At 36.4% G+C, this 52,335-nt stretch carries 64 protein-coding genes and 2 tRNA genes; 28 read left to right on the forward strand and 38 right to left on the reverse strand.

All coding sequences use genetic code 11. The features are described from left to right. Positions 1–688: 688 nt before the first annotated feature. From ACYVQZ_RS07855 to ACYVQZ_RS07890, 8 genes are all read right to left on the reverse strand, one after another. A complete protein-coding gene (locus ACYVQZ_RS07855) occupies positions 689–841 on the reverse strand; it encodes a hypothetical protein (RefSeq protein WP_461240857.1) in 153 nt (50 codons plus the stop codon). After that, positions 828–1,445, reverse strand: coding sequence for a hypothetical protein (locus ACYVQZ_RS07860; protein WP_461240858.1), 618 nt, complete (start codon positions 1,443–1,445; stop codon positions 828–830). The genes ACYVQZ_RS07855 and ACYVQZ_RS07860 overlap by 14 nt, the downstream gene beginning before the upstream one ends. A 13-nt stretch (positions 1,446–1,458) precedes the next feature. After that, the gene (locus ACYVQZ_RS07865) at positions 1,459–1,884 is read right to left on the reverse strand and encodes a DUF1064 domain-containing protein (protein ID WP_461240859.1); all 426 of its coding nucleotides are present in this window, start codon (positions 1,882–1,884) and stop codon (positions 1,459–1,461) included. A 194-nt stretch (positions 1,885–2,078) separates the two neighbouring features. Further along, positions 2,079–2,414: a hypothetical protein gene (locus ACYVQZ_RS07870; RefSeq protein ID WP_461240860.1), complete on the reverse strand. Its 336-nt coding sequence runs from the start codon at positions 2,412–2,414 to the stop codon at positions 2,079–2,081. Next, on the reverse strand, positions 2,398–2,823 hold the full coding sequence (locus ACYVQZ_RS07875; RefSeq protein ID WP_461240861.1) for a hypothetical protein: 426 nt from the start codon (positions 2,821–2,823) through the stop codon (positions 2,398–2,400). Before ACYVQZ_RS07875 ends, ACYVQZ_RS07870 begins: the two co-directional genes overlap by 17 nt. 64 nt (positions 2,824–2,887) lie before the next feature. Continuing rightward, positions 2,888–3,106, reverse strand: coding sequence for a hypothetical protein (locus ACYVQZ_RS07880; protein ID WP_461240862.1), 219 nt, complete (start codon positions 3,104–3,106; stop codon positions 2,888–2,890). After that, a complete protein-coding gene (locus tag ACYVQZ_RS07885; RefSeq protein ID WP_461240863.1) occupies positions 3,087–3,845 on the reverse strand; it encodes a Rha family transcriptional regulator in 759 nt (252 codons plus the stop codon). The genes ACYVQZ_RS07880 and ACYVQZ_RS07885 overlap by 20 nt, the downstream gene beginning before the upstream one ends. After that, entirely contained in the window at positions 3,842–4,804 is a 963-nt protein-coding gene (locus ACYVQZ_RS07890) for a DnaD domain protein (protein WP_461240864.1), read from the reverse strand. The genes ACYVQZ_RS07885 and ACYVQZ_RS07890 overlap by 4 nt, the downstream gene beginning before the upstream one ends. A gap of 189 nt (positions 4,805–4,993) precedes the next feature. On the opposite strand from ACYVQZ_RS07890, the gene ACYVQZ_RS07895 reads away from it, so the two are divergent. Continuing rightward, the gene (locus tag ACYVQZ_RS07895) at positions 4,994–5,701 is read left to right on the forward strand and encodes a DUF4145 domain-containing protein (protein WP_461240865.1); all 708 of its coding nucleotides are present in this window, start codon (positions 4,994–4,996) and stop codon (positions 5,699–5,701) included. Here ACYVQZ_RS07895 and ACYVQZ_RS07900 read toward each other — a convergent pair. From ACYVQZ_RS07900 to ACYVQZ_RS07915, 4 genes are all read right to left on the reverse strand, one after another. Then, the gene (locus ACYVQZ_RS07900) at positions 5,698–5,877 is read right to left on the reverse strand and encodes a hypothetical protein (protein ID WP_461240866.1); all 180 of its coding nucleotides are present in this window, start codon (positions 5,875–5,877) and stop codon (positions 5,698–5,700) included. The genes ACYVQZ_RS07895 and ACYVQZ_RS07900 overlap by 4 nt on opposite strands. A 228-nt stretch (positions 5,878–6,105) precedes the next feature. Further along, positions 6,106–6,708, reverse strand: a complete 603-nt coding sequence (locus tag ACYVQZ_RS07905; protein WP_461240867.1) for an HNH endonuclease signature motif containing protein — start codon at positions 6,706–6,708, stop codon at positions 6,106–6,108. 1 nt (position 6,709) lies between these two features. Beyond that, positions 6,710–6,964, reverse strand: a complete 255-nt coding sequence (locus tag ACYVQZ_RS07910; protein ID WP_461240868.1) for a hypothetical protein — start codon at positions 6,962–6,964, stop codon at positions 6,710–6,712. Positions 6,965–7,087: 123 nt separating this feature from the next. Further along, a complete protein-coding gene (locus ACYVQZ_RS07915; RefSeq protein ID WP_461240869.1) occupies positions 7,088–7,447 on the reverse strand; it encodes a DUF771 domain-containing protein in 360 nt (119 codons plus the stop codon). A gap of 63 nt (positions 7,448–7,510) precedes the next feature. On the opposite strand from ACYVQZ_RS07915, the gene ACYVQZ_RS07920 reads away from it, so the two are divergent. Continuing rightward, positions 7,511–7,933: a hypothetical protein gene (locus ACYVQZ_RS07920; protein ID WP_461240870.1), complete on the forward strand. Its 423-nt coding sequence runs from the start codon at positions 7,511–7,513 to the stop codon at positions 7,931–7,933. Positions 7,934–8,053: 120 nt separating this feature from the next. On the opposite strand, the gene ACYVQZ_RS07925 is transcribed toward ACYVQZ_RS07920, so the two are convergent. Beyond that, a complete protein-coding gene (locus tag ACYVQZ_RS07925; RefSeq protein ID WP_461240871.1) occupies positions 8,054–8,275 on the reverse strand; it encodes a helix-turn-helix transcriptional regulator in 222 nt (73 codons plus the stop codon). A gap of 144 nt (positions 8,276–8,419) precedes the next feature. Here ACYVQZ_RS07925 and ACYVQZ_RS07930 point away from each other — a divergent pair, with 144 nt between their 5' ends. Both ACYVQZ_RS07930 and ACYVQZ_RS07935 read left to right on the forward strand, forming a co-directional pair. Then, the gene (locus ACYVQZ_RS07930) at positions 8,420–8,755 is read left to right on the forward strand and encodes a helix-turn-helix transcriptional regulator (RefSeq protein ID WP_461240872.1); all 336 of its coding nucleotides are present in this window, start codon (positions 8,420–8,422) and stop codon (positions 8,753–8,755) included. A gap of 19 nt (positions 8,756–8,774) precedes the next feature. Beyond that, positions 8,775–9,257 carry an ImmA/IrrE family metallo-endopeptidase gene (locus ACYVQZ_RS07935; protein WP_461240873.1) on the forward strand — a complete coding sequence of 161 codons (483 nt, stop codon included), beginning with the start codon at positions 8,775–8,777 and terminating at the stop codon, positions 9,255–9,257. On the opposite strand, the gene ACYVQZ_RS07940 is transcribed toward ACYVQZ_RS07935, so the two are convergent. Beyond that, positions 9,254–9,487, reverse strand: a complete 234-nt coding sequence (locus tag ACYVQZ_RS07940; RefSeq protein ID WP_461240874.1) for a 2-hydroxymuconic semialdehyde hydrolase — start codon at positions 9,485–9,487, stop codon at positions 9,254–9,256. The two genes, ACYVQZ_RS07935 and ACYVQZ_RS07940, sit on opposite strands and share 4 nt — an antisense overlap. An 11-nt stretch (positions 9,488–9,498) precedes the next feature. On the opposite strand from ACYVQZ_RS07940, the gene ACYVQZ_RS07945 reads away from it, so the two are divergent. Both ACYVQZ_RS07945 and ACYVQZ_RS07950 read left to right on the forward strand, forming a co-directional pair. Then, entirely contained in the window at positions 9,499–10,272 is a 774-nt protein-coding gene (locus ACYVQZ_RS07945) for a hypothetical protein (RefSeq protein ID WP_461240875.1), read from the forward strand. Positions 10,273–10,289: 17 nt separating this feature from the next. Next, entirely contained in the window at positions 10,290–11,438 is a 1,149-nt protein-coding gene (locus tag ACYVQZ_RS07950) for a site-specific integrase (RefSeq protein WP_461240876.1), read from the forward strand. A gap of 158 nt (positions 11,439–11,596) precedes the next feature. On the opposite strand, the gene ACYVQZ_RS07955 is transcribed toward ACYVQZ_RS07950, so the two are convergent. The 3 genes from ACYVQZ_RS07955 to ACYVQZ_RS07965 all read right to left on the reverse strand — a co-directional run bounded on the left by ACYVQZ_RS07955 (position 11,597) and on the right by ACYVQZ_RS07965 (position 13,492). Then, a tRNA-Gly gene (locus ACYVQZ_RS07955) sits at positions 11,597–11,667 on the reverse strand. A 101-nt stretch (positions 11,668–11,768) separates the two neighbouring features. Continuing rightward, on the reverse strand, positions 11,769–11,969 hold the full coding sequence (locus ACYVQZ_RS07960) for a DUF2187 domain-containing protein (protein WP_461240877.1): 201 nt from the start codon (positions 11,967–11,969) through the stop codon (positions 11,769–11,771). A gap of 71 nt (positions 11,970–12,040) precedes the next feature. Next, positions 12,041–13,492 carry an MATE family efflux transporter gene (locus ACYVQZ_RS07965; protein ID WP_461240878.1) on the reverse strand — a complete coding sequence of 484 codons (1,452 nt, stop codon included), beginning with the start codon at positions 13,490–13,492 and terminating at the stop codon, positions 12,041–12,043. 170 nt (positions 13,493–13,662) lie between these two features. On the opposite strand from ACYVQZ_RS07965, the gene ACYVQZ_RS07970 reads away from it, so the two are divergent. Further along, positions 13,663–13,995: a DUF1516 family protein gene (locus tag ACYVQZ_RS07970; RefSeq protein ID WP_461240879.1), complete on the forward strand. Its 333-nt coding sequence runs from the start codon at positions 13,663–13,665 to the stop codon at positions 13,993–13,995. A 58-nt stretch (positions 13,996–14,053) separates the two neighbouring features. Here ACYVQZ_RS07970 and folP read toward each other — a convergent pair whose 3' ends face one another. From folP to ACYVQZ_RS08005, 7 genes are all read right to left on the reverse strand, one after another. After that, positions 14,054–15,184 carry a dihydropteroate synthase gene (gene folP, locus ACYVQZ_RS07975; RefSeq protein ID WP_461240880.1) on the reverse strand — a complete coding sequence of 377 codons (1,131 nt, stop codon included), beginning with the start codon at positions 15,182–15,184 and terminating at the stop codon, positions 14,054–14,056. Positions 15,185–15,190: 6 nt separating this feature from the next. Further along, positions 15,191–15,778: a non-canonical purine NTP pyrophosphatase gene (locus ACYVQZ_RS07980; RefSeq protein ID WP_461240920.1), complete on the reverse strand. Its 588-nt coding sequence runs from the start codon at positions 15,776–15,778 to the stop codon at positions 15,191–15,193. Positions 15,779–15,785: 7 nt separating this feature from the next. After that, the gene (locus ACYVQZ_RS07985; RefSeq protein WP_461240881.1) at positions 15,786–17,063 is read right to left on the reverse strand and encodes a bifunctional folylpolyglutamate synthase/dihydrofolate synthase; all 1,278 of its coding nucleotides are present in this window, start codon (positions 17,061–17,063) and stop codon (positions 15,786–15,788) included. Between the two features lie 2 nt (positions 17,064–17,065). After that, positions 17,066–17,635 carry a GTP cyclohydrolase I FolE gene (gene folE / locus ACYVQZ_RS07990; protein WP_461240882.1) on the reverse strand — a complete coding sequence of 190 codons (570 nt, stop codon included), beginning with the start codon at positions 17,633–17,635 and terminating at the stop codon, positions 17,066–17,068. After that, entirely contained in the window at positions 17,616–18,131 is a 516-nt protein-coding gene (folK, locus tag ACYVQZ_RS07995) for a 2-amino-4-hydroxy-6-hydroxymethyldihydropteridine diphosphokinase (protein ID WP_461240883.1), read from the reverse strand. The genes folE and folK overlap by 20 nt, the downstream gene beginning before the upstream one ends. Further along, on the reverse strand, positions 18,124–18,495 hold the full coding sequence (gene folB / locus ACYVQZ_RS08000) for a dihydroneopterin aldolase (protein ID WP_461240884.1): 372 nt from the start codon (positions 18,493–18,495) through the stop codon (positions 18,124–18,126). Before folB ends, folK begins: the two co-directional genes overlap by 8 nt. 91 nt (positions 18,496–18,586) lie before the next feature. Next, positions 18,587–19,051, reverse strand: coding sequence for a MarR family winged helix-turn-helix transcriptional regulator (locus ACYVQZ_RS08005; RefSeq protein ID WP_461240885.1), 465 nt, complete (start codon positions 19,049–19,051; stop codon positions 18,587–18,589). A 243-nt stretch (positions 19,052–19,294) separates the two neighbouring features. Here ACYVQZ_RS08005 and ACYVQZ_RS08010 point away from each other — a divergent pair, with 243 nt between their 5' ends. The 5 genes from ACYVQZ_RS08010 (at position 19,295) to ACYVQZ_RS08030 (ending at position 23,738) form a co-directional block, all read left to right on the forward strand. After that, complete coding sequence (locus ACYVQZ_RS08010; RefSeq protein ID WP_461240886.1) at positions 19,295–19,879, forward strand: TetR/AcrR family transcriptional regulator; 585 nt, start codon at positions 19,295–19,297, stop codon at positions 19,877–19,879. 21 nt (positions 19,880–19,900) lie between these two features. Beyond that, on the forward strand, positions 19,901–23,038 hold the full coding sequence (locus ACYVQZ_RS08015; protein ID WP_461240887.1) for an MMPL/RND family transporter: 3,138 nt from the start codon (positions 19,901–19,903) through the stop codon (positions 23,036–23,038). An 88-nt stretch (positions 23,039–23,126) separates the two neighbouring features. Then, the gene (locus ACYVQZ_RS08020) at positions 23,127–23,315 is read left to right on the forward strand and encodes a hypothetical protein (protein ID WP_461240888.1); all 189 of its coding nucleotides are present in this window, start codon (positions 23,127–23,129) and stop codon (positions 23,313–23,315) included. Between the two features lie 15 nt (positions 23,316–23,330). Then, the gene (locus ACYVQZ_RS08025) at positions 23,331–23,609 is read left to right on the forward strand and encodes a heavy metal-binding domain-containing protein (RefSeq protein ID WP_461240889.1); all 279 of its coding nucleotides are present in this window, start codon (positions 23,331–23,333) and stop codon (positions 23,607–23,609) included. 45 nt (positions 23,610–23,654) lie between these two features. Continuing rightward, positions 23,655–23,738 (forward strand) — tRNA-Leu (locus tag ACYVQZ_RS08030). Between the two features lie 56 nt (positions 23,739–23,794). On the opposite strand, the gene ACYVQZ_RS08035 is transcribed toward ACYVQZ_RS08030, so the two are convergent. Next, complete coding sequence (locus ACYVQZ_RS08035; RefSeq protein WP_461240890.1) at positions 23,795–24,196, reverse strand: MarR family winged helix-turn-helix transcriptional regulator; 402 nt, start codon at positions 24,194–24,196, stop codon at positions 23,795–23,797. 98 nt (positions 24,197–24,294) lie between these two features. Between ACYVQZ_RS08035 and ACYVQZ_RS08040 the strand changes: the two genes are divergently transcribed. Beyond that, positions 24,295–24,855 carry a LysE family translocator gene (locus tag ACYVQZ_RS08040; protein ID WP_461240891.1) on the forward strand — a complete coding sequence of 187 codons (561 nt, stop codon included), beginning with the start codon at positions 24,295–24,297 and terminating at the stop codon, positions 24,853–24,855. A gap of 43 nt (positions 24,856–24,898) precedes the next feature. Here the strand turns inward: ACYVQZ_RS08040 and ACYVQZ_RS08045 are convergent, their stop codons facing one another. Continuing rightward, on the reverse strand, positions 24,899–25,081 hold the full coding sequence (locus tag ACYVQZ_RS08045; protein ID WP_461240892.1) for a hypothetical protein: 183 nt from the start codon (positions 25,079–25,081) through the stop codon (positions 24,899–24,901). A gap of 292 nt (positions 25,082–25,373) precedes the next feature. On the opposite strand from ACYVQZ_RS08045, the gene ACYVQZ_RS08050 reads away from it, so the two are divergent. Next, complete coding sequence (locus ACYVQZ_RS08050) at positions 25,374–25,859, forward strand: pyridoxamine 5'-phosphate oxidase family protein (RefSeq protein ID WP_461240893.1); 486 nt, start codon at positions 25,374–25,376, stop codon at positions 25,857–25,859. Between the two features lie 150 nt (positions 25,860–26,009). Continuing rightward, on the forward strand, positions 26,010–26,666 hold the full coding sequence (locus tag ACYVQZ_RS08055; protein WP_461240894.1) for a VTT domain-containing protein: 657 nt from the start codon (positions 26,010–26,012) through the stop codon (positions 26,664–26,666). Between the two features lie 54 nt (positions 26,667–26,720). On the opposite strand, the gene ACYVQZ_RS08060 is transcribed toward ACYVQZ_RS08055, so the two are convergent. The 6 genes from ACYVQZ_RS08060 to ACYVQZ_RS08085 all read right to left on the reverse strand — a co-directional run bounded on the left by ACYVQZ_RS08060 (position 26,721) and on the right by ACYVQZ_RS08085 (position 31,350). After that, the gene (locus ACYVQZ_RS08060) at positions 26,721–27,836 is read right to left on the reverse strand and encodes an NAD(P)-dependent alcohol dehydrogenase (RefSeq protein WP_461240895.1); all 1,116 of its coding nucleotides are present in this window, start codon (positions 27,834–27,836) and stop codon (positions 26,721–26,723) included. A gap of 143 nt (positions 27,837–27,979) precedes the next feature. After that, entirely contained in the window at positions 27,980–28,624 is a 645-nt protein-coding gene (locus ACYVQZ_RS08065; RefSeq protein WP_461240896.1) for a hypothetical protein, read from the reverse strand. A 76-nt stretch (positions 28,625–28,700) separates the two neighbouring features. Continuing rightward, entirely contained in the window at positions 28,701–29,171 is a 471-nt protein-coding gene (locus ACYVQZ_RS08070) for a PTS sugar transporter subunit IIB (protein ID WP_461240897.1), read from the reverse strand. 40 nt (positions 29,172–29,211) lie between these two features. Next, entirely contained in the window at positions 29,212–29,631 is a 420-nt protein-coding gene (locus ACYVQZ_RS08075) for a PTS sugar transporter subunit IIA (protein WP_461240898.1), read from the reverse strand. Positions 29,632–29,661: 30 nt separating this feature from the next. Next, positions 29,662–30,558, reverse strand: a complete 897-nt coding sequence (locus tag ACYVQZ_RS08080; RefSeq protein ID WP_461240899.1) for a PTS system mannose/fructose/sorbose family transporter subunit IID — start codon at positions 30,556–30,558, stop codon at positions 29,662–29,664. Between the two features lie 18 nt (positions 30,559–30,576). Continuing rightward, positions 30,577–31,350 carry a PTS mannose/fructose/sorbose/N-acetylgalactosamine transporter subunit IIC gene (locus tag ACYVQZ_RS08085; RefSeq protein ID WP_461240900.1) on the reverse strand — a complete coding sequence of 258 codons (774 nt, stop codon included), beginning with the start codon at positions 31,348–31,350 and terminating at the stop codon, positions 30,577–30,579. Positions 31,351–31,524: 174 nt separating this feature from the next. On the opposite strand from ACYVQZ_RS08085, the gene ACYVQZ_RS08090 reads away from it, so the two are divergent. After that, positions 31,525–32,175, forward strand: coding sequence for a histidine phosphatase family protein (locus ACYVQZ_RS08090; RefSeq protein WP_461240901.1), 651 nt, complete (start codon positions 31,525–31,527; stop codon positions 32,173–32,175). 47 nt (positions 32,176–32,222) lie between these two features. Further along, entirely contained in the window at positions 32,223–33,131 is a 909-nt protein-coding gene (locus ACYVQZ_RS08095; RefSeq protein WP_461240902.1) for a LysR family transcriptional regulator, read from the forward strand. 73 nt (positions 33,132–33,204) lie between these two features. Here the strand turns inward: ACYVQZ_RS08095 and ACYVQZ_RS08100 are convergent, their stop codons facing one another. Next, positions 33,205–34,248 carry a DUF5105 domain-containing protein gene (locus ACYVQZ_RS08100; protein ID WP_461240903.1) on the reverse strand — a complete coding sequence of 348 codons (1,044 nt, stop codon included), beginning with the start codon at positions 34,246–34,248 and terminating at the stop codon, positions 33,205–33,207. 318 nt (positions 34,249–34,566) lie between these two features. On the opposite strand from ACYVQZ_RS08100, the gene ACYVQZ_RS08105 reads away from it, so the two are divergent. Further along, complete coding sequence (locus ACYVQZ_RS08105; protein ID WP_461240904.1) at positions 34,567–37,293, forward strand: HAD-IC family P-type ATPase; 2,727 nt, start codon at positions 34,567–34,569, stop codon at positions 37,291–37,293. Between the two features lie 41 nt (positions 37,294–37,334). Here the strand turns inward: ACYVQZ_RS08105 and ACYVQZ_RS08110 are convergent, their stop codons facing one another. Beyond that, entirely contained in the window at positions 37,335–38,840 is a 1,506-nt protein-coding gene (locus ACYVQZ_RS08110) for an ABC-F family ATP-binding cassette domain-containing protein (protein ID WP_461240905.1), read from the reverse strand. 857 nt (positions 38,841–39,697) lie between these two features. Here ACYVQZ_RS08110 and ACYVQZ_RS08115 point away from each other — a divergent pair. Continuing rightward, complete coding sequence (locus ACYVQZ_RS08115) at positions 39,698–40,156, forward strand: MarR family winged helix-turn-helix transcriptional regulator (RefSeq protein ID WP_461240906.1); 459 nt, start codon at positions 39,698–39,700, stop codon at positions 40,154–40,156. A 39-nt stretch (positions 40,157–40,195) separates the two neighbouring features. On the opposite strand, the gene ACYVQZ_RS08120 is transcribed toward ACYVQZ_RS08115, so the two are convergent. Next, the gene (locus tag ACYVQZ_RS08120; RefSeq protein WP_461240907.1) at positions 40,196–40,930 is read right to left on the reverse strand and encodes a CPBP family intramembrane glutamic endopeptidase; all 735 of its coding nucleotides are present in this window, start codon (positions 40,928–40,930) and stop codon (positions 40,196–40,198) included. Continuing rightward, positions 40,930–41,121 carry a hypothetical protein gene (locus ACYVQZ_RS08125; protein WP_461240908.1) on the reverse strand — a complete coding sequence of 64 codons (192 nt, stop codon included), beginning with the start codon at positions 41,119–41,121 and terminating at the stop codon, positions 40,930–40,932. The genes ACYVQZ_RS08120 and ACYVQZ_RS08125 overlap by 1 nt, the downstream gene beginning before the upstream one ends. Before the next feature lie 148 nt (positions 41,122–41,269). Here ACYVQZ_RS08125 and ACYVQZ_RS08130 point away from each other — a divergent pair, with 148 nt between their 5' ends. From ACYVQZ_RS08130 to pgmB, 7 genes are all read left to right on the forward strand, one after another. Continuing rightward, a complete protein-coding gene (locus tag ACYVQZ_RS08130; RefSeq protein ID WP_461240909.1) occupies positions 41,270–41,590 on the forward strand; it encodes a PadR family transcriptional regulator in 321 nt (106 codons plus the stop codon). Beyond that, on the forward strand, positions 41,580–42,224 hold the full coding sequence (locus ACYVQZ_RS08135) for a DUF1700 domain-containing protein (RefSeq protein WP_461240910.1): 645 nt from the start codon (positions 41,580–41,582) through the stop codon (positions 42,222–42,224). Before ACYVQZ_RS08130 ends, ACYVQZ_RS08135 begins: the two co-directional genes overlap by 11 nt. Beyond that, positions 42,224–43,084, forward strand: coding sequence for a DUF4097 family beta strand repeat-containing protein (locus ACYVQZ_RS08140; protein WP_461240911.1), 861 nt, complete (start codon positions 42,224–42,226; stop codon positions 43,082–43,084). The genes ACYVQZ_RS08135 and ACYVQZ_RS08140 overlap by 1 nt, the downstream gene beginning before the upstream one ends. 151 nt (positions 43,085–43,235) lie before the next feature. Further along, the gene (locus ACYVQZ_RS08145; protein ID WP_461240912.1) at positions 43,236–44,195 is read left to right on the forward strand and encodes a 2-hydroxyacid dehydrogenase family protein; all 960 of its coding nucleotides are present in this window, start codon (positions 43,236–43,238) and stop codon (positions 44,193–44,195) included. Between the two features lie 67 nt (positions 44,196–44,262). Further along, positions 44,263–44,640 (forward strand): large-conductance mechanosensitive channel protein MscL, encoded by a 378-nt coding sequence (gene mscL / locus ACYVQZ_RS08150; RefSeq protein ID WP_461240913.1) that lies wholly within the window; start codon positions 44,263–44,265, stop codon positions 44,638–44,640. Between the two features lie 137 nt (positions 44,641–44,777). Further along, positions 44,778–47,495: a glycoside hydrolase family 65 protein gene (locus tag ACYVQZ_RS08155; protein WP_461240914.1), complete on the forward strand. Its 2,718-nt coding sequence runs from the start codon at positions 44,778–44,780 to the stop codon at positions 47,493–47,495. 14 nt (positions 47,496–47,509) lie between these two features. Then, the gene (pgmB, locus tag ACYVQZ_RS08160) at positions 47,510–48,178 is read left to right on the forward strand and encodes a beta-phosphoglucomutase (protein ID WP_461240915.1); all 669 of its coding nucleotides are present in this window, start codon (positions 47,510–47,512) and stop codon (positions 48,176–48,178) included. 61 nt (positions 48,179–48,239) lie between these two features. On the opposite strand, the gene ACYVQZ_RS08165 is transcribed toward pgmB, so the two are convergent. Further along, positions 48,240–49,007: a Cof-type HAD-IIB family hydrolase gene (locus ACYVQZ_RS08165; RefSeq protein WP_461240916.1), complete on the reverse strand. Its 768-nt coding sequence runs from the start codon at positions 49,005–49,007 to the stop codon at positions 48,240–48,242. A gap of 112 nt (positions 49,008–49,119) precedes the next feature. Between ACYVQZ_RS08165 and ACYVQZ_RS08170 the strand changes: the two genes are divergently transcribed. Together ACYVQZ_RS08170 and ACYVQZ_RS08175 are read left to right on the forward strand one after the other, a co-directional pair. Next, positions 49,120–50,049, forward strand: a complete 930-nt coding sequence (locus ACYVQZ_RS08170; protein ID WP_461240917.1) for a glycosyltransferase family 2 protein — start codon at positions 49,120–49,122, stop codon at positions 50,047–50,049. Between the two features lie 152 nt (positions 50,050–50,201). Then, positions 50,202–50,855, forward strand: coding sequence for a deoxynucleoside kinase (locus ACYVQZ_RS08175; protein ID WP_461240918.1), 654 nt, complete (start codon positions 50,202–50,204; stop codon positions 50,853–50,855). A gap of 67 nt (positions 50,856–50,922) precedes the next feature. Here ACYVQZ_RS08175 and ACYVQZ_RS08180 read toward each other — a convergent pair whose 3' ends face one another. Beyond that, complete coding sequence (locus ACYVQZ_RS08180) at positions 50,923–52,161, reverse strand: glucosaminidase domain-containing protein (RefSeq protein ID WP_461240919.1); 1,239 nt, start codon at positions 52,159–52,161, stop codon at positions 50,923–50,925. Positions 52,162–52,335: the final 174 nt, after the last annotated feature.

A 52,335-nucleotide genomic window follows, 5' to 3' on the forward strand; every position in this document is an offset into this window, starting at 1 on the left:
CTGATTTAATGCTTTCCATGGTTCAAATAAGTTATTAATCACGATTAATGATTTATTTGAGCTGTGGAAGGTAAACGCGGTTCTGAATGTCTCTTAAAACCTGTCTCAAATATTGACTTCAATCCAGATTACAATCATTTCTTTTTGAATATAACTGCCAAGTAGCTTTTTTGTAACTTTATAAGTTTCATCCCAATTAATATTTGAAAAAGCTCCAAATCTCATGCGTACCACTCCTTAAGTATTCTCAATGTTAGCTTATTGAGTTATAATGAACGTTGAAGTTGTTATGCGAGTGGTACCAAAACCGTCATGTCAGTGGCGGTTTTTTTTGTACTTGTGATAATAATAAATGTCATAAAGAAACGATATCGCGATTAAGAAACATACAACCGTAACTACAAATCCAAAAAATACGAGTTCAGAGATTCCTAAACTAATTGTCCAAGTATCTAACCAAATACATGCAACTGTTAGTATCGAAAATACATAAGCAAATAAAACATCTACATAATGTTCTAGCTTGTCTTTCCAATTAGTCTTGTACTCTTGATTTTCAGCCCATTCATTACCAACAAAATATTTTTTCATATTATTCTCTCCAATCTATGAATAACCATATTAGTGCAATCAAAACTAAGTACCACATATGGTTACCAGCTAACTGATTCATTGTTACATCCCCAAATTAGTTTCTAAAATATTGACGTTCTGCTTCTGCAGCATGTTTTAGTGCTGTATCTTTTTTCTTGTATTCTCCAACCACTATTTGATGGGCATTTTGAACAATTATCACTTTATATTTTTTTGGTTCTTCATTAGTACTATTAATTTTTTTCATTGACAATTTCTCCATCCTCATCAACGTACTCTCTAGGTAGTTGCATTACCCAGTCTGGTGCGTTTAATTTCTTGAGTTCTGATTCGGTGAATTCACTATATGAATTTTCATCATAATCTTCATCTGCTGCCCAAAGCTCCTTATTTTCTTTGTCATAACAGATATGTTCTGGTCGTCCATAAACAGTTAGCCCTGTCAACGGTATCCTGAACCTCCGCTCTGATAACTTGAAACCGTACTGCAAACCATTAATCATAGTTATCTGATTTTTATACATCTTTCTATCCTGTGAACTAAACAGCCAATCATGAATATCCTCATCACGATTTTCATATAAATTATCAAGTATGAAATCTATTTTAAAATTTCGATTTATATACTTTTTAATTTCCTCATACATGTACCACGGCATTTGCTCAGGCACTTTTACTTTAAGTTGTTCCTTTACTACGTCGGTTAAGTCAAAAAATGAGTTGTCTAACCCGTACATATTCCATGAACCATTCTGATCATCATGACTAAACGATAATCTTTCTCCGATATATGGTTGATTTTCACCTGAAACAGTTTTGATAAGTTCTTTTTCTGTCACTTCAATTTTCATGCACTTCATCCCCTCAATATAGTTTTTCGTAAAACGACCTGGTTTTGTAATTGTAAGTAGCAATCGTAATCTGAACATCGTAGCGCTGAGTAAATAATTTCATGCGTAAACGTGCGTCTGTTGTTAAAGTAATATTGCCGCCTTTAACGTCAACTACCTTGTCAATAATATTATTAGTACGATGAATGAAGTCTGGACGATACGTTGCATGGCTATATCTCTTGCCATGAGAACTAAAACCATCAATAATTTCAAAAGGTTCTTGTCTAGTCCAGCCGTAATCCCATTCTTTTTTTATAGTCAGGTAATAAGCAGCTTCAGCTTTTGATGCAAATTCCATATCGTCAATTACAATTTTTTGCGCACGATATTTATTCCTCAACGCACGTGATTGTTTAGTTATCTTTTTCCTTGGATAATTCATCTGTGAGTAATTCATAGTTATTTGACTTCATTTCTATTTGATTTCTATCGATGATTTGTCGACAACGTTTAATCTGATGTCTATCAATATACTTAGTTGCTTCATTCTCATTAGCAAACCACATTGCAGTTGATATATTTCTATCCCACACAATGATTGGTATTAAACTATGGGGATGAATAACTGCATGTAAGATACAATTATGATCATTAACTATGAGGTAACGACTTAGCTGACTCATGTTCATTTATCCCCCAATTGATCACAACATAATTTCTTGTCCCAAATAACACGTCTTTCTGTTTTAGAGATATATTAAGCCCAGGAAATTCAGTCTTAAGATAATCTATGAATAAATCACTAGCCATCCGTTGTTTGTCGTTAGGACTCCATTCATTCCCGTTGATCATGATTCTAACTTCTTCGTTTCCTTGTTCTGCTGACATCATTATTTTGTCATGCAAATCAGTTCGTCTAATGAATCTTTCAAACCAAACTTTATAACTTTTCTTTTGAATGTTTTGTAAATCATTTAGTAATGTCATTTGCCTCTCCTTCGTTCAAAATAATTAATTGATCAACTAATTGTTCGAGTTCCTGTTTAACCTCTCCTACGGTCCAAAGATGCTCGTTAATTGAAGGATGAATACCTGTTAATTCAGACATTTTAGGAATGACATCCCCTGCATGAGCACAATCGAAACCAATTACATATGATTCCGGTTCAAATGGATCTAATTGCATTAGTTCACCATAGGTTAGACCACCATGCACAGTTACTGGAATATCTTCATAATCGACTCCAAAGTATCTGTGATTAGGTGGTATAATTACATGCCCACAAAGATGACCACCAAATTTGATTTGATCAATTTCACATTCATACCCACGATATCTAAAATGTTCTTCAAGCACTGCATCATGTGTTTGGTAAATATTAAAATTCAATTTCATTGGTCATTCTCCATTCGTCATCGCTGCGGCTCCATTGATAAGCTTTCATAATTTCCTCCACTTATTAAATCCACTCGATATATTGCTGTAGTCCCCGATCAACCATATATGCAACCAAATCATCAATACGATTGACCGAATGTGTTTCGTTATTGATCAGGTCCAATAACCGTGTTCGATAAAACTTGACCTTGATATTCTTTTTGCGAATGTATTCAAACAGCTGTGCGTTATTGAATTCTGGGTGTTGCTCGACAAACTGTTCAAATGGCATTAGTTTCATCCCCAGTACTCGTTTCTAATGACATCTGAGCATTAATTGGCAATATGCCTTCTGCTGCTAAACAGTCATAGATAAACTTCTGACCTTTCTGTGTCCATTTCAGAAGGGGATGCACGTGCTTGTTCTCGCTGTCTGACCAATTTTCATATGATGCATATCCTTTGTCAGCAAAGTGTGATCGAACAATCCAATTCTTGCCCTGTCGATAAATAACGTGATGTGCACTCAACCATTGATTAAGCCAATATGCTGAACGTCCATAACCTTTGGCAATGACTGTGGTCGTTAATAGCCCTGGGTTGTGCATCTGTTGATCAAAGTAATTCGCCTTTGGCTGCAGCTTCTTAATTTGCTCTTGTTGATCCGCTGCCAAGCGCATTGCCGTTGTGTAATCAGCTGGTACTTGAAATTGACCAATTTGTTTCCAGTGCTTTTCCATTTCGTTAAAAGCTGAGATGTAATTCAATTTAAACTGCAAAGCTTTTTTGCCACTGAAACCCATGGCGAGTAATGTGAACCCATCTCGATTCATATATATCACTCGATAGTTTTGTTTGTTTTGGGGATGTTGGTAAGTACCTTCCACAAACATCTTGGGGTCTGCCGAATTTTCGGCCAACCCTTGCACGATTGAATCAATTGCCTCAAGGACATGTTTATGACTTTTTTGAAATACTTCCGCAACTTGCAAACTACTCGTCACGGCTTGTTGATCTTTCATGATGACTAATTCATTCATGCTAATTCACTTCCGATCTTGAATATTGGAATTTTTGGCATCTTGTTTAACTGTGCCTGGGTTAATGGCACATATGGTGCGATCTTAGTATTGGGATGCTTAGTCCCTTGATCAGCACATTGTTTTTGATATCTGTCATTTGCAGTGCGTGCATCAGCTAATGAGTTCACTCCAGACGCTAGCCACTGATTAAGTACCGTCTTAAGATAATTCAGTGATAACTTGTTTGAGTTCAGGGCTATTTCAATTCCGAAATGCAAAATAGCAAATGATTCTGCTGCAACATTTGTGGTTGTCTGTAACTCCCGCATCATGTTCTTAAGACGGACACGTGTATGATCGTTCAAATGACCGTTGTTGTTCTTTTCCCAAAGTTCATAGATTGCTGGCAGAAATGTATCGATTGAGTTCGATTCGTTTGAGACACGATTATTATTAAAGTTAGTCTCTTGTGTAGTCTTTGGTAGTCTATTGGTATTGGTCGGCCAGTTATTGGTCGTAGGAACGTCCAGATTCTGGTCGTTGGAAGGTACAGTTTCTGGTTTATCGTCGTCCGCATTTGGACTATCGTCGTCCAGTTTCTGGTCGACGGTGGTACAGTTTCTGGTCGACGACTGATCATTTAGTTCATCGAGCTTTTCATAATCAATTCGATACCATTTGGTTTTATCAAAATTCGCTTTATTGTAGCGACCCACAACCAAAACGCCTGTATCTTCTAAATTCTTAAAATGTCGCTTAAGTGTCGTTACAGACTTGATCCACGGAAATTGTTTGTTCCAATCTCCGTATGTGTTGTAGACCCATGTATACCCGTCATGAATATTCTTTGACGTTTTCAACCAGTACTGTATCTGCTGCAATATAATTGCTTCGTCTACTGATCCCAGTAACGCAGCTAAAGATGGTTGGAATGTCATGGGCGATTCGTCTATTAACAATCGTGACGTATTAGCCATTGCTGAACATCCCCCTAAAGGCTATAATTAATTTGTTGATAATTTTGATGAATGACTGACTTAAGTGACTACTTGGGTTGGCCATTTTTTTAATACATGCTGTTTCCATAAGATATTTATTTTTTTCTATCGTAGTGATCAGCTCCTTATGAGATAATTTGTGTAATTAATTATTGGGAGGACTTTACTTTGGAAACAAAATTAGTTAACTTCACTGAAGGAAGATACACTGCACTACAAGCTGTTCAAATTGAGATTCCAATTTTATGCCCCTACTGTGGTGTATCGAATAATCCTGTTAATCATCTTCAAGGTAATCAATCATATTCAGATGGCTATTGCGCCTTCTTTTCTCATACGTGCACGTCATGCAACGTTAACTTTTTTTCAATACAATGGTTTAAAAAGTCTGAAAAAGGTTTCTCCAAAGAAGCAGTGGCTAGAGCTATTGCTCCAAATACAACTACTCAAAAATTTTCGAGCTACATGAACAAATTTTCTCCACGGTTTGTTGATTCCTACAACCAAGCCTATTCTGCGGAACAAAATGGCTTGTTGGATCTTGCAGGCATGGGTTATCGCGCAGCGGAAGAAATACTCATTAAAGACTTTGCACTAAAAATTATTGAAGATGGTTCTGATGAGAAAAAACAGTATATAGCCGACCTCAGCCTGAATAATGTCATTGGACACTACTTTAAAGATGATCCTACTCTGATGGTTCCAACAGACGTTGTCAGAATAAATGGTAATGATTATGCCCATTGGGACCGTCCAGATAATTTCGATGTAAGTGAACACTTAGAGGCACAGAAAGCATATCTTAAAATTTTCATCAGTATTGTTGAAACTCGTTTATTAATTTTGAATCCACCAGTTTCACGAAATAAAGATTAATTTTCAATTTCAAAAATTAAGTGTCCATCTTCGTGGTCATAATAATGATCAACAATTCGTACTGGATTTTCCGGTGTTCCATCGCCTCTTCTAGTTTTTAAATGAATAACTTTTTCGATTTTTAAATTGAGAGGGTTATTTTTTTGTAAATTTAAAAGTACTTTTTCTTTATTCATGGGTTTCCTTTTCCAGCATTAGAGATATTCTCTGATGCTTGTTTTATTTCAAATAATTTTGAACTATATATCGCCGTTACAAAATCCATTTCGAACTTGCTAATTTTGAAGCGTAGTTAAAATCAAAACGATTAATAACGAAACTGCTGATATGACAAGTGCAATTTGATCCAATGTCAAAGCAACATACCTCCAGTCATCGAAAAAGAAATAACGATGTAATCAACATCAAACTGCATTACGTTTTTTCCGCTTCTTGATAATTTGATTGATTCGCACAATATTGATATTCGTTTTGGTTAGATCAGCATCTTGCAAAATTCCATGTGATAGATTCAAAACGGCCAATTCACCACGTGAAATCATAACTAAGTTATCTTCACTAAAGTTCAAATGATCACCGTCTGCGAATATAACTGCATGGCCCTTAGGAACCTTTTTACCGTGTTCACGTTCCCAAACTACCCGATGATATAGTTTCCAAATACCTGGATCAGCAACCTTAATTTCTTTGTATCCGTCTTTTGAAATTCTGGTCGAGCCAATAGGTAGTTTGTTAATACACTCCTGGCCTTTTTTGAACATTGTTTCTCTCATTCGTCCAGTAATTTTTTGATGTTTTCCCTTATTAAACGGGATAGCACCTTTTTTAAAATGACCTGTGAGACCTGAATTAAGCTTTCTATTAGCCTTGAATGATTTCATTTGACCAATTGTTAAATTAGCATTGAAGGTATTGTTAAAGGTTTCTACAAGTTTTTGGTTGCTAACGCCTTTATAGTGAGACAAGATGAATGATTTTTCTTCATCTGTATAATGGTGGCTAGACATATCAATCTCCACCTTCAAGCATTCGTGGATGATCCTTTGGGTCAGCACTATAGTTATCACCAAATGCGACTTTTGCTTTTAAAACAGTATTAGCATTTTGAACAATATTTCCTGCAACTTTAGATATTGCTTCTGCCCTGTTAATCTCATCAGACAATTGTTCTGGTGTTAAACTTTCATCCCCTAAACGTTCCATTTCAGCAAAGAGATGATTATTCAAATCACCAAGTGTATTTTGTAATTTCTTTTCAGCCATACGATCACTTCCTAACGAAACAAATTTTTAACACCGATATGGCCAATACCATATCCGATGCCAACTAGTAATGCGACTGCAAAAGCTTTCTGAATTAATATTCCAAATAAGATAAACATTTGATTATCTCCTTTTTCGTTTAGCATTCCACTGAATCTCATGCCAGTGATCCTGGATAAAATGTTTTATAGCTGGAGCATTGAACCACCAGCCATTTCCCTTACCTTTTCCAGTTGTGAAGTGAAGTAACCCTTGTTGCTCAAGCGAATGCATTTCAACGCTAAAGCGCGGGTTATAAAGAATAAACTCTTCAATCCAACGGCCGTCATGATTACCAAGCCAGGCCCTTAAGTCGTCCATATGCCATAACTTACCAATGGCCGCTTCATCCTCTAAGAATTCGTATTCTGATTTCTTGATCAAAAACGAATCGTCTGGAATTGGAACTTCATATGCAATATTTCCTTTTAATACTTGAGGCATATAATCATCCCCTCTTTTTGTTTTGCTATACTTAACTCACTTATAGGAAAGTGAGGTGAAAGTATGGATTCAAGTGCAATTACATCAGTTATTGCTGTCGCAGCAATTGTGTCTCCACTGCTAACAACGCTTATAAATATCTGGTATAAAAATAAATCTGACCAGAGAATTATCGACGAAAAAAAAGTAGAACGTGCTCAACAAGTTTTTACAGAAAACACTATTCGAATTCGTTCAATCTTTGAAGATTACTGTCGCGTGACTTCAGATCTACTTAACACTAGTGATGAACAATTAATGCAAGACCAAGCAAGATGTTATGGTTTGGTACAGCTATATTCTTCATCGTCCGTTTACGAAGACTTGAAAAAGATTCAAGCTCTAATTAATGAAAAAAACATTAATATCGCCCGCATCAATTTTGACGATGCTCTTGCAGACATTAGTGCAGAGATAGATAGCTTGCCGAAACAGCCAAAACAATAACCGTGTAATACTGATAGATGTGGCTTTCAGGCCGCACCTTATACATAATCCAGTCGCAAGCTAGAATGCATATAGTTATTATCCAAATCGCTGTAATATCACTCATTTACACTGCACCTCCTAAACGTTTACTCTGTCACCGTTTTGGTGACTCCTGGGCAAAAAAATATCCTCAATTGGCTTATGAAACTTCTGCGAAAGTATAAACATTTCATCTCCATCAAAAGGTGCTTGCCCACGTTCCTTTAAACCATACGTCTTTGCAGTGATTCCCAGCCATTTAGCAACATCATCTTGAGACAAAGAATTTTGCTTACGTAATATCAATAATTTCGATTGCATTTGATATCCTCCTTCCACATTCAATACTATAGCACCAAATTGGTAACATGTAAACATAAATGTGCTTAATATTCTAAAAATGTTCCATAATGGTTACTATTGTGTTATTCTTATGTCAGTTAAAATTAGGAAGGAAGATAGAAAATGCCAGATGTCGATCTTAATAAATATATTGGAACTCAAATAAAGAAGTATCGAGAAATGAATAGTATGACACAAGTTCAGCTTGCAGATAAATTAAAAACAACTCGCCAAACGATTAGTCGCTATGAAAGTGGCGAGCGGAAAACTACCCAAGATGTTTTATTTGATTTAGCTAAGGTATTCCACATTTCAATAAATGCCTTCTTCCCTAGTGAGAATCAAAATACGAGCGCAAATGTCATAGCTGCTCATATTGATGACGATACCCCAGATGATGAACGTCAACAAATCATCAACTTCATTGAAAGCTTGAAGAAGGCACGACCACAAGATTAAACAATTAGAGGTGTTCTAAATGAATAAGTTTGAACGTCTAGAAAATACGGTGCACAATCTCAAAATTGAGTATGTATCATCCCCATCAAAACACTTTGGTGGGCTAATCTGTGGAAAAATAATCTACATTAATCAAGACTTACCCAAACAACAACAGTATCAATGGCTTGCTGAAGAGATATCACATTATGACTATACAGTAGGCGACATTACTAAATGCAACACGATTGAGCAACGCAAACAAGAATGCCTGGCACGAACAAAGGCAATGGAAGAATTAGTACCTCTTGATGGACTGATCGACTGTTTTATTAACGGCATATGTAAAGCCGATGAAATTGCGGATTACTTTGAAGTCACTCCTGATTATCTTCAAACTGCTATCAAGAGTTATTGTGATCGTCGGGGATGCATGTTCAATTATCATGGTTACCGATTCGACTTATGTCAGGGATTAAATATAAAAAAAGTATCCACTGAAAATGGATACAGAAAGGACTAGTTGATGTGCTGTTTTACGTAATTTAATGCTTCTTGGTCTAGCTGAATCCAATGAACATACTCTTCGTCGGTTAAGTCAACTATCGGTTTTCCAGACAATAGATGAATTAGATTTTCCTTTGTCATATTTCGATCGGTTGGAAAATTTGAGTACATCATTGCATATTCGGGCAACTGCTCAACATCTTCAGCATCACCAATATTGTATATTAAATTTTCAGTACTCTTCATTTTTACACCTCATGACAAGAAAAAATAATAGAAAGCTTCGACTACCGGAAGATGCAAGTAATCAATTAAAAATTTGTTTAAATGATTTAATTCAAGACGCTATTCGATATGATCACGGTGATTTTACCGCAATTAACCGTTCGTCTGCAACACTAAGAACTTTATTTTTTCAAAGTAAAGGTTCAATAAGCCTAATTTCACAACTGAAATTACCTGACACAAAAAGTTTTATTTCATTTTCGCAAGTTGAGAATCCAATTGATTATCAGAATATTTACACAGCTAGTTTTCCAGGAAACTTATTAGAACCAAATCATCAATACTATACTTATTTGTTCCATCCCGTTGGAGCAAGACCCCAAAAAGTTAAATTTAAGGATTGGTGGCACAGCCAATTAGTTTCGCTTGGCGATAATAATTCAACATACACCACGCGAAAAGGAATTGTTACACTCACTGCAAATCAAAATGGTGGTGCTCATTTCGATCCAAAGATTGACAAAAATTATGACAACATTCAGCATGGCAACGCTGGTGTAATTATTAAAAATACGATTGGCAGCTTCCCGATGACCGGTGCACAACATATTGACAATTCAGATATCCATTTTAAGGATATTCATCTTGCGCTACTTAGGCAAATTGTACATGAAACTATATTATCGCTAAATTTACCAATTATTGCCCTAACTTATGAACCAGATTTCGATTACAATTGGCAACGAAAATTGAATTTTATCGGTGGTCACTTTAACGCAGTTAAAAATATTCGTGATAAACATTAAATGAGGATGTGGTTTGGATGGCAAGTATTAAGAAACGTGGACACGTCTGGCAGGTACGAGTGAGCTACCAAGATAAGCAAGGTATCAATCGGACTAAAAGTAAAAGCGGGTTTAAAACGAAACGTGAAGCTGAAATTTATGCAGCTGATCTTCAGCAACAATCATTTAATGGTGAAATCACGTTAAATGAGAACACCCCATTTGTACAGTACTTTAAAGAATGGTACGAATTGTTTAAGGAACCATCAATCTCTAGACGTACCAAACTAACCTATGAAGCATCCACCAATGTGATTAAAGATAACTTTAACAACATCCCCATTAGCGAAATCGACAGAACTTATTATCAACGCTTTATTCGCAAATTCGGTAAAACCCACTCAAAGGCATCCGTTAACAAAATTAATTCTCATATTCGTGCTTGTGTCAAAAATGCAATCTATGACAATGTCATTCGTAAAGATTTTACAGAAAACATTACAATTATTTACGATCCAGAAAGAACCCGACAAATCGATTATTTGAATATCAAAGAAATGAATTTGCTTGTCGAGTATTTGAAAAAGGATCTTAATTATCATTACAGCTCAAAATATATGATTATTTTGGCAGTGTATACAGGTATGCGTTTGGGAGAAGTTCAGGCCCTTACTTGGAAAGATATCAACTTTAATTTCAAAACAATTTCAATTTCAAAAGCTTGGGATGAGGATTTAAGAGAATTCAAAGATACAAAAAATGAGGGATCTAACCGTCGAATTAGAATTAACGATTCAATCATTAACATATTCAGTAAGCTCAAGATGCAGAAAAAAGTTCAATTTGACAATGATCAAGTATTCTTAAACCAGTTTGATACAATTCCGACATCCGGAGCGGTTAATGATGTTTTACGATCTGCATTAAAAGCCCTTGAATTAAAGAAACAAGGTTTTCATTTCCATTCCCTTCGTCACACTCACGTTGCATATTTGTTGGCAAACCACGTCGAGTTATATTTAATCTCTAAAAGACTTGGGCACACGGACATGACGACGACTATCCGCAAATATTCCTATTTGATTGATGAATACAAACTACAAGGTGACAATGAAATTGAATCTGTTTTGGATAAAATTGGATCTAAACCGAAGTCAGCCAAAACTAAAAAGAAGGCTAAAAAATGAAAGACAGAGTTTGTGAAATTTTGAAAGTGTGCAAAATGTGTGCAAACCAATATCAAATAATAGTCAAAATTAGCCAAATATAGAAAAAACAAAAGCCTGATAAACGTTGGTTTAACAAGCTTTTGTAATTTTACTGAATTATTTAGACAAGGTCAATAAGCGAGTGACGGGAATCGGACCCGCGACACAAGCTTGGGAAGCTTGGATTTTACCACTAAACTACACTCGCAAAGCACTGATAAGTATAGCATATTCGATTATTAAAGTGAACGTTGTAATTTTATTTTTGTAAAAAAAAAGCGATGATCTAAGTTCGATCATCGTTTTTACTTATGCAATTTTAATTTCACTTTTTCGCACGATTGCTCGTTGATTCAATTCATTAACAGCACTTTGATCTGATTCGTCAAAATCTTTGATTGAAACTAATACTGAATTCTCGTATACTTTTTCAATTTCTCCAGCAAAGTCGTGTTCAAGTGAACCAAATTTCTTACATTTAACGTTATCGCCAATTTCAAACTCTTTCATTATAAAACTCACCTCATTGGTTTAATCACAATATACTAACAAATAATTACTATTCGCGCAACTAATAATTACTAAAGTTCATTAGAAGCTGGTGCGTTTCGTGAAGTTGGTAATTTTAAAGTATTTTTCATTTGTTGTTGCAGTTGTTGTTTAACAAATGGATCGTTTGTTTCTGTAACAACTTCACTCATGCGTTGCAATTTATGAAGCCGCTTATTAGCAGCCACATAAGAGCCAATCAAGACAACTGTCGAACCAAGCCAGGCTAGCGGGTCTGAAAAACAAGCTCCGGCATAACCAAAACTACCAGCTAAGACCACTGCAGTAAATGAGCGCATCACAAGTTCGACAATGCCCGCAATAGTGGGTACTACACTTTGACCCAATCCTTGCAACGTATAACGAATAATAAATAGGATCGCTAAAAGTGAATAGGATGTCCCTACAATGTTGAAGTAAATTTGGCTCAATTTTAATACGGCAACGTCCTGATTGCCAACAAACAACATCACTAACTGTTGTCCAAATAGCACAACTAATGCACTGACCACGATACTGAATCCAACTGACGCAATTAGTGATTGACGAACTCCCTTAATAACCCGTTCATACTGTTCAGCACCAATATTTTGTGCGGCAAATGTCGCCATTGTGATGCCAAATGACATCATTGGTAATGTTGCTAACTGATCAATTTTGCTGGCAGAGGTTGTGGCAGCCACTGCAGTGGTACCCAACCCATTCAACGCTGACTGCATAAAAATAGCACCAATTGCAATAATAGAAGATTGAAAGGCCATCGGAAATCCCATTTTAGCATGATTTAAATAGTCTTTTATCGCAACCTTAAAATCAATTAAATGAACTTGTAACATTGGAATGTTGCGGTAAATATAAACAACGCATAAAAGACTAGCCAATACTTGTGAAATGATGGTAGCCCAACCTGCTCCAGCAACACCCCAATGAAATCCCAAAATAAACAATAACTCTAATGCTACATTAAGCACTGTTCCTAAAATCAAGAACCAGAGCGGTGTTTTTGAATCTCCAAGTGCTCGAATTGCGTTTGATAACAAATTAAAAGCAACCGAAGCAAAAATACCCATAAAAATAATTGAAATGAATGTTTTAGCGTCGTGATAGATCTCAGCAGGAGTACTCATTAAATGCATGATTGGATCAAGAAAAACGAGGCTCCCAATCGTTAACACAACGGTAACGATAAAACTCAAAATAATACTAGCAGCAAAACTACGCCGGACTCCTAAATAGTCACGAGCACCAAATCGTTGAGCCGTCACAATTGTGAGTCCTGCAGTGAGTCCGGAAGCAAACCCAATAATTAAAAAGTTGAGACTCCCAGTCGAGCCGACTGCGGCTAACGCGTCAACACCGAGAGTCTGACCTACAATCAGCACATCAGTAAAATTATATAATTGTTGAAATAAGTTTCCAATAAACAGTGGCATTGTGAATAATAAAATGAGTTTAAATGGACTACCCTTTGTTAAATCGCGCATCGTCGCACCCCTCCCTATTTGTGAAAAATCGCAACGAGAAACAATATACGACGAATTTCACTAAAATACAAGAGAAATGATTAATTGTTACATAAGTTTAAAAAACAGACTTATTTGAGTAACATTTAATGGTAGAATTGATTTTGAAATTAATCAAAGGAGTTAAAAATATGTGGCTTATTATTCATCTAGCAACAGCAGTAATTTTAGTTGTAACAGTGATTTTGGGGTTAACTGCACAATCGCAAAAAAGAATTAATGAATGGATGATTACGAGTCGCTGTCTGTATCTAATTTTACTAGTCACTGGCGGAGTGCTAATGTTCTTTATTTATCAATCTCACCCAATTCTTTCAATTCTTAAATTAATCTTGGCGATTGGTTTAATCGCAGTCATTGAAATTGCCTTTGCGCGCAAGCAAGAACGTCATGTTACGACATTGATTACGACACTGTTGTCCGTACTATTTATTGCCACTATCATTTGTGGCTTTTTACTTTAATTGTATAATACAAATAAAAATAGCGTTTGAATGTTAAGTTGAAATTCGAACGCTATTTTTATTTACCTAACCAAAACCCTTGTTGAATGACTTCAAGCATTTTTACCAATTGTTTTGTTTCTTTAACGTCATGCACACGTAAAATTCTCCCACCATGCAAATACATGTATGCCTCAGCAATTAAGGTCACATCTAAACGATCATCTTTTTTTAATCCAAAGAGTTTGGCACCAAAGCCCTTTCTGGATATTGCCACCATCATTGGCCGTTTTAAATAATTAAACTGATCAATATTGCGCATCATCGCATAGTCCTGATAGCCATCAGCGATTTTCGCATAACCGATTCCCTGATCCAATGCAATTCTATTTAAACTGATTCCAGCTGCTTGTAATTTTTTTAAATTAGTTTCAAAAAATGTTTTCATTTCGCTGGTTAAATCATCATAATCAACTTCCCGTGCACTATGCATTGTCAGCAAACCGGTATTTGTATTATGCAATAACGTCAATTTACGCGTATCATCAGTAAATGCTTCCACATCATTAATAATATCGACACCATGATTTACCATTTGCTCCATGACTTCATATTTATAGGTATCAACAGCAATCGCAGTATCTGTATATTGCTGTTGAATATAATCAATGGCAGGCAAAATGCGCTTTAGTTCTTCAGCAGGTGTTATTTCACTAAATCCTGGCCGAGTCGTTTGTCCACCAACTTCAATAACGTCGACGCCTTCCTTAACTAAAGCATCAATTTGTTCTTTCATTCGTGTCTCGTCATTAAATCGACCACCGTCATAAAAGGAATCTGGTGTCACATTTAAAATACCGTAAATAACAGGTTGTCTATTCGTTTTAAATGTAAATCTGCCTACTTGCCAAATAATCTCATGCTTTTTTTCAATTGTTTTGAGATCAGTCAATAATTTTTTTTCGCTTGGTAATAGTCGTTCAATTTGAGTAATAAAAAAATTTAAATTAACCTGTCTCATCATAATTTGCAAATCACCACCATCGGAGTCTTGAACAAGATCCATTTGTTTTGTTAGATGGAGAAGTTCAATAGATGATTGACCTTCAATGATTTTCAAAAACAACTGCTGCTGTCGACTTTTCAAATCATCAAAGACTTTGTTATAAAATTCATTAGATGAAAATTTTGTTATTTCGATTACTCGCATGGACATCTACTCCTTCAATTGTGACAATAAATGTTGAACAGCCTTAGCACGATGTAACAACGGAATTTTTTTCTCATCCGTTAACTGCGCCAAAGTCGTCTGCAAACCGTCTGGAACCAAAATCAAATCAAAACTTCGCCCATTACTACCCTGCGGTCGACCTGAAATAGTTCCCTTAAAATCTCCCTTCGCAATGTATTGTTGCGTCGGTGAATTTAATACTAACCAAGTCACCATCTGTACTTGTCTCGATCTCCCATTTACCATTGCCAAAATACGATTATTAAGCCGTTCTTCTGTATGGGCATATGGTGCCAACTGCCTAGCAGTTAAAACTCCAAGTTCATTTGGATGAGCCGCTAATAACATTCCTGAATCATCAGCAACTACCCACTCTTGTGGCAATCTTTTGGCGATAAATTCTGCCTTTTGCTTGGCATTTTCTAAATAATTTTTATCTCCTTCAGGAGGAAATTTAACTTTATTAATTAATTTTTGATACGATATTGCCGTGATATTGTAATATGCAAATATCTGAATTAATTCTTGTGTCTTAGCTAAATTGTTAGAAGCAATCACAAAGCGCTCTGGCATTTTCAATTTAATCTTCCTCCAACTCCTTAATAAGATAAAACGACCCAGTCACGACAATTACCGTGTGCTCGTCGGCTATTTTTTTCGCATTACTCAATGCCAACTGCGCATTACTAAATTGTTCGACTGGTTGTTGAAATAAATCCGCTAACTGTTGAGCCGTCAGTGCACGCTCATCTTGATCAGGTGCAACCACATCAATTCGAGTGGCAATTGTTTCATATAGTTTTGCCATTTGAGCATACTGCTTATCCTTTAAGAATCCTAAAATCATAATAAACTTTGTTCCCGCTTCAAAATCTCGCAAACTTTCAACTAATCTTTTCGCACCGTCAACATTATGGGCTCCATCTAAAATAACCATTGGATGTTGTTGAATCACCTGCATTCTACCAGGAATTTCGATATGACTCATCATCTTAGTAAATGGTTCAGCACTCATCAAGTAATTATTTGCCATCAACCAATCGACAACTGTGCCAACCGTGGCCAAATTATCTAATTGAAAATTACCTAATAAATTAAATGCCAAATTCTCAAAATGATCGTGTTGCATTTTAATATCTACACTAAAGCCATGTGCCAAATGACTGTTTACTTTGACTAACTGTGAATCTGCTTGAATGATTGACTTTGCATTTTTTTGTTGTGCTTGTTTTTTCAGAACTGTTAATGCAGTTGGGTGTTGTCGTGGTGCAACAAAAACGGTTGAACCTGGTTTGATAATTCCAGCTTTGTTATATGCAATTTGTTTAATTGTATTACCCAATATCTTGACATGATCGTAATCTATATGCGTAAAAATCGTTAATAAAGGTGCTGTAATCGCATTAGTAGCATCGTTTTGGCCACCGAGTCCAGCTTCAATTACCGCCCATTCAATTTTTTGATTTGCAAAGTACTGCAATGTGATTAGAACAAACCATTCAAAAATCGAAATATCTTGTGACTTTATTGTTACAGGTAATCGTTTCACAATTTGCTGATACACTAATACAAACTCAGTTTCGCTAATCATTACATTATTAATTTTGATTTGCTCGCGCAAAGATCGCATAGCTGGACTAGCAAAATGACCAACTTTAAAACCCGCATTAACGAGCGTTTCTCTCAACATGGCCCCCGTTGATCCCTTACCATTTGTCCCTGCAATATGTATGACGTGATAATGGGTTTCTGGATGTCCTATTTCATCTAAAACACGATTAAGTAAGGCAACCCGATCAACATTATCGGCTAACATATGTTGATTCATTTGTTCAACTAATTGCTTATACGTCGTCATATTTAACCTTCATTACCAGTTTGTTGTAAAAATTGTTGTTTTAAATTCTGATCTGCTTTAAACGATCCTGTGAATTTGGAAGTGTATGTAAATAGCCCAGATTTACTGATTCCACGCATTTCCATGCACATATGGCGGGCACTAATGGACACTGCCACGCCAGCTGGATCTAAAATACGTTGTAATTCATCGACAATTTGAGTAGTTACTTTTTCCTGCATACCTGGTCGTTTTGCAACAAAATCCACTAGTCGCGGGATCTTGCTAATACCAATTACTTTACCATTTTTTGGTACATAGGCAACATTAGCCACACCAAAAAACGGTAATAGGTGGTGTTCACACATTGAATAAAACGGAATTTTTTGCACCATTACCATCTCTGGATCATCGTCAACTTGGAAAATTTTATAATCACTAAAATCTTCAGGCTGTTGATTTAATCCAGAAAACATTTCCTCGTATGCTTTAGCCACACGTTGTGGTGTTTCAACTAATCCCGGGCGCTGTGGATCCTCCCCAATGGCCTCTAAAATATCGGTTATTGCGTGTTCAATCTTTTTGTTGTCCAAATTCAACATCCCCCTCTTGATACTCTTGTACCCAATTTTTGTCAGGCGTTTGTTCTAATAAGTGTTGCAGTTTTTGATGCAATGTTTCATTTTCCTTTGTGATTTCTAGTAATGGAATCAGTACAAAGCGTCGATTGCCAATCTCTGGATGGGGAATTTTTAATAACTCATCATCAAATTTTTCCTCGTTGAAGTATAAAATATCCAAATCAATTGTTCGCGGTCCCCAATGGATAAGTCTCTTTCTATGCAGCTGCTGTTCTATTCGATGTAGGCTATCCAATAGTGCATATGCCGTTTGAGACGTTGTTAAAGCCACTGCGATGTTGAGAAAATCATCTTGTTTTACACCGCCCACTGGCTGCGTTTCATAAATTTTTGAAATTTTCTGAATCGTAATTTCATTGACTTGACGTAGTTTCTGAACTGCAGCTTTTAAATTTGCTACGCGATCGCCAATATTAGTTCCAACGCTTAAATAGACTTGATTAATCATGTTGACGACCACTCACTTCAATCTCAATATTGTCGAAGATGCCTTCAATTGGAACACTATACTTACGCACTCGTAACGTAATCGCTGATAATTGGGGATAGGCAGAAAGTAATAACTTCAACAGTTCATTCGCAACACTTTCAATCAAATTATAGTTATTATTGAGGACAAAATCCTGAATTGTTTGATACACGTCGGCATAACTGACAGTTTCATTTAAGTCATCGTGTTGTACCTTTTGTTCGATAGGATATTGCATTTCCACATCAACCTGCAAACGTTGACCTAATTTCTTTTCTTCTGAGAAAACACCATTATATGTGTGAAAACTCATATTATTAATTCTAATTTTACCCACAATCATCTCTCCTTGCCGACTTCTTTAAATTCTATCTTACCATTAACCAAATTTAAAAAATAAAAAAAAGATCGAAGATGACACTTCGGTCTTCATTTTAACCAGCTTGATCTTGTTTTTTAACTTTTTCTAGATGTTCCAATCGTTTTTGAACATCATGAATCGCACCCATGACATCTGCATAAGACGTGTCATTATACTGCAATTGATCAATGCATGCCTTCGTGGCATTCAAAATTGCACCTTTCTGTGCTTTTGCCTGATCACTCAATTTAACAATAACGCGTCGTTCATCTTCCAAACAACGGGTTCGTGAAATCCAGTTTGCTTTTTCCATTCTTTTTAGAAGTGGTGTAAGTGTCCCGGTGCCAAGTCCAACCTTTTGGCCAACTTCGTTAACCGTCACTGAATCTTTTTCCCATAGCGCTAACAATACAGTGTATTGCACGTAGGTCAAACCAAATTCACTTAACGGTTCTTGATAAAATCGGTTAAATAATTGATGCGCGCGATTAATCTGAAAACAAAGTTGATTATCTAATCTAATATCTGGCGTTGTCATTTTACGTCTCCTTTCATCCATTAATAGCTTCTTATATCGTACACAATTTAATCTAATTTATCAATTACAAAGTAATTGGACAGCTAATTTACGCTGTATTGATGCACCCGATGATCCTAAAATAATCGGATATCATTTTTGAGAAACCAGAACTTGTGATTATTTTTTAATAAACTACAACTTGTAGATTGCATTCTTCTTATTGAAGTGATATATTGGCACTTGTAGAAAAATGGAGGCCTAATGATGACCAAAAGACGTAATCTTGATCAACAAAAAGTGATTGATCAAGCCATTAAAATTATTAAACAAGATGGATTAAAAGCATTGACACTTTCACGCTTAGCTCATGATTTAGATATTCGAACGCAATCACTTTACAATTACATTGCCAATTTAGATGATTTACTCTCATTCGTCGGTGCTCGTTACTTGGATGAATTGCTGGCAAAAGTTACCAAAAATATTTTAGGCTTATCTGGCAATGAAGCACTTATTAAATTTGCTGACGTTGTTCATGATGATTTGATGAATCAGGCTCCGTTGTCTGACATCATTTTTTATGCCAATGGTTTTTCAAAACAAAGTGAATTTCATCAATCTGCAATGAAATTAGTCGCATTACTCAATACAGTCATTAATTCTTCCCATACAAAAGATGATAATCCTGCGTCAATTTCCGGCGCCTTAATAGGATCCGTTCTGGGCTTTGTCTTCATTGAATTTACAGGATTTTATGAGAATGAGACACCCGAATCTTTAACAAAAAGCTACCATCAAATGATTTTACGTATCATTACACCAAACAAAGAGATAGAAGCAAATTAGTTGCATCAGGAGGATGAGAATTTGAAACGGTTTATGAAAAATCACACAGGCGCTTTGATTGCCTGGATTATTATTTTGGGAATTTCAATCTTTGCACTGCCAAATATTGGTGAATTAACAAGAGCCCATTCTGACATTACTTTGCCTAAAGATTCGCAAAGTGAAATCGCCAATAGCATGCAAAATAAATGGGGGCATGGTCAGGGCAATACCTATACGGTGGTTGCTGTTTTCAATAATGGTGACAACGAAATGTCCGCTAAGGATCAACATAATGTCGATGCTACTATCAAAAAATTAAAGCAACATCGAGAAATTTATGGCATTAAGACAATCACGGCTCCTAATGATAATAAGGAAACAAAAGCTCAGTTAATATCTAAAGATAAAACAACTCAGCTAGTTCAACTGCAGGTTTCAAAAAAACAAGGCGAGATTAAAACCGTCAATAAGCAATTGACTAAAGCAATCCGAACCAGTGGTGTTAAATCTTACATTACCGGTTCCGATGTTCTCAATAGTTCGTTCTCAGAAGCGATTCAAGAAGGAATCAAAAAAACTGAAGTTATTTCCGTTATTTTTATTTTCATCGTTCTAGTGCTGGTTTTCCGTTCTCCAATCGTTCCCCTAGTTTCATTATTAACTGTTGGAGTGACATTCCTAACGTCACTTAGTATTGTTACGAACCTGGTTAATAGATTTAACTTTCCATTTTCAAACTTCACGCAAGTCTTTATGGTAGTCGTCCTATTTGGAATTGGTACTGATTATAATATTTTACTTTACAATCAGTTCAAAGAAGAACTTAGTCGTGGCTTATCTAACGCTGAAGCAACAAAGAGAGCTCGAAGAGTTGCCGGAAAAACGATCCTATACTCTGGATCTTCAGTTTTAATTGGTTTTAGTGCGTTAAGTTTGGCTAAATTTTCAATCTATCAATCAGCAATTGGTGTCGCAATTGGTGTTGCAGTATTGTTAATCGTTTTATTAACACTGAATCCGTTTTTCATGGCTGTGCTTGGTAAAAAGATGTTTTGGCCATCGAAAAACTTTGAGGGCGAAGGCAACAGTTCATTGTGGTACCGCTTATCATCAAGTTCAGTTCTTCATCCAATTATTTCATTAGTCATCGTGTTAGGTCTGACACTTCCCTTTTATTTTGTTTATCAAAATAAACTAAACTACGATGATACAGACGAAATTAGTAACTCGGTTCCAGCTAAAAAAGGTTTCTTAGTGGTTCAAGATCACTTCTCCAAAGGAACGGCGGAACCATCAACCCTATACATTCGCTCTAATCATCGTTTAGATAACGAAAAGGATTTAAAATTAATTGATCAAATCACACGTAAAATACAGAATGATCCAGATGTTAAAACTGCTGCATCAGTGACTCAGCCAGGAGGTACGAAGGTTAACAAGCTTTATGTATCTAACCAATTAGGAACCGTCAATACTGGTCTTGGTTCTGCTCAAACTGGATTAGCAAAATTATCGGCTGGTAGCATGGCGATGTCGAATGGTTTAGGCCAGCTTTCCACTGGCAGCCAGCAATTAGTTGATGGTGTTTCAACATTAACAACACAGTTAAATAGCCAACTTTCAGGCAGTAATGCTAGTCAAATTGCTCAATTGGAAAGTGGTTTACCACAAATCAATAATGGTATTCAACAATTAAATTCTGCACTCCAAAACTCTGGATCTGCCGTTAACACTAGTGATTTAACCAATGAACTAACGAATATTGGAACCCAAGCAAAAACAATTGGCAGTTTATTAACTGGCATGCAGGGGACTTCCAGTAATGTTGATGTTAATCAGATGGGTGCCCAAATTGTCACTGGCTTAATTCAAGCTGAAGCACAGGCCGGCACACCACTTTCAGGACCTCAAACACAAACACTATTACAATATGCCAATGAACAAAAATCCAGCTTTTCCGGCCTGGAAACACAGTTACAAACTGTTCAAAACAATTTGAAGGCTATCGGTACAGCCGATCAAAGTATTGGTACGTCATTGCAAAATATTCAGGGTTCTACATCTTCATTAGGGAGTATGCTTGGCCAAGTCAATACTTTAAAAGCACAAGTTAATCAACTGGCTAGTGCTTCAAATGTAGCTCTTCCAGGAGCAGCGACTGCCTTATCTCAATTAACAGGCGGCCTTAACCAAGTTCAAAGCGCCCTGATGCAAAGTCAAAATGGCTTAGGACAAATCAATACAGGAATTAATAAATTAGCCGAACAATCACCACAACTGACAACTGGTATCGATAAAGTCAATGATGGTTTGGGTCAAGGTGGCAGTTATCTGAAAGGTCTTCAGAATTCTTCAGCAAGTGACGAATACTACGTACCTCACAGCGTTCTGCACAGTGCCACATACAAGCCAGCCATTAAAACTTATCTATCTCAAGATAAAAAAACAGCTAAAATTACAATTGTCTTGAATACCAACCCAAGTGATACAAAGGCCACCCAAAAAGTGGCACAACTTTCCTCACAGACCAAAAAGAGTCTCAAAGGAACAACACTTAAAAATGCTCAAGTTGCTATGGGCGGGCAATCATCAACACTTCATGATATTAAGAGTGTTGCGAGTGGCGATTTTGTCAGAACAGCCGCTATTATGTTGATCGGAATTGGCTTAGCATTGATCTTTGTCACACGCTCGCTTCTACAGCCTATTTATATCATTGGAACATTGATGCTTGCTTACTTTACATCACTCAGCATCACACGTTGGATTAGCGGTCTCGTCTTAGGTCGTCCAATGTTAACTTGGAATACCCCATTCTTCTCATTTATCATGCTTGTCGCATTAGGAGTCGATTATAGTATCTTCTTGATGATGAAATATCGCGAATATGGGCGTGAAAATATGATGCCTGCTGATCGAATGGTTAAATCATCAACAGTCATTGGCACAGTTGTCATTTCTGCTGCGATTATCCTAAGTGGTACATTTGCTGCATTGATGCCTTCTGGTGTCCCAACGTTGATTCAAGTTGCCATGGCCGTAATCATTGGATTGATTATTTTGATTTTTATCATTCCAATTATTATTCCAAGCACTGTTTCATTAACTTATCCAGTTAAATCCGGTTTCCAGGACGCAGAAGATAAGCAACATCAAAAACATGAAAACGAAAAATAGTTAACTCATTAGCAAAATGCAAAAACTGCATTTTGCTTTTTTAGTAGTTAACTATTAGAATGAAAGAAATCATTTTGGAGTACTTTCAATGCAAATCTTTAAGCAAACTGTTTTAATCTTTCTAGGACTGGCAGTTATTTTATTAGTTGTTACTGGCTTTCGGCTATTAACACACCGAGGTAATATGAGAACCAATGGTATTTATCTATTTTTGGCTGTTATCATTACCCTTTCGTTTTCTTGTTTATATTTTCTAGTATTACGACTTTATCAATAAAGGAGACCTATTTTTATGTTATTAACCACCGGCAGTATTGATCAACCACACGATATTTTGGGCATTGTCAATGCCACTAGCCATCTCATGCTGGATTCTGAAACAATCGATGCTTTTGAATCAATGGACCAACTTTTTTCAGACGTTGAAGAAAAAATGAAGCAAAAGGCTGAGGAAGAACAAGCGGACGGTATTATTAACATCTCGTTTAATACCCAAGTCGTCCAGTTGCAAGTCGCACCCAAATTTTTAGTCATTACGGGATACGGTACCTTAGTAAAATTCACAGAATAATGCTTTAAAAACAGCAACCGTTAGTGTAAACTATTAATTGTTGTTGCCCCAGTGGCGGAACTGGCAGACGCGCAGCGTTCAGGTCGCTGTATGGTTATCCATGTACAGGTTCGAATCCTGCCTGGGGCATTAAAAAAAGGCTAACATCACTATGATGTTAGCCTTTTTACGTCACCAAATACACGTTAATAATTCAATTTACGCATCAGTCGCTTTAACTGATCTAATTCTTTGTCAGATAAATTCTTCACCAATTGATCAGAACGATTTTGTTCATAAGCATGCAGCTTAGGATAATAACTTTTTGCTTGTTTGGTTGGATAAACTCTTTTAATTTTCAAATTGGTTGGATCACTCTTCAATTCTAAATAGCCTTTATCAACTAATTTTTTAACTGTTCTAAAACTGGTCGTTCGATCAGCTTGAATTGAATCGGCCAATTCTCCCATAAACATTCCCGGGCGTTCAACTACTCGAATAATATAAATAAACAAATTATTATTTAATTGATCTTCTTTAAATCTTTGATTTGAATCATTTTGAATGCTTCGCGTAATCGCACCAATTTCACGAATTATTTCAAACATTTCGATGACCTCCAAACATTTTATTGCAAATGCAATTATATCATGATATAGTATTTAAGTAAATCATTGCATTTGCAATAAAAAAAGGAGAGATCGAAATGATTGGATTTTTAACTTTTATTTTCATCATGTCATTTACACCTGGTCCCAATACAATTATGGCAATGTCTGAAGGCCAACAAAAAGGATTTCGTCATGGATTAATTTTTAATTCTGGCATTTTTTTAGGTCTATTAATTATTGGAGGAATTGTCTCAATATTTGCCTCTTTTTTTCAAAACTATCCGTCAGTAATTTTTATATTAAAAATTATTGGGTCACTATATTTACTCTATTTGGCATATCATACATACATCTCCACGCCGGGAAATGCGTCAGCTGCTGGCAATCATCCCTTAGTTACCGGTTTACTTTTACAAACAACCAATATTAAAGTTTATTTATATTTCATTACTGGCATGGGCACCTTCTTAATTAGCGGCATTTTCGGTGAATTATCAATGAAGTTTACTTTGATGGTGTTAATCGGTGTTCTTGGTACTTTAGCGTGGACAATCGCCGGTCAGCTGATCCAACGATTTTATAACCAACATTTTAAATTATTAAATTCATTTGTGGCACTACTATTAGTTTTTAGTGCATATGATTTATGGCGATAAAAAGAAGTTGTGATATTATCACAACTTCTTTTTAAGAGTTAATCTAATTTAAACTTACATTTTGCGTAATTGCTTGTTCATAAGGTTCGCCATTTATTAAAGCATCTCTCATATCTTCAATCATATTGTCCCCAGAATATGAATAAAAAGGAAATCCTCCAAATTGTTTCATGTATTCAAATTCAACATCGTTTTGACTTAGTCCATCAATGCGATCCTTATCCACCGATCTATACCCCTTTCATAGTTACTGTAAGCGTTTACATTTTTACATGTCTAGTATAACTTATTTTTTGTCTGAAAAACATTGCAGTTGTGTTAATATCTTTGTGAAAAACAAAATCATTTAAAATCGACTGGTATATCACCCGTTTCACTAGTTTGATTTAAAAAATTCACAAAAAATTGATTATTCAACTTAAAAAAACTGTTCAACACCTAGTCTAAAGCCTTGACTGATACACCATTCACGACTATATTTCAGATGTGTAACATCAAAAATATCGAGGAGGAATAGTATGCGTAAAGCTAATAGAGAGGTCACTGATTTGGAAACAATTAAAACGATATTGTTAGAAGCCCATGTAATTCACCTGGGAATCAACGATGATAAATATCCATATGTTGTTCCCACTAATTATGGATTTGAAATGCAAGATGATGGTCATTTAACCTTATATAGTCATGGCGCACCCGTTGGCAAAAAAAGAGAGCTCATTTCAAAAGATGGTCACATTGCCTTTGAAATTGATAACGGTGCTCATCTAATGGTCCCTGAAAATAGCAGTAACCCTAGTGATTATTCATTTGCTTACCAGAGTATCATGGGTGTCGGCAATGCTCAGTTAATAACTGATGTGCTGGACAAAAAGAAGGCAATGCAAACGATTTTATTACATGAAACCGGCAAAGAATGGCCTAATATTTCTGCGTCTGACATTAATTATGTTGGCGTGATTAAAATTGATGTTCAACGCTATACTGCTAAACAACATTTGGATTAGATACAGAAAATAACAGCTAGGGTTTGAACATTTTTGTAACCGCTTTAACTTAAAAAATTCTAAAGGTGATTCTTTTTTGTACCATTTCTAAATTCTCTTCTGTAGAATTTTACTTATAGTAAAAATAAATTTTAGATACAGGAGACTATAATGCCTCAGATAATCGATTTCATTATTCACATTGATCAGCACATGATTCAAATTGTGAATCAATTTGATTCCTTTACCTACCTCATCTTATTTATTCTTGTTTTCATTGAAACAGGAATTGTCATCCTACCGTTTTTACCTGGTGATTCATTATTGTTTGCAGCCAGTGCGCTTGCAGCTAATCAGGCTTTCGGTTTAAATATCTGGTTATTAATGGTCACTTTTTTTATAGCAGCTGTGCTTGGCGACACACTTAACTACGAAATTGGTAAACATACCAGTAGTCTGATTGGTAAAAATTCATTTCTAGGAAAATTAATCAATGAAGAAAAACTGTTAAAAGCACAAACTTTTTTTGATAAACACGGCGGTAAAACAATTGTGATTGCCCGCTTCATGCCATTTATTCGTACTTTTGCACCATTTGTGTCTGGTGGAAGTCGGATGAATTATCAAAAATTCGTAAGTTACAACGTTCTTGGTGGCTTTTTGTGGGTTATCTTGTGTTGTACTACTGGTTATTTGTTTGGTAACTTACCCATTGTTCAAGAAAACTTTACATTTGTAATTTTGGGAATCATCGGCATCTCCTTACTGCCTGCGTTGATAACCTATTTACGAAATAAACTACCAGCTAATATTGAACCAGATGAATAAAAAGATTGTGATAAAGATATTGCTAAAAGCGCATTTCTTTATCACAATCTTTTTTTAGAATTGATAGTCTTTGTCAATAATTAATATTGGTTTAATGGTTTCACCGCTCATTGAATCGGCATTTGCTTGGTTAATATCCTCAAATGGGTAGAATTTTTCAGTTTTATCAAAATCGAACATCCCTTGGCGATAAAATTCAATTAACCGTGGAATATCGATTTGAGGCACTGAATCGCCCATGTTGACACCAATCACAGATTTATCATCAACACACAGGTCATTCCATGTATCAACATCAATATGATTAGGTGTGACCGCAATACAAGCACTTGTCCCACCTTGTCGTAATGCTTTAATGGAAGACTCCATTACAGATGTCACTCCAGTTGTATCAACTGCAAAATTAACACCGTAACCATTGGTCAACTCTTGAATAGCAGCCACAGCATCTTGTTGCTGACTATTAATCACATCTGTAGCACCTAATTCTTTTGCTAATGCTAGTCTTGAATCCACAATATCAACAGCAATTACTTTTGTACAACCTGAAATCTTTCCAGCCATCATTGCGGCTAGTCCAACTGCTCCTGTTCCAAAAACAGCAATGGTTTGCCCTGGACGCGGTTTTAGCGTATTAAGGACCGTTCCGCTACCTGTCACATAACCACAGCCTAAAGGTCCTAATTTTCGTAAATCAAGGTCTTTTGGCACCTTCACAGCATTGCTCTCACGAACAACCGTCGTAGTTGTAAATGATGATTGATCAAACATATCTGCAACTTGCTGTCCATTTTCTGTAAAATGAGCACTCTTATCAGGACGTACACCAGAAAGATTATTTTCTGCATAATGTAAACATTGCGTGGGGATACCTCTTAGACAATTTTCACAATTTCGACATGAATAAAATGACAAGACAACGTGATCACCTGGTTCAAAATTTTGGACATGTGAACCAACTTTTTCAACAATTCCTGAACCTTCATGTCCTAAGATAATGGGATATCCAATTTCAGCATCACCTTTACGTAAAGCCTCATCTGAATGGCAAATACCACTAGCCACCATTTTAACTTGAATATCATCGTCCTGCATTGGCGCTAATTCAATATCATCTTTAATTTGAAAACTGGAACCTTTTTGATCGACAACAGCTGCTTTTATCTTCATCAAATCATTTCCTTTCCTAAGTCAAAGTTATTAAATTTCCCCCACACCACTGTTATATCAGTTTGTGAAACATTTTTCAATCTTTTTAATTAAAAAAGCTGCGTCTAAATAGACACAGCTCCATAGATCATATAACTGTAATTTTACCGACTCCACCAATGTTTCTTTGGGTGCGCTTGCCGATATTCCATCTTTTTTTGCTTTCGTGCTGCCCTGATTTGTGCATCACGTTTATCAGCCATTTTTCGTTTAGTTTCAGGGTCAATATATTCACTAATCAAAATTTCAGGATTATGTTTTACCCCTTGTCGTTCTAGTTCTTTAAAAATGGCTAAAAATGGCTTTTGTCGGTACTTAAAACCATCGATCATAACTGAATAAAAGGCAATATTACCATTCGCCGACATATTATTTTTCATCACTGTCGATAATTCAGTTTGGTCATTCACCGTACTCTTGGCCAAAATACCAATCTGCATCACCGCATTGTTTGGTGTCATTTCGATTTTTAAAATGTTATCCCACGTCACTTTAACAGCTGGTGTTTTGGTATTGTCAATCACACCATCTTGATTAATGACATAATCAGGATGATTTAAATGGCCATTGCGAAACGTTTGATAAGCTAAATAGCCAAATAAAACACCAAAAAGAACCGCAAAGATTTTAATAACCAACCAAGTTTTCAAAAAGACAACTATAAAGAAACAAACTGTAAAAAAAGTAAAAACAGTCGTGGTCATATACGTTCTGACTTTATCAGGATAAACTTCATACATTTCTTCCATACTTAGGTGCTCTCCTTAAAATACCAAAAGAGAGATTTTCATCTCCCTTTCAAAAAATACATATGAGCTAATTGAATTAAAGTTCAACTCGCTTGGTATCTGGTAATGTTTGGAAATATACATCAATACCATCTTTATCCTTAAGTTCGTGAAGAATTTCAACTTCTTCATCACTAACTGAGGCAGTTGGGATGACAGCCTTGGTATTAGGTTTCTTAGAAACCCCAGCAACCATTAATGAGTCTAATTCAAGACCAGCATCAACAGCTTCCTTAGCTTCCTTGATATACTTAAATACTAAGATAACTGTGTCATTACCAAATTGGTCTTTTTTCCATTCGTCTGCAGCTTCTTTGGCACTGTAAACACGGATCTTCAAACCACCAGTTGAGTTGGTACTAACATAAATATCCTTCATAAAGTCATCGGCAGCTGTTCCATTATCAATCACGTAAACAGCGTTAGTACCGCGACCTTTAGTTAACTTCTGCATAACTTGACCGTGAATCAGACGATCATCGATACGTGCAATATTAATTTTTCCCATGTTAGGTTCCTCCAAAAATTTATAACTTTGTATCCTAATTCTAATTATCGTGCTTTAAGAAGTTTTTATCAATTAATTTAACACCATCTTTAGCAACTTCAATTGAATCATTGATTAATTTATCAGTATCTTCAGTTGCGTCAGAAAAGTTTTGTAAATTAATGAGAAGTGGCAAGCTTAATCCTGTCACGATCTTTAATTCGCGGTACTTCGAAAGTGTTGACAAAGCAACATTTGAAGGACTACCACCTAGTAAGTCAACGAGCACAATTGTCTCGTCATACTTTGCTGAGTTATCATCTAAAACTTGGTATGCTTGTTCACGCAATGAATCCACAGATTCACCAGGATGCAAGCCAAGACCAGTAACATTTTCCTGTGGTCCCATTAACAATTCTAGACTTTTAACGGTTTCAATACCCATATTACCATGAGTAATTACTAAGAATGCACGTTTCATTTAAATATGACCCTCCTAAAATACGACAAATTAGATGATGTAGAAAATACTCAAGACGATCAATGCACCAGTAAGATAGAGTAATCCACGGGTGATCTTGAGGCCTTGCTTTTGGAAGTACCAGTAAAGCAATACAACAGCAAGTAAAGGCAATAGACCAGGTAAGATTTGATTCAAAATGGTATTCACATTAAAGACCTTACCACTAATTGAGAACTTCAAGTAACTGCGAATCGTAATATACTGACCGGCTAAAATACCCATCATGTACAATCCTAGAACACCAAGTCCATCAATCACGCTAGCAATTCGGCCACCTGTCATAATTTCCTTAGCAGCTGAACGTCCAAGTGAATAACCCATCTTTGTGAAGTAATAACCATAAGTAAAGGTTGCAATTGCAAAACATAAAAATGGTAGCAATGCACCTAAGAAGTTACCTTGCTTAGCAAATGGTAAGAAAATAGCGATAAAAATATATTGAACAGTACCAGAGTCAATTGAATCACCAATTCCGGCAAGAGGACCCATCAAACCAACTTTTGTGTTATTAATCATGTCTTCAGAAATTGGTTCTTCACCGTTAGCAAGTGCCTTGGCACGTGCTTCTTCAAGTGAAATTGTAACACCAGTTAATGTTCCACCACCCCAAGTAGCTTGGGTGTTAAAGAACAATAAATGACGTTGGAAAGATTTTGCTAACTCATCTTTATCTTTATAAAGTTTTTGTAATGTTGGAATCATACCAAAGGCAAATGAAGGAGCCAGCATACGGTCAAATGTATGAGGAACTTCGTTAGCCCACCACCAACCAAACCAAGACTTCATTAAGTCTTTATTGGTAATGGCATCTGGTTGTGGAATACGGTGCTCAGTTGTTGCTTGTGTATCATCATTAGTTGCTTCTACTGCTTGATTGTCAGCCATTTTAATTTCCTCCTTTGATTAGTCTTGTGCTGGTTTGTTTGACGTAGTCATTACGTAAAGGATCGCAAAGATTACACCAAAGATAGCGTAAATTGTCATGTTGATTTGTAGTTTTGCAAAGGCCACACTCATGAAGTATGCAAGGAAGAAGAATGGAAGCAAACGTTTCTTTCCAATAACTTGCATGATGATTGCGATACCTAAAGCAGCAAGACCACCGCCGACACTATTCAAGACGTGAATTAATGTTCCGTGTTCAATGTTAGCAACAACACTTGAAATCACTGGGGCACCAAAGTAAAGTGCGATGAACATCAAAGGAATGAATAAAACAAATGAAATCAACGTAGGAATTCCCATAATGGATAATTTCAATCCACGTGCATTACCTTCAGCAGCATATTTATCCATTGGCTTAATGGCAAAAGTGTTAAGGAAGAATCTAAATTGATAAAGGTAACTTCCCAAAAGTGCAACCGGCACGGCAATTGCAATCGCACCTTGTGGACTCATGTGACCAAGTAACGCAACTGGTACGGCAATCGCAGCACCAATTGATGGTTCAGCTGGAAGTGCACCACCTGGTGCAACAAATCCCATGTAAACAAGTTGAATAGCAGCCGTAACAATCATGGCTTGGTGAATATTTCCCATGATAAAGCCCACCATCATTCCGGTCATTAATGGGCTAAAACGCATCGTTAAAGTGGCGAATCCTAAGATACGTGATTCAACTAATGCAACCCAAATGGCAATCAGTAAAGCTTGCCATACAGTTAAAGTGACATGCATTATAAATACCCTCCTAAATATAAGTTCCCGTGAGAAAAAATAGCAAATACAGAATTAACTCACAACAATATAAATTTTATTGCTTATTTACATTATATATGTTTGCGCTTTCATTACAAGCTTGAATATTAAAAAAGTTTCAGATAAGATAGGATTATATTTAAGGAGGCAACTATGACGACGCAAACTGTTTATATTGTTCGACATGGGCAGACGTTGCTTAACACCTTTAACCGTATGCAAGGATGGTGTGACTCTGATTTGACTAAACAAGGTCAAACTGATGCAATTACAACTGGCCAAAAATTAAAAAAAATTTTGTTCACGACTGCTTTTTCTTCAGATTTAAGACGTGCGATTGACACACGAAATCTAATTTTGGATCAATTAGATCATAAAGTTTCTACTATTGAAGAAAGCAAATTATTTCGCGAAGTTTTTTTTGGTTACTTTGAAGGATTAGATTCTGACGAAACTTGGACACGAGTTGGTCAACCACATGGATATGCAGGTCAAGAAGATATCATTCGCAAAAAAAGTCTCGCTGAAGCTCGTCGCTTAATGAAATTAGAGGATCCAAGTCAAAGTGCTGAAACTAATGACCAAGTCCTTAATCGCTGGCATGAAGGTTTATCATTCATTCATGAAAATACACCTGATAATAGTAACGTTTTACTAGTAACACATGGTACCTTTATTCGAACACTTGCTGACGAACATGACATCAATACATTAGGAAATTATCCTGAAAATGGCAGCATCACGATTCTAAAATTGACGGATGCTGGCACATCAATCGAACTTTATAATCAAAATAGTATATAATAGAAAAATCAGTTCATTACAGCGCTTACATCTGAGGGGGTGATATTTTGAATTCGGAACTTTTACAAACATTTTTAAAAATTGTGGAGTATAAGCAAATTTCGCAGGCAGCTGAAGCGATGTATATTACTCAAGCGGCTGTGAGTAACCGCCTCAATCGCTTGGAAAGTCAACTAGGTGTTAAATTGATTAATCGACTTAAGGGTCAGGCAACCGTTACTTTAACGAAATATGGTGAAAAATTAGTTCCGATTGCACAGCAATGGGTTCAGTTGGCTCGTGAAGCCAGTAATATTAAAGAATATGCAAATTATCACTCTGTCAGTGTTTTAGGAGCTCCTGATATTTGTGTTTCTATTTTATCCTTGGTTTGTCCCCTTCTTTTAGAAGATGATCCATTACTGCGGTATTCAATTAAAAATTCAAACAGTAATAGCAATACATATGACGCCGTCAATGATGGGTCTATTAATGTTGGTTTTACCTTCAGTAAATCATCACGCCACCAAATTGATGCCCGTCAAATTAGTGAAGAACGCCTTTTATTGGTTACTAACCTGCATAGTAATTATCCAGATACAGTTAGTGCCGATATGCTGTCTCGCCATGATGAAGTGTTCATCCCCTATAATCAAACTTATTTAAATTGGCATTTAATGTGTTGGGACAGTGAGTTACAACCGTTTATTCAGTTAGATTCTAGTTGTCTCGTTAATTCATACCTCCTTAATCCACAAAATTGGGCTTTGGTTCCAGAATCCATGGTCAGATTCATGCTTAATAATCATGCACCGTTGCGGGTTTTAAAGCTGCTTGAGGAGCCACCTGCACTGCCAATTATCGCCATTCGCTCTAAAGCAGATACAACAAATGAACAAGAAATTGACCGTCTGATCTTAAAAGTGCGCTCTGAATTATTCAAAACACACAAAGAAAAACTAGTTTTACCAAAATAAACAGACAAAACCTGCTACTCCAAATCGAGTAGCAGGTTTTGTTTATCACTATTAAATTAACAACCCATTGTTATTAATAGATTTGGCCACTAAAATCGTCATATAAGCTGTCAAATGAGTTATCTTCTGAATCAATTTTCCATTTGCCATCTTCTTTTGAAACTTTAATCTTGGTATCATAACTTTCTGATTTGACATCTGCTTTTTTCAAAATGTCTGCAATATTATCAACCACCTTGTTAACGGCTTCTTGATTATTTGCATCAATATCCAACTTACCGTTATCAATGGCATCCATCACCTGATCGTTAATTTGATCGGAGATGTCGTCTAAATCAATTGCTTTAACCTTAACCGAAATTTCTGCAGATTCAGCGGATGCAGATTCAATCTTATACTCAACGCTTCCACGATCCGCATTGGCTTTCTCTAATGCAGAAGATACGGCTTTAAATTGATCATCGGAAAGATCAGCGTCGCTGAGTTCAGTATCTAAATTATCTTTCAATTTATCGTTAAAATTATCTTTTTCTTCATTTTTATCGTTAGCAACATATTTTGAATAATTACTATCACTCTTGCCTAAGAAGATTGTGTCTACATAAGCTTGTACCGCTTTTTGCGCTTGTTTGGTACCATCTTTATACTTATTTGCTGCTACGTTAATTTTAATTGCTTTTGAATCACCACTTGTAACATCAGGTAAATATTTCAAAGTGTATTTAGCTGTCTTGTCAACTGGGAAAACAATATAACCGTCTGCGTCATCGCCACCATCGATCTTTTCGCTAAAGGTTTTAAAATCATCATCGTCATTAGACATATAAACATCATCTTTTGTACTAATTTTGTGCCCATCTTTATCAATTAATTTAAAATCACTGCCACTAGCATAAATGTCGTCATCAGTTTTGTTCTTCACTTGTACTTTAAGTGCTAAATATCCTTTATTTCCCTTAGTTTGAGAAATATTGGCTGAGTCTGGCACAATATAAGATCCTGATTCGACTTTCACAGCTGCTTGAGAATTTCCTTTATCACCACTTTTGCCACAACCAACCAGTATTAGTGAAAGGCTGAACATAGCAATCGTTAAAGTTAGCGCTTTATTTTTCATTTGTAAACCCCTCCAAAGTTAATGCTCAATATTTATTACTCAATTCTATTTAACCTGATTAACAAACTAATATCAAGATAATTTGAATACTTTTGATAATTAATATCATATTGAAAGATACACAACCGGAATAAGATGGCATTTACTAAAAGTTATCGTTTATTTAAGTATCATAATAGTTCTTATTGATGGTATAATATTAACCATAGAAACATACAAAGGAGCCGTGGACGAGTTGCCCTACTAATTACCATTACCTGGTAAGACTCAAATCAAATATAACAAGACACATTATCTACAAAGGAGACTACAAGCTTTATGAAAGACGATGATCCGCATATACGCCGCAATCAACATTGGTGGCAAGCGACTGAAACACAATTAAAACAAGAATTAACAACAGATACAACTGACGGTTTAACGACAGATGAAGCAACAAGTCGTCTGCAAAAATACGGAAAAAATGAATTAACCAGCAAAAAACAATCTAATTTTATTCGCTTTATCAAACAATTTAACAACAGTATCATCTACATTTTAGCTGCTGCTGCAGTGATTACTTTTCTGATGCACCACTACTCCGATTCAGTAGTTATCAGTTTAGTGATTATCTCAAATGCGTTTATCGGCTATTTTCAGGAACGCCAAGCTGATGATGCACTGGCTAAAATTAGTGAATTACTGATCTCAAAGAACTTCGTCATTCGTGACGGTCAAAAAATTGAAATCGATTCTCGTGACTTAGTGGTTGGTGACTTAGTTAATTTAGAAGCCGGTGACGCGGTCCCTGCTGATATTCGTCTGATTTCCGCAGACAATTTTAACGTCCAGGAATCTTCATTAACTGGAGAATCAGTCTCTGTTGAAAAAACCGAAGATCCAATCCAAAAAGATGATTTGTCCATCACTGATCAAACAAACATGGCATTTGCTTCCACTTTAGTTACCAATGGTTCCGGCCTTGGTGTTGTGGTTGCAACTGCTGAACAAACACAAATTGGTGAAATTCAACAATCTGTGAGCGAAGTTAAGTCACAACCAACACCCTTAATGAAAAACTTAAATCGTTTAGGTTTTGGTTTATCTGCTGCAATTGTGATTGCCGCAGTCGTTTTATTCGTCATTGGTTGGATAACACACGTTTACAGTTTGCCCACACTATTGATTGCGATTGTCACAATGGTGGTTGGTTCAATGCCTGAAGGACTTCCCGCTTCCACTTCAGTTGTCCTTGCTATGGGAACTCGTCAAATGACTAAAAAAAATGTCATTGTGAAGACGCTCCCTGCTGTCGAAACATTAGGTGCCGTGGATATTGTGAACACGGATAAAACCGGTACATTAACTAAAAACGAAATGACGGTCACTGATATCATTACGTCAAAACATGCTTTTACCGTTGGTGGTGTGGGTTACGATAATGATGGAAACGTTGATTTAGGTGGCCATCTTGAACTAAACGGAAACAAATTTAATTGGAAAAATGATGAGGCTTTGTCCTGGATTGTCAACATTGCCGGTGAAACCTCAGATGCTGAATTAAATCTTAATAATGGTGTTTGGGAACTCACTGGCGAACCGACTGATGGTGCACTGACAACTCTATATAAAAAAATTACCGGTCATGATCCTGAAGTGATAGAAATTGACTCACAACCATTTGATTCCGCAACGCGTTATTCAGCTCGGTTAGTTGATCACGATGGCCAACGAATTTTGATGCTCAAGGGCTCTCCTGCCACAATTATGAATATGACAGTCCATGATCAAGCTCAAAATATTGATGAGTCCTATTGGAATCAACAAATTGCTAACTTAACGGCTCAGGGAGAACGGGTTGTTGCACTTGCCTACCAGAAAGTGGATACCCAAATCGCGGAAATTCCAGCGATAGATTTGGGTGACGGTCTGACTTTGGCTGGAATGGTCGGTATGATTGATCCACCACGTGAAGAAGTTGCTTTATCAATACGGCAACTTCGACAAGCAGGTGTCAAAGTTAAAATGATTACCGGTGACCATCCTGATACTGCATCTGCCATTGCTAAAAAACTGGGCCTCGATGAACGTATCAAATCTATCACTGGTCCAGAAATTGACCAAATGACACCCGCTGAGTTACAAGATTGTATCGACGATTACAACGTTTTTGCTCGAACGACACCCATTAATAAACTACAAATTGTTAACGCTCAACAAGCAAACGGTCACGTCATTTCAATGACTGGTGATGGCGTCAATGATGCCCCAGCGTTAAAACAAGCAAATATTGGGGTTGCCATGGGAATTAAAGGAACCGAAGTTGCCAAAGAATCAGCGGATATGGTGCTCGCGAATGACAAATTTACCGATATCGTCTCGGCAGTCCGTGAAGGCCGTCATGTCTTTGATAACATCAATAAAACAATTCGATTCTTGCTACCAACTAGTTTTGCTGAAGGATTAGTGGTGGTTTTGAGTATTCTGTTAGATCAACCGCTACCACTTTATCCAACGCAGCTATTATGGATTAACATGGTGTCTGCATTGACGATTCAGTTTGCGTTTATCTTTGAACCACCTGAAGATGGCATCATGTTGCGCGGACCACGAGATGTTACTAAGGGAATTTTGACTAAGATGGATGTCGTTGAAATTGGTTACGTTTCACTACTCATTGCCGGACTCGGTTTATGGGCATATGATTGGGTGACTTCCATGGGAATTAGCCATGTGGTTGGTAGCACAATGGCCTTAAACATTATCATCTTTGGTAAGATTTTTTATCTGTTTAACATCCGTAACTCGTACCCTGTTTTTTCAAAATACTTCTTTCAAAATAAGATGGCTTTTTACATTATCGGCGTCTTAATTGCATTGCAAATGGGCATTATTTATCTGCCTTTCATGCATGACATTTTCCATACGATTAGTGTTAACTTCTTTTATGGCTGGTTCATTCCGATTGTTGCAGGAATAATTGTACTGGTCATTACTGAAGTTGTTAAACTGATTAGAATTGCCTATCGTCAGCAAGGAAAAAAGAAGAGTAAACAATTTAACTAAAAATAGCGCTCATGCAAAGCTAGTTGCATGAGCGCTATTAATTATTGTAATGCATCGATTTCCTTTTTCAATTTCAGCAGTTCATTAGTATCAGCATCAGGAGATAAGATTAAACGATCATATTTCAATTTCAGCAATTCTAATTCATTAGTTGAATGTTTCTTCACTGTCATTGATGGATCAATTAATTGTTTGTTTTCAATTTTCAAAATTCTAGTGGCAACCTTATCCGTGAAATTGGTATCATGTGATACAAACAATACTGTACCCGGATACTGATCCAAAAAATCGGACAAAGCATCTAATGCAGTCATATCAAGAAAATTAGTTGGTTCATCCAAAATAATAAAATTATTGGATCCTAACAAAACATGCAACAACTGTAACTTGACGCGTTCACCACCACTGAGTTCTTCAATTGGTTGTTGATAAAATGAATGCGTGATGCCAAACGCGCCCATCAATTGTCTCATTCGATCAGAGTCTAATAAACTGTCTTCACGCAGAAATTGCCATACCGTTTTGTGATTGGGTAAGTTAGTAATATCTTGTGAAAAATAACCAATTTGTGCATGCTCTGATAATTGAATCAAATGTGCTGACAAAATATGGTTGATTAATGTTGTTTTGCCACTACCATTACTACCTTTCAGTGCAACTTTATCACCTGGTTTAATGATAAAAGTGACATTCTCAAGCAGTTTTTTATTGCCGACCATAATATCTAAATGTTCAGCTCTCACAACCGTTTTACCGCTAAATGATGGGAAATCAGACTGCATTAGTTTCACTTTTTTTGCTAAAAATGGTTTTTCGGCTCGTGTTTGGTGTTTTGCACGATGTGCCAGTGCCTTTGCACCACGCTCCATCTTGCCCGCGTTTTGTTCACGTGCTGTCTTTGTTTTTGCGAGTTCTACTTGTCCCATTTTACGACTACCACGACGAATGCGAGCCGCTTTTTCTTTTCTTTGTTGAACTGCTTTATTTAATTCATGCTGTTTTTTGGTTTGCCGTTGATAGTTAGTTAACTGATTATCATATTGTTCTTGCATTAATTTTGTGAAATTTTGATAAGTACCATCAAACTCGACAAACTGACCTTCTTCAACAGACCATATTTTGGTAGCCAAACTAGTTAACAAATGTCGATCATGAGAAACCATAATAACGAGTCCATTAAACTGTTCCATCTGTGCAATTAGCCAATCTTGATTTGCTTCATCTAAATTTGAAGTTGGTTCATCCATTATTAAAATATCAGGTCTAAGTGACAATGCTTGCTTAATTTTTTTGATCGTTCGTTGTCCACCACTCAGCGATTCATGTCGATTAATCTGTGGGACAAATGACATTGTTCCTTCGACAGTAATTTGTCCTGAATACTCACGGTCTTGTTGTAACAGCATATTTAAAAACGTTGACTTTCCGGCGCCATTTTTACCAATCACGCCCACAATTTCTCCTTGATGAGCATCCAATTTGGTAGCTGTAAATAGCGTTTCGCCACGCACCACTTTTGCTACATTTTTAATTGATACTTGTATCATACATAATCCCTCCTAGAGGGATAATTAACACGTTTTTAACCACATAAAAAGCACACATACCGTTGTAAGTGTGCTGACATTTTGACTTCTGCCAACACGCATTAATTAATCCCATAAGATCCAGTCATCCCGTTGTAAGAGATCACTAGTTTTATCTAAATAGAATTAATTAATTGCGCATCCGCTGAAATCCTCCGTCTTTCTTAAAGTGTTAACAATATATCATGCTTATTCATTTTTCTCAAGTTTTAATTCCAGACAAATTAACTCAAGACAGTACTGAGCAGCTTGTTGATCGATTTCTTGACGAATAAGCATTTCTTGGCGTGTTTGCGTTTGCATCGACATCATCCTTTCAAAATAGAATGCTCTGCCCTAACTTGACTATAACCAAGAAATGTGAAAAATTTTTGAATGAAATACAAAAAAACCGCCAATGTTATTTTGGCGGCCCTTATCGGAAGGCATATGCGACTTTGCATTTTCTTCATCGTATAACTGGTTCTTCCGCAAAGTTGCTATTAAATTAATTCCTAACGCACGCTGATGACTGCATCATCCATTTTTAATTATCGATATTTAGAGTCATTCTTACGCTGCTGCTAGCCTACTAACTTTTTCAGCTTTTAGGAAACGGTTTACGATCTAGAGTCACCCTTACTTCTTGAATGAACTCCCTGGTTCGATCGATAAACACTTGGTATCCTTCCTCAATTGTTACTATAGCAGATAATGTAAGCGATTGCAATTAAAATCTCTTTTTCTTAATTTATTTTCTAAAACACTTTTATTTTGTTAATAGAAATGTTTGGGTTATACTTTTATTACAGATTTATCGAACAAAAGGAGAAATTGTCGTGAGAGTTGATTTAGGATCATCGGTTAATTTAAATCATCAAATTTGTTTTGCATTATATCAAGCTAATAAAGAATACAATCGGCTCTACGCTACCCAGTTAGCCCAATTTGAAATCACCTATCCTCAATACCTGGTGCTTTCAACCATTTGGAATAGTAAACAACGTTTAAGCATGCGTGAAATTAGTCAAACACTAGAATTGGATAGTGGTACTTTGACACCGATGCTAAAACGTCTGGAGAAACGCGGCTGGCTCACACGCCAAAAAGATCCCGACGATGAACGCCATGTTCTTGCTGATTTAACAACTGAGGCCAAAGCTAAAATGCCTGCAGTTATTAGTACGGTTAAGGATTGTATTGCTAGTTTAGACCTTTCCCAGGCTGATTATGAACAACGGGTTAGAGAAGTAAACGATATTACCAAACGTCTCAAAAAAATTATGAATGAAATGTAAAAAAAACACGACTGGGATTTTCATCCAGCCGTGATTTTTTTAATTGATCATTGCTAGCATTGCAACAATAGCAACTAAATTATTCAACATGTGCAACATAATTGAGTTTTGAATTTTACTCGTTTTTCGGTAAACGTAGGCTAATACAGCACCCATATAAAAATAAATTAGAAAACTCACGATATTCGTGCTGGCATGACCCATGGAAAAGATGATTGCTGACAGCAGCACTTTCGGCCAGAACTGATCTTTTTTGAAGAATAAATTCATTACCACACCACGGAATATAAATTCCTCCGCAAACGGCGTGAATAGCACAGTCGAAATACTAAAGACAACGGTGATAATTAAATTGCTGGCCATCAACTTAGCAACTGCATCATTATTAGCTGTCTGTGTCTGATGATAAATTATTTTATTGAGTGATCCTAAGACCATTTGCCCTACATAAATCGCTAAATAACCAAGTAAAACCGTCTTTAAATCTTTCAATGCAAATCGTGTCGGTAATTTCAATTGATCATATTTTCGATAGAGACGATATGCCAAGTAAATAATTGCCAAGAAAACAATCACAAATAACGCCACTGTTACTAGCACAACAGTATCAATGTGTGGATGTTTTTTAATGACTACCATTGCAACCGGTGGCACCTGAATGAGAATAAATAAGCCAATCACTAGCGCTACTCTGGTAAATCCATCTGCTAACCAGCGGCCAAAATTACTGATTGTTTTTTGTTGTTGGAATTGATCCCACGCACTTGTTTGCATTACTTACTCCCCTTCTTTTTATTTAACACGACAACAATATAGCTGATCACCGCAGTCATCACAATAAAGGCCACTAACCAAGTCAAAAAGAGCCACCTACCGGTGATTGATTGTGTTAATGTCAACGTTACTAGCAGGCTACAAATGACTAACGGTATTAAAATCGTTGATAACATTGCAAATTTTTTCATGTCAATACCCCGCGTTCAATACTGGAAAGTATAGCATAACAAATTTTTTCTGGAAAATATTCATTTTAAATTGACAGTAGCTTTTTTCCCTGTTATATTATGTGTGGATCAATACTATATTGAATATAATATGACAGGAGAAATAATTATGAGCCTATCAGTCACTACAGAACTACTTGATGGTTGTGTTTTGGCGATTTTAACAAAAGAAGATTTGTATGGTTACGCGCTCACCCAAAAAGTTCAAGCCTCGTTGCCAGTTTCGGAATCAACCATGTATCCCGTACTGCGTCGCTTGAAAAATAAAAAGTGGTTAGCAACCTATGATGAAGCTTTTGACGGTCGCAATCGTCGTTATTACAAAATTACCGCTGACGGTACTACCCGTTTGAACGAAATTCGAAATGATTGGGAATCATTTCGGGACACTATGAACGATATTTTGGGAGGAGCAGAAAATGGAAACTAATCCATATATCCAAGAACTAACACAATATTTAAAACAACTATCTCAAGACGAACTAAATGACGTCATCGATTTTTATGGTGAGTACATTATGGACGCGGGCTTAACTGATCAACAAGAAATCATCAATAAGCTCGGCACACCTAAACAACTCTCACGAAAGATTTTGGCCGATTATTCGATTCGCGCACTTGATGATGATCAGGCTGGTCAACCACACTATGAACCAAAATCAAAGAAAAACATTCGGATGATTTGGCTGGTTATCTTGGCGATGTTTGCCTCACCTGTCGCAATTCCAGTTGCTATTGCAGTTTTGGCTTGTATTTTTGGCCTACTAGTTGCCGTTGTTGCGGTCGTCATTTCTGCTGTTATTGTCTTAATTGCTCTATTCGCAGTTGGCATAATTATGATTGGTAGCGGCTTTGCTGTCGTTGGTTCTTCAATACCAACCAGTATCTTCTTTGTGAGTGGTGGGATTACTTTAATTGGAATTACCATGGTCATTGCACCTATTAGTTACCTAATCATCAAAGTTTTAATTCAAATGGTCGCTAATTTCACTCAGTGGATCTATCACCGTTACGTTAAAAAAGATCAACAACAATTTACACATCAAAAAGGAGCACAATCATAATGAAAAAAACAATTATTATTGGTCTAATTTTGACTGTCATTGGTGCAATTGGTGCTTTTGCTGGATTTGCTTCAGGGGCGTCAACAGATCTTGTCTGGGACCATGGTATTAAAATAAATAAACAAGTTCACTACACTAAATCTGTTAAAGATTTCAAAAACTTATCATTGAATCTCACAAATTGTCATGTTGAAGTTCAAACCGGTGACACTTTTAAAGTTGAAGTACGTGCAGCTAAGGTTAACCGTCCAACAATTCAACAGGCTAATGGTACCTTAACGCTTGCCAATAAAGCGGATGAACAAGGCATTAATTTGGGAATTGGTGATGATTATCCAAAAGTAATTATTACTGTTCCCAGCGGTACCAAGCTCGATAGTCTTAGTGGTCATGTTAGTGATGATTTCGAAATTACAGATTTGACTATTAAAAATAGTGACCTACAAGTTGATGGTGGCCATTTCGAAGCCGAACGTTTTACAATTAGCGATAAGGGCAAAATAACCAACGGCAGCGGAGTAATTGAACTCGACAGTTCTCACTTAAACAATACAGTTGTTGACAATCATAATGGTAGTGTCTCAATTGAAGATTCGACTGTCACTGGTGGTTCTTTCAGCAATGAAAATGGCAGTCAAGAATTTGAAAACATTATTTTCAATCAAACCGTTCGTATTAAAAGTAATAATGGCAAAATTAAAATCGAATCTCCAACAACCAAAGGGTATGATTTAAGTACTAATAACGGAAATATTACCGTCTTTGGTCAAAATCATCATAATCATTTTATCCAAAATGAGTCAGCAACAGACAAAATCATTGTGACAGATGATAATGGCAGTATTGAGTTAAAAAATTAATCAGTTTTTAGGCCGCATTGTTTGTGGCCTATTTTTTTGCAAAAAACTTTGTTAGATCACTATTAATAATATTGCATAACAATTTTTGTCTGTACTTATTTGTGTGAGGCGATCATAATAAATTTGAAGTTAAATTTTAGGAGGAATCATCATGGTAAACGTTTATATTTCAGCTCAATTACCACAGTTAGCTACTCAAATGTTGTCCGATGCAAATATCGATTTCGCTGTATTTGAAGGTTCTGGCTTAATTACTAAAAATGAATTAATGGCCAATGTTAGTCAAACAGAAGTCTTAATTACTCCTCTATCTACTCAGGTTGATCAAGAAGTGATCGATCATGCACCAAACCTTAAATTAATTGCTAATTTTGGTGCCGGATTTAATAATATTGACGCTAAATATGCACGTAGTAAAAACATTTTAGTTACGAATACCCCGCAAGTATCAACGACCTCTACGGCTGAATTAACCACTGGATTGATTATCTCTTTGATGCGCCGTATCGTTGAAGGCGATCGTCTAATGCACGGCAAAGGTTTTGATGGCTGGGCACCACTATTTTTCTTAGGTCACGAACTTGAAGGTAAAACCCTAGGTATTCTCGGGATGGGAAGTATTGGTTTAGGCGTTGCAACAAGAATGCAAGCTTTTGGTATGAATGTCATTTACACCAACCGTCACCAACTTGATGCTGCGCACGATGCTAGTCGTCATACTAAATTTGTTGAGTTACCAGATTTGATCAAACAAGCCGATGTTCTTACAATTCATTCGCCATTGACTGATGAGACACACCACCTCTTGGGTGCTGAAGAATTTAAACAGATGAAAAATAGTGCTTATCTCATTAATGCAGCTCGTGGTCCAGTCATTGATGAAAGTGCTTTGTTAACCGCTCTACAAAGTGGTGAACTAGCTGGTGCTGCACTGGATGTTTACGAGCAAGAGCCAAATGTCGCCGACGGTTTTAAGCAACTAGACAACGTGATCTTAACGCCGCATATTGGTAATGCAACAATCGAAGCGCGTGATGCCATGGCCAAAATTGTTGCACAAAATGCCCTTAATGTGCTATCTGGCTCACAACCCAAATTCATCGTGAACTAGGCTTGTCTTGAACCAACATTTTGGTATATGCTAGCTCTAGCATGAATTTAATTGTTGGAGGATTAGCATGTTAAAAGAATTTAAACAGTTTATTTTACGCGGCAATGTCATTGACTTAGCAGTTGGGGTAATTATTGGATCTGCTTTTACAGCCATTGTCACCTCGTTTACAAAAAACTTGATTAGTCCCCTGCTTGGACTATTTTTGGGGAAAATCAATTTTTCAAAGTGGGTTGTTACGGTTGGTAGTGCTCAATTTAAGTTTGGTAATTTTATTAATTCAATCATCGATTTTTTGATCATCGCGTTTGTCATCTTTTTAATGGTTAAATTAATTAATAAACTCTTTACCAAAAATACTGAGGATGATACGCCGGTTCAAATATCAAACGAAGAAATGTATCTTAAAGAAATTCGTGACCTATTAGCGCAAAAAAATAAATAGCTTAAACAACACTAAAGCAATCATCAAAAGTTGATGGTTGCTTTCTATATTGCTGTAGGACTTATCATTTGAATTATGCCCTTAATCAATCTACGATTGAATTGTAGAGTCGGTTTGTTTTGAAAGGAGTCCTTTGTTTGAACACGATCTCTTTAAAAATAACGGATGATGCCATTTTAGCTAATTATTATACTAATCAAAATTCTGATCAGGCCCGTAAAATCATGATCACTTATAATGCTGATCAATCTATTGGTGATAATTTAGAAACGATTCGCGTTAAATTAGTTGGTATCCCTTTTGATGCTATTATTATTGAAAATCCTCTGGCCTACCCATTTTCAGATACCATCGTGGGTGTTAACCATCAACGAATTGATATCGGACTCGCCCTCACAAATATGTTTAACGTGCCTGTTGTTGCCAGACCCACGGTAGACCAAATTGGTTTAGAGTCTGCAGTCATGCAAAAGCAAGATTACAACGCTTGGCACCTCGATTATTACGGCCAATATCAATCTAAACGTAATTTTGGTCAAGAAGCCATGTTGACGATTGGCAATGGATTCTTTGGACTCCGGGGTGCTTATGTCGAAGCTAAAGCAGATCAAGATAATTATCCTGGTATGTACGTAGCTGGAATGTATAATCAGTTAACCACAAGTATTAATGGCCGAGATGTGGTAAACGAAGACTTAGTAAATCTGCCAAATGCGCAATATTTAAGTTTTGGCATTGACCACGAAAATCGTTTTAAGATTCAAAAATCAGATATTCGTGATATTTATCGTAGTTTAGATTTAAAAACTGGTCAGTTAACGACTTCGATGATTATTAATTTATCAACTGGCCACCAATTAGCCATTAGTACAACCAAAATTGCAGATATGAAAAATTGGCATCGGTTTACCATCCGTTACCAAATTACGCCACTAAATTTTGCCGGTAATATGCAAGTTTATTCGGAAATTGATGGTAACGTCATTAATGGTAATGTTGAACGCTATTCCGAATTTGATCAACATCACCTTGATATTACTAATATGTGGACTGATCAAAATATCGCTGTTTTAGGTGGTCAAACAAAGACTTCCAAAATTCGTTTTGCCATCGGTGCCAAATTATCTACCACTGAGAAATTAACTGATCAAGATTTCAAAACAAGAAATACCAATCAATCTGTCACGCAAGTCATTAATTTTGATGTGACTCCGGAAAAAACCTATACGTTTGAAAAAGTAGTTTCAGTTTTTACTAGTCTCGAAAGTCCCACAGACCAATTAGATGAACTGGCACAAAAGGAAGTTTCAGTGGGATCATTTACTAATACGGAAGATAACAGTCGTCTTTTCTTCAAACGACTTTGGCATGACACCGATATTAAAATTACCGGTGACTTAACTAGTCAAAAGCTCAGTAGGGTCAATATTTTTCATTTGTTTGTTTCTGCTCAAGCAATTGGCCAAGGACAACTCGATGCTTCAATTGGCGCTCGAGGTCTACATGGCGAAGCATACCGTGGTCATGTTTTTTGGGACGAAATGTTTGTGATGCCATTTTACATTAGTCATTACCCCCAATTAGCTAAACAATTGCTACTTTATCGCTATCACAGATTACCCGCAGCCCGTGAATATGCAATTTCAGAACATCACAAAGGTGCCATGTTTCCTTGGCAATCCGGCATGACAGGCGATGAACAATCCCAATTTGTGCACCTTAATCCATTGACCAATCAATGGGAACCTGATAACAGCCGCCTACAACGGCATGTTTCGTTAGCGATTGCTTATAATGTTTGGTCCTATTATCAAATCACACAAGATCACGAGTTTTTGGCACGTTATGGTCTAGAATTACTCCTTTCAATCGCCAAGTTCTGGTTAAGCATGGCACAATTTGATCCTAAAACAAAACGGTTTAATATCAGCAACGTCATGGGTCCAGACGAATTTCACGAAGAATATCCTAATAGTGATCAACAAGGACTGACTAATAATGCCTACACCAATATGATGGTCGTTTGGCTATTTAACAGCATTACAACATTAGCAAATCAGGTTAGTGATGAACAGTTGCAAACTATCAAGCAAAAATGTGATTTTAGTTCAGTTGACCTTGATCAAATGCAACAGGTCAGTCATCAATTAAAACTAGACATCAATGAAGATGGCATTATTGGTCAATTTGAAGGTTATTTCAATTTGCCAACGCTAAACTTTGATAATTATCGCAAAAAATATGGCGATATTTCCCGACTGGATCGTATTTTAAAGTCTGAAGGTAAAACACCTGATGCCTATCAAGTAGCTAAACAAGCAGATACATTGATGGCTTATTACAATTTAGGCAGCCACCAAGTCAATCAGATTTTAAACCAGTTAGACTATCATCTACCTGCTCATTACTTCAGTCATAATTTACAATTCTATCTGGATCGAACCACTCATGGATCAACCTTGTCCAGAATTGTCTACGCTGATCTGACCCAGGCTAATGGAAATGCCGATCAATCCTGGAAACTGTTCCGGCAGGCATTATTTTCTGATTATTATGATATTCAAGGTGGTACAACCGCAGAAGGAATTCATCTTGGTGTAATGGGCGCCACCTTAGGGTTAGAAACATATACGTATGGCGGCGTCAGTTTATTAGGTGAACAGATTAGTGTTGAGCCAAAGTTACCTCGTCAATGGCAACAACTGGAATTTTCTGAACATTATCGGGGCACCAAAGTTCATTTCATCATTACTCACCATGACATTACGGTGCAAGCTGATCGAGCACTTGACTTAATGATTACCGGCCATTCCGTCTCATTAAAAGCCAAGCAACCAGTCAGCATTCAATACTAGAGAGGAGCTTTTTTATGACAGATTTCAACGAAATTAAAGGATTTTTATTTGATCTTGATGGTGTGATTACCGATACTGCCAGGTTTCATGCGCAAGCATGGCATCAACTAGCTACTACGTTAGGTGTGCAATGGACACCCTCTTTAGCAAATGGCTTAAAGGGCATCAGTCGGATGGATTCGTTAGAGATGATACTCAAGGCTGGTCATATTGAATCGAATTACTCAGAGGCAGAAAAACAACAACTGGCCACGCAAAAAAATGAGCTATATCTGCAGCTAATTGAAACTGTGACTCCCAACGATACCTTTCCAGGCATTGTTGCCTTTCTAGATGAACTACAAAAAAATGGATATCAAATGGCCATTGCGTCGGCCTCAAAGAACGCACCACTTGTTTTAAAAAAATTAGCATTAACCAATTATTTTCCTCAAATTGTTGATCCGCAAACTTTACACAAAGGAAAACCAGATCCAGAAATCTTTTTGAAAGCTGCTCAATTGCTGAAATTGCAACCTAGTCAATGTGTCGGTCTTGAAGATGCCGTTGCTGGTATTGACTCAATTAACGGTGCTGGTGAAGTTTCAATTGGTATCGGTTCTGCCCAAGTGCTTACTAAAGCTCATATGACCTTTAGTGACACAAAAAATTTAACACTCGCCAATATTCAAAAAAATTGGTAATAGTATTTTAAAAGCGCTCTGAATGCAAATATTCAGAGCGCTTTTTGTTTTTATTTCAATTTTAAATTAGATTAAAATGTTTTAAACCATTGACGATCCCATCATTCATGTTACTGGTTGTCACAAATTCTGCTTTTTGCTTCACGATTGGATTACCGTTAGCCATGGCCACTGGATGATCAACTAAATCAAACATTTCTAAATCATTTAACTGATCACCAAAGGCATAGGTAGGCAAATTTCTTAGTCGCGCAAATTTTAATAATTGCTCAATTCCAGTTTTTTTGGATACACCAGTCACCATCGTATCCAACCCACGTGGATTATTACGAACTAATGATAATTTGTTTTTAAATCGTTTTTGATATAGTTCCTCTTTTCCAAAATTAAACACAAACAAAAAATTAATTTGATGGACTTGATACCAATCGGGAAGAACACGGGCCGTCAATCCCAGTAAATTGAAATTTTCATCAGTCACTGGAGTTTCTTGACTCAAGGCAAAATTTTCATGATTAAACCAAGCGACAGGATCACCTTGTGCATTCGCAAAAGCATTAAATTCTTCAATCAATTTAGTACTAATCACTTCTGCACTTAATTTCTTACCTTCATATTCCACGTAACTGCCATTGGCACTGACAATTGAATCAATATTTGTCTGGTCCAATACATATTGAACCTCGAAGAGATTGCGTCCGGTTGAAACAACCGGTAAAATATGATTATGTTGTAATTCACTAATTGCTTGAATCACGTTGGGTGCTAGACTCTTATCATCTAACAAAAGTGTGCCATCCAAATCGAAAAAGGCAACTGCATTATACATATGTCCATCCCCTTGAATAATTTGTCTGCATTAACTTATCTAACTACTATTATAACGTGTACATAATTAAGCTGCGAACATAACGGTTTGTGAACTTATCTGGAGGCTTTTGATGTCATTAATTTCAATTATTATTCCTTGTTATAACGAACAGCCAACTGTACCATTGATCTACCAAGCACTTCTTGAGATAAAGCCCCAGGTACCCGATCAATATCAGTTTGATTACTGGTTTATTGATGATGGTTCCTCTGATGAAACGCTAGCAGCTATCAAACAACTAGCAGCTAGTGATACAAGTGTTCACTACATTTCTTTTTCTCGTAATTTTGGTAAAGAAGCTGCACTACTGGCTGGTTTACAAGCTGCTAAAGGTGATTTAGTAGCAGTGATGGACTCAGATTTACAAGATCCGCCAGCGCTACTGCCAAAAATGATTGAGTTATTGGAGCAAGATGACTATGACTGTATTGGCACACGACGTGTTGATCGTCGTGGCGAACCACCTATTCGTTCATTTTTTGCTAAGGCATTTTATCGAATTATCAATAAGATTTCTAACACAAATTTTATTTCAGGTGTTCGTGATTTTCGCTTGATGAAGCGTCAGATGGTTGACGCAATCCTTGAATTACCAGAATCAAATCGTTTTTCGAAGGGCATTTTTAGTTGGGTTGGTTTTAAAACCCTTTACCTGCCCTACGAAAATCAAGATCGAGCCGCTGGTAAAACCTCATGGTCATTTTGGCAATTATTTAACTACTCACTTGAAGGTATAGTAGATTTTTCAGAGGTCCCTCTAACAATCGCTTCATTTGTGGGCGTCGTATCAACGATCTTAGCGACAATTGCTTTGATTTTTATCGTGATTCGCGCAGCTTTATTTGGTGATCAAACTAATGGGTGGCCTTCACTAGTATCAATTATCCTTTTTATTGGCGGTATTCAACTCTTTTGCTTAGGCATCGTGGGTAAATACATCGGAAAAATTTATTTGGAAACAAAGCGACGTCCTCAATATATCGTTAAAGAGAAAAAATAACTCGTAATTTGAAAACTAATTGTAATATCATCTGAGTATTTGTATTTTAGCTTTTTGCTATATGCAAGTGCTTTTTTAGTAGTATTTTTAAACACTCTTTTGTAGTAAGATGGTATCATTGTTTATGAAAATTTAAGTAAAGAGGGGCCACTATGGTGATAATTACAGCAGGAATGATCGGCGTCGGTAAAACTACATTAACCGGCAAAATTGCTGACCACTTAGGAACACAGGCATTTTTCGAACCAGTGGGTGACAATCCGGTTCTGCCACTATATTACAAAGATCCAAAACAATATGGTTTTTTGCTACAAATCTACTTTTTAAATAAGCGTTTTGCAATGATTAAAAAAGCCTTAAACGATGATAATAACGTTTTAGACCGTTCAATCTACGAAGATGCCTTATTCACAAAAGAAAACAATGCAGAAGGCAACATTACAGATACTGAATTAGGTGTTTATCTCAACTTGTTGGATAACATGATGACGGATCTAGAACAACTACCTAAAAAAGCACCTGATTTATTAGTCTATGCTGAAACTGATTTTGATACTATTTTATATCGCATCAAAAAACGTGGTCGAGATTATGAACAATTTGATAATAATCCTGAGCTGGAAGCTTATTACCATAAAATGTGGACAGCTTATCAAGACTGGTTCAATGAATATGATGCCAGCCCAAAAATGAAAATCGATTTACAAAAGTATGATTTGGAACAAACCTCAAATGTTGATGAAGTGCTCCATCAAATCGATGTTAAACTCGCCACAATTAGAAATTCTGCTTCGCAAGCAATTTAAAATCACCTACTAATCAATCTACCTTGAGGAGATATTCTTCAGGTGGATTTTTTTGATAAAAAAATTACTAGATAGAACGTCGCCGATTACGTATAAACATTATCAAGCCAAACATTAAACCAGCACAAATAATTATTCCTATCCAAGGTATGTCATTTTTCGGTATTGGTTTGCTTTTCTTTATTGATTGTTTGGCAATCGACTTTCCTGAATTATTGCGATGACGAGGCACTTTAGCATCAATGGTAATCACTGCCTCATCGTATTGTGTTAAATTATATGAATCAATAATTTGATTGAGTTTTAAATTATAGCTTGTATCCGTGGCATAACGCCCAGTCAGAAATTTTGTGCAAGCTTGATAATTTTGACATTGAGATTTTTTTGCGGGTTTAAATTGATCTTGGGCCAATACAGTTGCGTAATCATTCAATGATGCACGATAATTTGGATATCTACGAAAATCGTCTTGAATTTCAGTAGACTTTCCGTCTCCGACATCTTCTCTGGTTTTCATAATGACCGACTGTCCCTTATAACCACCCTTCACCCCAAATAAATTATAATTTGGTTTTTGCGCCAATTCACTAGTTCCCCATGAACTTTCAAGGGCAGCCTGGGCAATCATAACTGAAGCAAATAAATCATTTTCCGCTGCTACCTGAGCTGCTTGCTTTGCAAATTGATTGATAAAACTCAGATCATCTAAGTTAACCGCCACTTTTGGAAATGCTTGGGAAGCCGTTTCCTGTTTTTTAGTTTGATTTTTTTCAAGTACCTTTGGCCTAATTTGTGGTGCTATATCTGGTTCTTTGGTCGAATATTTAACATCTTGTTGGTATTTGCTATTTTCAGAAATTGCTTCCGGTTTTTTTATGACCTGCCGTATTGTGAACTTCTCTGGTTGATTATCCACTTTATTAACTTCTTCTTTTTTCAATATTGCTATTTTATATTGATATCCGGCATGCTCAAATTTACTTTCTAAAGAACATTCTTTGTGTGTTTTCCATTCTGTTTGCGCCTTCTTAATGCCAATCAAAAATTGTTGGTAACATAAATTATATTCGTCATCATATGCACTTTGATATTCTGAATCTATTGTTTCTTCAAAAAATATTTTGACTTTATTTTTTAAAACAGCTTGTTGCGCATCATCAATGGCTTGCTTTTGAATAGTTGAGACTTCAACAACTGGTTTTGCTGCAACCGTAACACTGTCAATTAAATATCCTGCTGCCAGTATAAATAACACCATTATTTTAAATAGTTTAGTGATAAGATAATCCCCTCTCAGTTTATCCAATAATCACTAAATACGAAAAACCGTTCAAAAAATTTTTTTGAACGGTTTGGATTGAAGTCAATATTTGAGACAGGTTTTAAGAGACATTCAGAACCGCGTTTACCTTCCACAGCTCAAATAAATCATTAATCGTGATTAATAACTTATTTGAACCATGGAAAGCATTAAATCAGG

The organism is Paucilactobacillus salsurae, assembly GCF_054784995.1.

What these genes read in the sequence shown, in the direction of transcription:
- ACYVQZ_RS07885 (WP_461240863.1), bottom strand. Translation starts at nt 3,845, where the DNA reads ATGAATGAATTAGTCATCATGAAAGATCAACAAGCCGTGACGAGTAGT.
- ACYVQZ_RS08105 (WP_461240904.1), top strand. Translation starts at nt 34,567, where the DNA reads ATGAAAGACGATGATCCGCATATACGCCGCAATCAACATTGGTGGCAA.
- ACYVQZ_RS07905 (WP_461240867.1), bottom strand. Translation starts at nt 6,708, where the DNA reads ATGTCTAGCCACCATTATACAGATGAAGAAAAATCATTCATCTTGTCT.
- ACYVQZ_RS08165 (WP_461240916.1), bottom strand. Translation starts at nt 49,007, where the DNA reads ATGTATAATGCAGTTGCCTTTTTCGATTTGGATGGCACACTTTTGTTA.
- ACYVQZ_RS08040 (WP_461240891.1), top strand. Translation starts at nt 24,295, where the DNA reads ATGATTGGATTTTTAACTTTTATTTTCATCATGTCATTTACACCTGGT.
- ACYVQZ_RS08005 (WP_461240885.1), bottom strand. Translation starts at nt 19,051, where the DNA reads ATGACAACGCCAGATATTAGATTAGATAATCAACTTTGTTTTCAGATT.
- ACYVQZ_RS08175 (WP_461240918.1), top strand. Translation starts at nt 50,202, where the DNA reads ATGGTGATAATTACAGCAGGAATGATCGGCGTCGGTAAAACTACATTA.
- ACYVQZ_RS07875 (WP_461240861.1), bottom strand. Translation starts at nt 2,823, where the DNA reads ATGAAATTGAATTTTAATATTTACCAAACACATGATGCAGTGCTTGAA.
- ACYVQZ_RS07940 (WP_461240874.1), bottom strand. Translation starts at nt 9,487, where the DNA reads ATGAAGAGTACTGAAAATTTAATATACAATATTGGTGATGCTGAAGAT.
- ACYVQZ_RS07880 (WP_461240862.1), bottom strand. Translation starts at nt 3,106, where the DNA reads ATGAAACTAATGCCATTTGAACAGTTTGTCGAGCAACACCCAGAATTC.
- ACYVQZ_RS08025 (WP_461240889.1), top strand. Translation starts at nt 23,331, where the DNA reads ATGTTATTAACCACCGGCAGTATTGATCAACCACACGATATTTTGGGC.
- ACYVQZ_RS07930 (WP_461240872.1), top strand. Translation starts at nt 8,420, where the DNA reads ATGCCAGATGTCGATCTTAATAAATATATTGGAACTCAAATAAAGAAG.
- ACYVQZ_RS08130 (WP_461240909.1), top strand. Translation starts at nt 41,270, where the DNA reads ATGAGCCTATCAGTCACTACAGAACTACTTGATGGTTGTGTTTTGGCG.
- ACYVQZ_RS08090 (WP_461240901.1), top strand. Translation starts at nt 31,525, where the DNA reads ATGACGACGCAAACTGTTTATATTGTTCGACATGGGCAGACGTTGCTT.
- folK (WP_461240883.1), bottom strand. Translation starts at nt 18,131, where the DNA reads ATGATTAATCAAGTCTATTTAAGCGTTGGAACTAATATTGGCGATCGC.
- ACYVQZ_RS07960 (WP_461240877.1), bottom strand. Translation starts at nt 11,969, where the DNA reads ATGAAAGAGTTTGAAATTGGCGATAACGTTAAATGTAAGAAATTTGGT.
- ACYVQZ_RS07950 (WP_461240876.1), top strand. Translation starts at nt 10,290, where the DNA reads ATGGCAAGTATTAAGAAACGTGGACACGTCTGGCAGGTACGAGTGAGC.
- ACYVQZ_RS08120 (WP_461240907.1), bottom strand. Translation starts at nt 40,930, where the DNA reads ATGCAAACAAGTGCGTGGGATCAATTCCAACAACAAAAAACAATCAGT.
- ACYVQZ_RS07870 (WP_461240860.1), bottom strand. Translation starts at nt 2,414, where the DNA reads ATGACATTACTAAATGATTTACAAAACATTCAAAAGAAAAGTTATAAA.
- mscL (WP_461240913.1), top strand. Translation starts at nt 44,263, where the DNA reads ATGTTAAAAGAATTTAAACAGTTTATTTTACGCGGCAATGTCATTGAC.
- ACYVQZ_RS08145 (WP_461240912.1), top strand. Translation starts at nt 43,236, where the DNA reads ATGGTAAACGTTTATATTTCAGCTCAATTACCACAGTTAGCTACTCAA.
- ACYVQZ_RS08110 (WP_461240905.1), bottom strand. Translation starts at nt 38,840, where the DNA reads ATGATACAAGTATCAATTAAAAATGTAGCAAAAGTGGTGCGTGGCGAA.
- ACYVQZ_RS08050 (WP_461240893.1), top strand. Translation starts at nt 25,374, where the DNA reads ATGCGTAAAGCTAATAGAGAGGTCACTGATTTGGAAACAATTAAAACG.
- ACYVQZ_RS08035 (WP_461240890.1), bottom strand. Translation starts at nt 24,196, where the DNA reads ATGTTTGAAATAATTCGTGAAATTGGTGCGATTACGCGAAGCATTCAA.
- ACYVQZ_RS08085 (WP_461240900.1), bottom strand. Translation starts at nt 31,350, where the DNA reads ATGCATGTCACTTTAACTGTATGGCAAGCTTTACTGATTGCCATTTGG.
- pgmB (WP_461240915.1), top strand. Translation starts at nt 47,510, where the DNA reads ATGACAGATTTCAACGAAATTAAAGGATTTTTATTTGATCTTGATGGT.
- ACYVQZ_RS08065 (WP_461240896.1), bottom strand. Translation starts at nt 28,624, where the DNA reads ATGGAAGAAATGTATGAAGTTTATCCTGATAAAGTCAGAACGTATATG.
- ACYVQZ_RS07920 (WP_461240870.1), top strand. Translation starts at nt 7,511, where the DNA reads ATGGATTCAAGTGCAATTACATCAGTTATTGCTGTCGCAGCAATTGTG.
- ACYVQZ_RS08140 (WP_461240911.1), top strand. Translation starts at nt 42,224, where the DNA reads ATGAAAAAAACAATTATTATTGGTCTAATTTTGACTGTCATTGGTGCA.
- ACYVQZ_RS08100 (WP_461240903.1), bottom strand. Translation starts at nt 34,248, where the DNA reads ATGAAAAATAAAGCGCTAACTTTAACGATTGCTATGTTCAGCCTTTCA.
- ACYVQZ_RS07970 (WP_461240879.1), top strand. Translation starts at nt 13,663, where the DNA reads ATGTGGCTTATTATTCATCTAGCAACAGCAGTAATTTTAGTTGTAACA.
- ACYVQZ_RS08170 (WP_461240917.1), top strand. Translation starts at nt 49,120, where the DNA reads ATGTCATTAATTTCAATTATTATTCCTTGTTATAACGAACAGCCAACT.
- folB (WP_461240884.1), bottom strand. Translation starts at nt 18,495, where the DNA reads ATGATTGTGGGTAAAATTAGAATTAATAATATGAGTTTTCACACATAT.
- ACYVQZ_RS07980 (WP_461240920.1), bottom strand. Translation starts at nt 15,778, where the DNA reads ATGCCAGAGCGCTTTGTGATTGCTTCTAACAATTTAGCTAAGACACAA.
- ACYVQZ_RS07925 (WP_461240871.1), bottom strand. Translation starts at nt 8,275, where the DNA reads ATGCAATCGAAATTATTGATATTACGTAAGCAAAATTCTTTGTCTCAA.
- ACYVQZ_RS08075 (WP_461240898.1), bottom strand. Translation starts at nt 29,631, where the DNA reads ATGAAACGTGCATTCTTAGTAATTACTCATGGTAATATGGGTATTGAA.
- ACYVQZ_RS08125 (WP_461240908.1), bottom strand. Translation starts at nt 41,121, where the DNA reads ATGAAAAAATTTGCAATGTTATCAACGATTTTAATACCGTTAGTCATT.
- ACYVQZ_RS08020 (WP_461240888.1), top strand. Translation starts at nt 23,127, where the DNA reads ATGCAAATCTTTAAGCAAACTGTTTTAATCTTTCTAGGACTGGCAGTT.
- ACYVQZ_RS07935 (WP_461240873.1), top strand. Translation starts at nt 8,775, where the DNA reads ATGAATAAGTTTGAACGTCTAGAAAATACGGTGCACAATCTCAAAATT.
- ACYVQZ_RS08055 (WP_461240894.1), top strand. Translation starts at nt 26,010, where the DNA reads ATGCCTCAGATAATCGATTTCATTATTCACATTGATCAGCACATGATT.
- ACYVQZ_RS08060 (WP_461240895.1), bottom strand. Translation starts at nt 27,836, where the DNA reads ATGAAGATAAAAGCAGCTGTTGTCGATCAAAAAGGTTCCAGTTTTCAA.
- ACYVQZ_RS07900 (WP_461240866.1), bottom strand. Translation starts at nt 5,877, where the DNA reads ATGAATAAAGAAAAAGTACTTTTAAATTTACAAAAAAATAACCCTCTC.
- ACYVQZ_RS07910 (WP_461240868.1), bottom strand. Translation starts at nt 6,964, where the DNA reads ATGGCTGAAAAGAAATTACAAAATACACTTGGTGATTTGAATAATCAT.
- ACYVQZ_RS07985 (WP_461240881.1), bottom strand. Translation starts at nt 17,063, where the DNA reads ATGACGACGTATAAGCAATTAGTTGAACAAATGAATCAACATATGTTA.
- ACYVQZ_RS07860 (WP_461240858.1), bottom strand. Translation starts at nt 1,445, where the DNA reads ATGAAAATTGAAGTGACAGAAAAAGAACTTATCAAAACTGTTTCAGGT.
- ACYVQZ_RS07965 (WP_461240878.1), bottom strand. Translation starts at nt 13,492, where the DNA reads ATGCGCGATTTAACAAAGGGTAGTCCATTTAAACTCATTTTATTATTC.
- ACYVQZ_RS07890 (WP_461240864.1), bottom strand. Translation starts at nt 4,804, where the DNA reads ATGGCTAATACGTCACGATTGTTAATAGACGAATCGCCCATGACATTC.
- ACYVQZ_RS08135 (WP_461240910.1), top strand. Translation starts at nt 41,580, where the DNA reads ATGGAAACTAATCCATATATCCAAGAACTAACACAATATTTAAAACAA.
- ACYVQZ_RS07915 (WP_461240869.1), bottom strand. Translation starts at nt 7,447, where the DNA reads ATGCCTCAAGTATTAAAAGGAAATATTGCATATGAAGTTCCAATTCCA.
- ACYVQZ_RS07855 (WP_461240857.1), bottom strand. Translation starts at nt 841, where the DNA reads ATGAAAAAAATTAATAGTACTAATGAAGAACCAAAAAAATATAAAGTG.
- ACYVQZ_RS08070 (WP_461240897.1), bottom strand. Translation starts at nt 29,171, where the DNA reads ATGGGAAAAATTAATATTGCACGTATCGATGATCGTCTGATTCACGGT.
- folP (WP_461240880.1), bottom strand. Translation starts at nt 15,184, where the DNA reads ATGCGAGTAATCGAAATAACAAAATTTTCATCTAATGAATTTTATAAC.
- ACYVQZ_RS07865 (WP_461240859.1), bottom strand. Translation starts at nt 1,884, where the DNA reads ATGAATTACTCACAGATGAATTATCCAAGGAAAAAGATAACTAAACAA.
- ACYVQZ_RS07945 (WP_461240875.1), top strand. Translation starts at nt 9,499, where the DNA reads ATGACAAGAAAAAATAATAGAAAGCTTCGACTACCGGAAGATGCAAGT.
- ACYVQZ_RS08080 (WP_461240899.1), bottom strand. Translation starts at nt 30,558, where the DNA reads ATGGCTGACAATCAAGCAGTAGAAGCAACTAATGATGATACACAAGCA.
- ACYVQZ_RS08010 (WP_461240886.1), top strand. Translation starts at nt 19,295, where the DNA reads ATGATGACCAAAAGACGTAATCTTGATCAACAAAAAGTGATTGATCAA.